The organism is Bradyrhizobium sp. UNPF46, assembly GCF_006658625.1.
GTDB lineage: Bacteria > Pseudomonadota > Alphaproteobacteria > Rhizobiales > Xanthobacteraceae > Bradyrhizobium > Bradyrhizobium nitroreducens.
Map to the genome: position 1 here is coordinate 1 of NZ_LFJB01000075.1, position 55879 is coordinate 55879.

Consider the following 55879-nt stretch of genomic DNA (forward strand, 5'->3'; position numbering starts at 1 on the left):
ACGAGCAGGCTGGGAAGACGAATTCCTTCTCAGCCTTATCGGTCACATGCGATAGCCCTGCCTGGAGGGGGAGGGTCGATCGCGCGAAGCGCGAGCGGGGTGGGGTGACGGTCTCTCCTTTGAGGCGGTGTCCGCGTGGAGAGATCACCCCACCCCGCTACGCATTGCGCTTCGCTTCATGCGTAGCGACCCTCCCCCTCCAGGGGAGGGTAAGAGAAAGCATCACCCCTTCAACTTCTCCGCATGCCAGTGCAGATGATCGCCCATGAAGGTGGAGATGAAGTAGTAGCTGTGGTCGTAGCCCGGCTGACGCCGCAGGGTCAGCGGGATGCCTGCTTTGCTGCAGGCAGTTTCGAGCAGCTCGGGCTTGAGCTGCTCTTTCAGGAAATTGTCGGCCTCGCCGACATCGACCAGAAAGCTGGAGAACTTCGCCCCGTCCTCGATCAGCGCCACGGTGTCGTGGCTGCGCCAGGCGTCCTTGTTCGGTCCGAGATAGCCGGTCAGCGCCTTGATTCCCCAGGGCACGACCGAGGGGGCCACGATCGGCGCGAACGCGCTCGCGGCGCGATAGCGATGCGGGTTACGCAGTGCCACCGTCAGCGCGCCATGGCCGCCCATCGAATGGCCCATGATCGACTGCCGCTTGGCGTCGACGGGAAAATGTCCCGCCACGAGCTTGGGCAGTTCGTCGGTGACATAGCTCCACATCCGGTAATTGCGCGCGAAGGGCTCCTGCGTCGCGTCGACATAGAAGCCGGCCCCGAGGCCAAAATCATAGGCATTGTTGGGGTCGCCCGGCACGTCGGGTCCGCGCGGGGAGGTGTCGGGTGCGACGAAGATCAGGCCGAGCTCGGCGCAAGCCTTGCGGAATTCGCCCTTCTCGGTGACGTTGGCGTGGGTGCAGGTGAGGCCGGACAGATACCAGACCACGGGCAGCTTGGCGCCGTCGGCATGCGGGGGAACGTAGACCGAGAACACCATGTCGGTTCCGGTCGCCTGGCTGGCGTGGCGATAGACACCCTGCACGCCGCCGTAGGATCTATTGGTCGAGACAGTCTGAATCGTCATGCCCTAAGCTCCAGTGGCATTCAACCACATCAACATTGCAACGCTTGTGTGACCGAATTTGTGGCAGCTGCCCCGTCAGGCGACACCGCTGTCGATCGCCAGCCGCACCAGCTCGACCGAGGTCTTCACTCCGAGCTTCTGGCGCATGATGGACGAGGTGTTGGCGACCGTCTTGTACGACGATTGCACCAGCCAGGCGATCTCGGACAGGCTCTTTCCGGCGCTGAGCAGCCGCAGGATCTCCATCTCGCGCGCGTTCAGCTTCGACAATGGGCTTTGCGCCAGCGTCGGCCCCGCGAAGGCGATGCTGCGCGCGATCGCCGTGGGCAAATAGGTGCCGCCGCCGCCGACGGCGCGGATCGCCTCGACGAGGTCGTCGGGGTCGCCGGTCTTGGAGACATAGCCCTTGGCGCCGCATTCGATCGCGCGCGCGGCAAAGGCCGGGTCGTCGTTCATGCTGAACATGATGATGCGGGCCTCGGGCGCGCGCTCGAGGATGCGGCGTGCGAGCTCGAAGCCGGAGACGGTCGGCAGATTGATGTCGATGATGCAGAGGTCGGGGCGTTCGACGATGAAGACGCACTCGCCGTCCTCGGCGTCGGCGGCCTCCAGAATCTCGATCTCGCCCTCGTCGGCCAGCACGGCACGGCAGCCGGAGGCGACAATGGGATGATCGTCGACAATCAGAATGCGCATTGGCGTTTCCTTGTGACAGCGTCGGCCTGTTTCGCGCCCGGCCGGGATTGCTGTACGCTTCCGATTAGATATCCGCCGCTTCGTCCCTGTCAACGTCATCAGGCAGAGGCGGGCGAGGCTTCGCGAGGCACGGGCGACACCAATGTGGCAAAATCTATCCTTGCGCGGGCGCATCAACCTCTTGCTGGCGCTGCTGCTGGCGCTGGGGCTCGCCGTCAATATCGGCCGCCAGGTCGCGGAGGCGGGTCCCCGCGTGCAGGCCGAGGACCAGAGCGTGATCCGCCTCGCGCGCGAATTCATCGAGATGATCGTGGCCGATCTCAACGAGGCGCCCGATCCGGATGCCAGGCTGAACCAGATCGCGCGCGACCTCAGCCGTCTGCGCCATGTCAGCATCACGCTCCGGGATGCCGGCGGCAATCCTCAGACGCCGCCCCGGCTCGACGGCGAGGCCGACACGCACGGGCCGCCAGCCTGGTTCGTCAGCCTGGTTCATCCCGAGCAGACCGCGGTGAGCGTGCCTGTCTCGATCCATGGCAGGCCCGGCTCGCTCCTGATCACCTCGCATCCGGACGACGAGATCGCCGAGATCTGGGACGGCATCGTGACCCAGCTCGAGGTCGGCTCGGTGATCGCGCTGGCGCTGTTCTTCCTGATGATGAATGTGGTCGGCCGGGCATTGGCGCCGCTGCAGTCGTTGGCGGAGGCAATGGGCAGGCTCGAGGGCGGACATTACGAGGCCCGTGTCACGCCGGGCGGTGCGCCGGAGCTCGCGGTGATCTGCACCAAGCTCAATCACCTCGCGGCAACGCTTCACGAGGCGGTCGAGGACAAGCGGCGCCTCGCCGAGCGGGCGGTGTCGCTCCAGGACATCGAGCGCAAGGAGATCGCGCGCGAGCTCCACGACGAGTTCGGGCCGTATCTGTTCTCGCTGCGCGCGCATGCCGGCGCGCTGGCGAGGCAGGCGGATGGGCGCGTTCCCAGTGCCGAGGCCGTGCGAAAGCATGGCAGCGCCATGCTGGAGCAGATCAACGCGCTGCAGCAGTTCAACCGCCGCGTACTGGAGCGCCTGCGTCCCGTCGGCCTCGCCGAGTTCGGCCTGCGCCAGGCGCTGGAATCGCTGTCGCGGCTGTGGCGGGAATCGCATCCCGACGTCGCGATCGAGACCACGATCTCGCCGTCGCTTGGGGTCACCGGCGAGACCGCCGATCTCACCATCTACCGCATCGTGCAGGAAGCCCTCACCAACGTGTTCCGCCACGCTGGCGCGACCTCGGTCAATGTCGTCATCGAGCCGGCGGAGCAGATGGCTCACGATGGCCGCGTCTGCGCCCGCGTGCGGGTCAGCGACAATGGCCGCGGCATGGAGCCGGACCAGAAGCTCGGCTTCGGCCTCGTCGGCATGCGCGAGCGGATTCTGGCGCTGGGCGGCACGCTCAACGTCGTCTCCGGAGCCGGCGGCTTGACCGTCGAGGCGCTGGTTCCGACCGCGGCCGCCTGATCGCTCCCGAAACGATCGGGAATAATTCCCGATTTGGTCGGGAAAACGGGAGCGGATATTGCCCGACCTTTTGTGGCTGGCGGGATTGCGACCGCCGAATACACTCGTCTCAACCAAACGGCGGACATCAAAACAGCCGGTGGTTACGGATGGGAAGGCGGGGATGGGCAAGGTTCTTTCGTTCAAGCGTCGTTTGTTGATGGCCTCGGTGTCATCAGGGCTGGTGTCCGGGATGGTTTTCGTGAGTCCCGCCGCAGCGGCGCCGGACGAGGAGACCAACGTCCAGAACCTGCCGCCGGTCGAGGTGGCGGCGCCGCCGCCGTCGGTGGCGCGACGGGTCGCGCCGACGCGGCCGGTCGCCCGTATCGGGGCCGCGTCGTCCGCCGCGCCGAGGACAAGGCTTTACGTCTACCCGACCTCGCCGGGCACCGGCCGGGGTCTCGATGTCGACAAGGTCGCCTCGTCGATCAACGCCGTCGATGCCAATCAGATCAAGCGGACCGGCTCGCTGAACGTCACCGACGCGCTGCGCGACAACATCGCCGGCGTCAACATCACCGAGGTCACCGGCAATCCGTTCCAGCCGGATGTCGAATTCCGCGGCTTCGTCGCTTCGCCGGTGACGGGCACGCCGCAGGGCCTCGCGGTGTATCAGAACGGCGTCCGTATCAACGAAGCCTTCTCGGATGCCGTCAACTGGGACCTGATCCCGACCGCCGCGATCAGGTCGGTGACGCTGGTGACCAACAATCCCGCCTTCGGCCTCAACGCGCTGGGCGGCGCCATCAACCTGCAAATGAAGGACGGCTTCACCTATCAGGGCGCGGAGATCGACGTGATGGGCGGCTCGTTCGGCCGCGTCCAGGGCTCGGCGCAATGGGGCAAGCAGGTCGACAAGAATTTCGGCGTCTATGCCGCGCTCGAAGGCCTGCGCGACAACGGCTTCCGCAACTTCTCGCAATCGACCGTGCGTCGCTTCTACGGCGATGTCGGCTACAAGGCGGGCGACAGCGAATTCCACGCCAATATGGGCGTTGCCAAGAACGATTTCGGCGCCAGTGCCACCGTTCCGGCCGAACTGCTCGACAAATATTGGGGTGCGACCTACACCACGCCGCAGACGACGTCGAACCGCGTCGGCTATCTCAACCTGACCGGCAAGGTCGATGCGACGCCGACCTGGACGCTCGAAGGCGCCGCGCATGTGCGCAGGTACGAACAGAAGCTCGTCGACGGCAATCCGACCGACGTGCAGGAATGCGCCGCCCTGGGCCTCTTGTGCTTCGGCGACGATACGACGCCGGCCAACGGCACCGACGGCGCGCAGCTCGTCAATCCCTATCCGCTCGGAACCATCCTCGGCGAGATCGACCGCAGCACGATCCGTTCCACCAGCTTCGGCGTATCGGGGCAGGCCACCAACACCGATCAACTGTTCGGCCACGACAACCGCTTCGTGATGGGCACGAGCTATGACGCCAGCGTCACGCGCTACAACGCCACCGCCGAGGTCGGCGCGATGGGAGAAAACTACGTTGTCAGCGGCAGCGGCGCCTTCCTGGGGCCGACCGGTACGGATGCGACCGGCTTCACCGGTCCCGTCTCGCTCCGGACCGTCAACCAATATAACGGCCTCTACGCGATGGACACGTTCAACGTCACGGATGCTTTCGCCATCACCGGCGGCGGCCGTTTCAACGTGGCGCGCATCTCGCTGGAGGATCAGCTCGGGACCGATCTCAACGGCGATCACACCTTCACGCGTTTCAATCCGGTGATCGGCGGCACCTACAAGATCACGCCGGAGCTGACCGGCTATGCCGGCTATTCCGAGGCCAACCGCGTGCCGACTCCGCTGGAGCTCGGCTGCTCCGATCCCGCGAGGCCCTGCCTGATCGCGGCGTTTCTGGTCTCCGACCCGCCGCTCAAGCAGGTGGTGTCCAAGACCGTGGAGGCGGGCTTTCGCGGCACCAAGGAGTTGAACATCGGCACGCTCGGCTGGAAGATCGGCGGCTTCCGCGCCACCAATTACGACGACATCGTCGCCATTCCCGTCCCGGGGCGGACCGGCTTCGGCTATTTCTCCAACGTCGGACGGACGCGGCGGCAGGGGTTGGAGGCCGAAGTCAACATCAAGTCGCCGACGTTTCAGTTCCAGGCGAGCTATTCCTTCGTCGACGCGCGTTTCCTGGACGCGTTGACCATCGGCTCGAACAGCCCGTTCGCCGATGGCGACGGCAACATCCAGGTCTCGCCCGGCAACCAGCTTCCCGCGATCCCGCGCCACCGGGTCAAGGTGGGCATCGACTATGCCGTCACCGACGTCTGGAAGGTCGGCGGCAACGCGCTGTTCGTCTCCAGCCAGTATCTGGTCGGCGACGAGTCGAACCAGTTCGCGAAACTGCCGTCCTATACGGTGTTCAATCTCCACACCTCCTACCAGGTGGCGAAGAACATCCAGCTCTATGGCAAGATCGACAATATCTTCGACAAGCGCTACGCGACCTACGGACAGTTCTTCGATCGCGGAGCCTTGCCGAACTTCACCAACGGCGGCAACGACTTCACAGATCCCCGCTCGCTGAGCCCGGCGCGGCCGCGTGCGTTCTATGCGGGGATGCGGGTGACGTTCTAGGCGCGAAGGCGCAGCCGGCTGCGCCGGCGTGGCGAGCCCCCACCGCCTCGCGCAGACGGCTTGCGCAAAATATCCCGCTTCCGGCATCATACGGCCGGAGGCTCGCTTTGCCGTGTCGTTGAAGAATCCGGATGCCGTCGCCGCTATCGTTGCAGCGCTCCGACATGTTTATGGCGACGAGGTCGCCCGCCTCATGCTCGTCGAGGGCATGAGCCTCGCCAACCTGATCGATGCGATGTCTTCCTCACCGTTGCCGCATCGCGAGGCCATCAAGGCGATTACCGACGGACTGGACGATTTTGTCATTTCACCGGACCTCGGCCTCATGTGGCACCTTAAATACATCTATGGCGATGAGCCCGGCTCCTTGCACGTCGTCGACATGGAGATCGCCACGCCGAATGGCACATTGGCAAGCAAGGATGTCTGGCTGCGCTTGTCTGCCTAGAGGGAGAGGGGCTGTTTGGACATTTGGCCCCAGTGGTGGAAGTTCCACGCGGGTTTACCGATCAGCAACCATGGCGAATGATCTGAAAATTTTAACGAAACTGTTCGGCAGTCTGTGCGTCGGTTTGCTGGAGGGCCCGTCTGATGACAGAGCACCGGTTGAGAGAACAGGAATGCCAGATCGCGCGCTATCGGCGCCTGGAACGGGAGGTGACTGATCCGCTTGCCGCGTGCCTGCTTCACGGCATCGTCGAGGAGCTTGAAGCCGAGCTGCGCAAGGACAGGCCGGATTGGCACGGGCCGCGCGATTAACGCTTTCTTAGCGCTAATCATGCGGATGATCGCGCGGGAATGGCCAAGGGAGACTGCTCCCATGCTGAAGGACGGCACATATGCGGCGTGGTACAAGACGCCGCTCGACCAGGGCACCGGGATCGTCCACGTTGCAGACGGACAGATCTGGGGCCGCGACAGCCTGATGACATATCACGGCTCTTGTCAGGTCGACGGAGACCGCTTCACCGCCACCGTGTCGACCAAGCGCCATACCGACGGGCGTGCAACGGTGTTCGGCGTGGAAGACGAGCTCACCTTGGACATCGAGGGGAACTGCCCCGGCAAGATCGCGACCTACACCGCGAAGGCACAACAAGTGCCGGGAATGATTCTCCAGGGAACGCTTATTCTCACCGAACAGCAATCGCCGGCGCGCGTCGAGCCGCGTCCGCCGTTCAAGCCCGGCAAGCTGCCAAAGTTGCCGAAGCGCTCGCGCTGACCGGGGAAAATGGCGCCAGGCGCACGATCGCCTCGAACTGGCATCCAGCCGGCGACGAGCCCGGCCCGCGACGGGCGAGCTCCCAGCTCCGCTGCCACCTTGCGCTCACCGCCTCGCACGCGGTGAGCCCGGCAAGACCGCGTTGGTCTCACGCGCAGCTGCAGGGCGAGGCGGGTTTCAAGCGCCGCGATGCATTTTCGCGGTTGAGGCGCCCCCTTCGCACGAACGTGCCCTGTGTTCGTCCCTGGAACTCCAAGTTCAAATCGCCATCAGCCCCGACGCTCTTCTTCGGGTAGATTTCGTTCGGTTGCACAACCGATTAACGGGTCGTTAGAAGACTCTATCGCAAATGGTTCTGAACGATAACAACAACCCTGCCGGGTTCCAGCGCCCGGAGCATTTGCGTGAATGTGCCGGCTCCCCTGACCGCAGAAGATTTCGTCGCGCGCGGCACTCGCTCGGATCGATTGGTTGCGACCGTCGTGTTCGCCCTGCTCGCCGTCGGCTCGCTTCTCCCGACGCTGCTTGTTCCCATTCCGGCGATGGGGGATTACGTCAACCATCTCGCCCGCATGTATCTTCTGAGCGAGATGGGCGCCACCGATGCCAATCCATATTATGAGGCGGCGTGGGCCTTCTATCCGAACCTGGCGATGGACCTGGTGGTCCCGCGGATGGCGCGGCTGTTCGGCACCGAGACCGCAACCCGGCTGTTTCTTCTCGTCAGCCAGATCCTGATCGTCGGCGGCGCGCTTGCGCTCGAATGGGTCGTGAAGCGGCGCGTTCATCTCGCCGGTTTCGCGGCGCTCATGTTGCTCTACTGTCTTCCACTTTCCTGGGGGTTCATCAATTTCGAATGCGGTCTCGGCATCGCCCTTTGCGGCATCGCCGCCTATCTGGCCGTTGGCGATCAACCGGCGCCCGTGCGTTTCGGTGTCAACGCAGCTTTCGTCGTGCTGCTGTTTGCGTCGCATCTCTTCGCCTTGGGGGTCTATGGCGCGACGCTCGGGCTCCATGAGTTGTGGCGCGCCTTCGACCGAAAGTGTCCTGCGCGAGACGTCGCACTCCGGTTCTTGACGCTCGCAGCACCGGCCGTCGCGTCGTTGGTCATCATGCGGTTGACCGCCGGGTCCGTCGGAAGCGAAGGGACCTTTTGGAGTCTTGACCACAAGCTGCTCTGGCCGTTCTTCATCATGAACGGCTACAGCATGGCCGTCTCGGGGGCGAGTGCGATCGTGCTGATGGCAGCATTATACGTCGCCGCCAGATGCAGCATGCTGAAGCTGGCACCTGCCGGGATCTGGATCGCAACCGGCTTCGCGCTGCTCTATCTTGCGCTTCCGCCGCGGCTGTTTGACACGGCGTTTGCGGATATCCGGGTTCTGCCTGCAGTCGCCTTGATCCTTCCGGCCTTCTGCTCGCTGTCGCTGCCAGGCCGACGGTGGACGATGGCTGCGCTTGTGATTGTCGGTGGCATCACGCTCGCGAATCTAGGCCTGGTGCTCGATGTCTGGCTCTCCTACCGTCTGGAATATTCGGCCGTCATCGAATCCTTTGAGCATGTCGATCGTGGTTCGAGGATTCTGATCGGGACCAGCGCTGAAGGCGAGGATCCGCCGTTCCAGGATCTCACCCGGTTCCCGGTGTACTATGCGCCGACGCTCGCCGTGCACTACGCAAATGCATTCGTGTCGAACCTGTTCACCGAGACCGGGAAGCAGCCGATTCAAGTGCGCGCCGAACTCCGCCGCCTCGCCGTCCCCAATGGGGGGCCCGTGCCGATACGCCTGCTCCGTGCCATCGCCGAAGGAAGAACGACCGAGCCCGAAGAAACCGCTGCCGTCCGTACCTGGTATCGGGATTACGACTATCTCTATCTGGTCGGCCCTGCGACGGCGAACCCGCTGCCAGACCTGCTGGAGGAATTGGATGGGTCCGGGCGCTTCGTCCTCTACAAGATCCGCCACACATCCCGAGCGTGCGACTGAGAGCTCATGGATCCAGGGAGGGCAATTTGCCACGTCCGGCGATTCTGCACGCTCAGCCCTCGGCTCGCCCGCTTCTCAAACTGCCCCGGACTCGCCATTGTGCGGCCGCAACAGGTCGGAAGAGGAGCTGCATCAATGTCGGACAAGGTCTCGCGTCGCCGGCTCGCGAAACTCGCGGGGCTGTCTGCAGCCGGTCTGACCGCCTCGCTCCATGCGGCCGAGGCCCGGCCGGCATCGCAGCCGCGCAGGGGAGGCGGCTTTCCGGCGGGCTTCGTCTGGGGCACGGCGACCTCGTCCTATCAGGTCGAGGGCGCGGTCAACGAGGACGGGCGAGGGGCCTCGATCTGGGACAAGTTCGTGCGCATCCCCGGCAAGATCGAAGACGGCACCACGGGCGACCGCGCCAATGAGCACTATCACCGCTACAAGGAGGACATCGCGCTCATCAAGGCGCTCGGCTGCAAGGCCTACCGCTTCTCGGTGGCCTGGCCGCGGCTGTTCCCGGACGGCGACGGCAAGCCCAACCCGAAGGGGCTCGACTTCTACAACCGGCTGGTCGACGAGCTCCTGAAGAACGGCATCGAGCCGTGGCTGACGCTCTATCACTGGGACCTGCCGCAATCGCTCCAGGATCGCTTCGGCGGCTGGCGCTCGACCGAGACCTGCAAGATCTTCGGTGATTACGCCGCCTATGTCGCCGCTCGTCTGACCGACCGCGTCAGGAACGTGTTCACGCTGAACGAGAGCGGCCGCTTCGTCTATTTCGGCTACGGCATCGGCATCGACGCGCCCGGCCTGACGCTGCCGCAGGCCGATGTCAACCAGATCAGGCACAACAGCGCGCTGGCGCATGGGCTCGCGGTGCAGGCAGTGCGCGCCCATGGCCGGCGCGGCACCAGAGTGGGCCCGGCCGAGAACGTCGACGCCTGTCTGCCGGCGATCGACACGCCGGAGAATGTGCGGGCCGCCGAGATCGCGCTGCGCGAGATGAACGCCGGCTATCTCAACGTCATCATGACGGGCCGCTACACCGACGCCTTCCTGAAATTCGCCGGGCCCAACGCGCCCAAATACACCGATGCGGAGCTGAAGATCATCTCTTCGCCGGTCGATTTCCTCGGCCTCAACATCTACGCGCCGCAGAACTATGTGGTGGCCACCGACCAGGGCGCGGGTTTCATGCCGCTGCCGATCCCGAAATCGTTTCCGCACATGAACTCGGACTGGCTACGCGTCGGGCCCGAGACGATCTATTGGGTGCCGAAGCTGGCGGCCAAGATCTGGAAGACGGATGCGATCTACATCAGCGAGAACGGTGCCTCCGGCGACGACGTCGTGACGCCCGACGGCAAGATCTACGACACCGACCGCATCATGTACCTGCGCAACTACCTCGCCCAGCTGCAGCGGGCCACCGCCGAGGGCGTGCCGGTGCGCGGCTATTTCCTCTGGAGCCTGATGGACAATTTCGAGTGGGTGTATGGCTTGAACAAGCGTTTCGGGCTGTACCACGTCAATTTCGACACCCAGGTGCGTACGCCCAAACTCAGCGCCAGCTTCTATCGCAACGTGATCGCGAACAACGCGGCGGGGGCGTAGCGGCTTCCATGACCAACCGCGCGGCGGAAAATCGGAGGGAGGGCTTGAGCCTCGCGCATTGACTCAACTCGCCCCCTGATTCAAAACCGTCCTCAACGCACATAACAAGAGGACAACGCCCATGGCTGACGCGCTGATCATCGATGCCTGCCGGACCCCGCGCGGCGTCGGCAAGGCCGGCAAGGGAGCACTCTCCGGCATTCATCCGCAGCAGCTCGGCGCCACCGTGCTGCGCGCGCTCGCGGACCGCACCGGCATCGACACCGCCGATGTCGACGACATCGTCTGGGGCTGCAGCGCGCAGGTCGCGACCCAAAGCGGCGATCTCGGCCGGATGTCGGCGCTCGATGCCGGCTACGACGTGCGCGCCAGCGCCGTGACGCTCGACCGGTTCTGCGGAAGCGGCATCACCAGCGTCAACATGGCGGCATCCTCGATCATGGCGGGCGCGGAAGATCTCGTCATCGCCGGCGGCTGCGAGATGATGTCGATGGAAGGGCGCCGTGGCTCGGGCCCGATGATGATGGACAACGGCAATCTGCACCTGCGCGCCACGCATCCGCAGTCGCATCAGGGCGTCTGCGCCGACGCGATCGCGACCATGGAAGGCATCAGCCGAAGGGATGTCGACGCGCTCGGGCTGGAGAGCCAGAAGCGTGCCGCGCATGCGATGGCGAACGGGTACTTCAAGAAGAGCCTCGTGCCTGTTCACCGCGAGGACGGCAGCCTCGCGCTCGACCACGAGGAGTATCCGCGGCCGCAGACCACGATGGAGGGACTGAGCAGCCTGAAGCCGGCATTCCCGGCAATTGCCGACTACGCGCTCGACGACAAGGGCACCACCTATCGCGGCCTGATCCTGCAGAAATATCCCGATCTCGAGATCGACTTCGTGCACCACGCCGGCAATTCGTCCGGCGTCGTCGACGGCGCCGCCGCGATCCTCCTGGCCTCGCCCGCTTATGCCAAGGCGCACGGCCTCAAAGCCCGCGCCCGCGTGGTGGCGATGGCGAACATGGGGGACTCGCCGACCCTGATGCTGAACGCGCCGGTGCCGGCGACGCGCAAGGTGCTGGCGAAGGCCGGACTCACCATCGACGACATCGACCTGTTCGAAATCAACGAGGCGTTTGCGGTGGTGGCGGAAAAATATATCCGCGACCTCAAGCTCGACCGCGCCAAGGTCAACGTCAACGGCGGCTCGATCGCGCTCGGTCATCCCATCGGCGCCACCGGCTCGATCCTGATCGGCACCGTGCTCGACGAGCTCGAACGGCGCGATCTCAAGCGTGGTCTCGTCACCATGTGCGCCGCCGGCGGCATGGCGCCCGCCATCATCATCGAGCGCGTCTAGCCGATCGCCACCTCGCTTTCTCCCTGTTTTTACGGGGAGGAAGACCGCGACATGCGCTCCGACCCTTATTTTTCAGGGTGAAACACGACCGGCCTTTCAGAAAGAGGCCGGTCGTCGCTTGTCGAAAACGGCGAATCAGTTCTAGCAAGATGTCGTGCGGGCCTTTGAAACAAGGCAAAATCCGCTGCTCAAGGCTCCTTCCGCACTGGAAGTGGCTAAAATGCAGGGTTTTTTGTCACAGCGGGGCAAAAAGCCCGTAAAATCGCGACAAAACTGTGCAGAAGGCTATAGGCCTTCGCCGGTTGGTCTAATATGCAGCCGTCACGAATCAGAGGAGACACGATGGCAACCCAAATGTCCAAATCGCAATTGATCGAAAAGATTGCGACCGCCACAGAGCTTTCCAAGCGCGACGTCAAGAACGTCATGGAGACGCTGACCGACGTCGGTCACAAGGAGCTCAAGAAGAACGGCCTGTTCCTGGTGCCGGGCTTCGCCAAGTTCGTGGTCATCAAGAAGCCCGCGACCAAGGCTCGCAAGGGCACCAACCCGTTCACGGGCGAAGAGATGATGTTCAAGGCCAAGCCGGCCCGCAAGATCGTCCGCGCCCGCCCGGTCAAGGCGGCCAAGGACGCCGTGGGCTAACGACGCAAAGGCCCCCTCGGGTAGAGGGGGCCTTTTGTTTGGGGCAGCCGCGAGGGCCTGAGACGGAGGGCTCAACCCTTGCGGCGCTTCACCCGGATCGGGACCGGCTGAAGCCGGGGCTCGGGTCCTGCGAGCGCATCGCGCACCCGATCGACGGCACGACCGAGCAGCTGGCGCAGCCGCTGTGTCTTCCGCGATCTGTTCGCTTCTTCCAGCAGTTTCTTCATCGCATTCACTCCGCCGCTTCGACCTTCGCATCGACATGGGGCTCGAGCGCCGCGGCGATGGCTTCGTCGACGCGCTCCAGCCAGATGAATTCGAGGTTGTCCCGTGCGCTCTTCGGGATGTCGTCGTAGTCCCGCTTGTTGCGCGCCGGCAGCATCACCCGCTTCAACCCGGCGGCGGCCGCAGCCACCACCTTCTCCTTGATGCCGCCGACCGGCAGCACCAGGCCGCGCAGCGAGATCTCGCCGGTCATCGCCGTGTCGCTCCTCACCGTGCGATTCGTGAGCAGGGACGTCAGCGCCGTGAACATCGCAACGCCCGCGCTCGGTCCGTCCTTCGGGGTCGCCCCCGCCGGCACGTGAACGTGGATGTCGCTCTTCTCGAACGCTTGCGGGTCGATGCCGAGCTGCGTGGCCTTGCTCTTCACCAGCGTCAGTGCCGCCTGCACGCTCTCGCGCATGACGTCGCCGAGCTGGCCGGTCAGGATCATCCCGCCCTTGCCGGGCACGCGCGAAGCCTCGATGAACAGGATGTCGCCGCCGACAGGCGTCCAGGCAAGGCCGGTGGCCACGCCCGGAATGCTGGTGCGCTGCGCGATCTCGCCTTCGAAGCGCGGCTGGCCGAGCATGGTGGCGATGTCCTTCGCCGTCACCACGACCTTCGCAGCCGTGCCTTCGGCGACCTGCACCGCGGCATGGCGGAACAGCTTGCCGATCTCGCGCTCGAGGTTGCGCACGCCGGCCTCGCGGGTGTAGCCCTTGACCACCAGCTTCAGCGCCTCCGGCTCGATCTCGGCCTGGTCGGCTGTGAGGCCGTTGGCCTCCAGCTGCCGCCGCACCAGATAGCGCTGCGCGATCTCCAGCTTCTCGTCCTCGGTGTAGCCGGCGAGGCTGATCAGCTCCATGCGGTCCAGCAGCGGGCCCGGGATCTGGTCCAGCATGTTGGCGGTCGCGATGAACACCACGCGCGACAGGTCGAAGGGCACGCCGAGGTAATTGTCCCGGAACGTCCCGTTCTGCTCGGGGTCGAGCACTTCCAGCATCGCAGCCGAGGGATCGCCCTGCACGCCGCGGCCCATCTTGTCGATCTCGTCCAGCATCATGACGCAGTTCCTTGCGCCTGCCTTCTTGATGCCCTGGATGATGTTGCCGGGCAGCGCACCGATATAGGTGCGCCGGTGGCCGCGGATCTCGGCCTCGTCATGCACGCCGCCCAGACTGACGCGCACGAAGGGGCGATCCATCGCACGCGCGATGGATTGGCCGAGCGAGGTCTTGCCGACGCCGGGCGGGCCGACGAAGCACAGGATCGGGGCCTTGCCCTGCGGCGCCAGCTTGCGCACCGCCAGATATTCGATGATCCGGGTCTTGATCTTCTCCAGGCCGAAATGGTCGGCATCCAGGATGGCTCGCGCCTCCTTGATGTCGATGGGCTTCTCCGCGGGCAGCGCCCAGGGCAGCTCGATCAGCCAGTCGAGATAGGTGCGGACCATGCCGGCTTCGCCGGCGGCCTCGGGCATGCGCTCATAGCGGCGCAGCTCCTTCCTGGCGTGCGCGTCCGCCTCGGGTGGCATGTTGGCCTTGGCGATCGCGGCGGTCAGCTCCGCGACCTCGGCCGCCTTGCCGTCGCCTTCGCCGAGCTGGCGCTGGATCGTCGCCATCTGCTCGCGCAGGATCGCCTCGCGCTGCCGCTCGTCGAAAGAGGCCTTGGTCTGCTGGCCGATCTCGTTGGAGATGCGCAGCACCTCCAGCCGCTCGGCCAGGTGCTTCGATACCTTCTCGACGCGCAGGGCGAGGTCGATGGTCTCCAAGACCTCCTGCTTGTCCTGCGGCCTGATGTCCATGAACGAGGTCGCCAGATCCGCCAGCGTGCCGGGCGCGCTGGTGCTCTGGAACATCGCAACCAGCTCGGGCGGCGCCTGCGGCAGCAGCTCGATCGCCTCGATGGCCTGGCGCTGCAGGTTCAGCGCGCGCGCCTCGATCTCGGGCGAGGTCGTGGTCGGCTCGGGGATCTGCTGGAAGCGCGCAACGGGGAACGGCGTCCCCGGCAGGAAGTCGAGGATGCGCGCGCGCTGCACGCCCTGGCAGACGATGTGGTGGGTGCCATCGGGCGCAGTGATGTAGCGAACGATGTTGGCGATGGTGGCGACCCGGTAGAGGTCGTCCGGTCCGGGCTCCTCGGTCTCGCGGCTGCGTTGCAGGACGATGCCGATCGGCCGCTGCTCGCGCAGCGCCTGCTGCGCGGCGGCGATGGACTTCGCCCGGCCGATCGTGATCGGCGCGATGGCGCCGGGGAACAGCACCATCTCCCGCACGGGGATGATGATCAGCGCGTCGTCGGGGATCTTCACGTCGTTATTGGTCTGTTCGTTGTTCATCTGTTCGGTGGCCATGATCGACCTCAGGATTTGGCGAGGCGCAGAGCGACGCAGCCGTCCATCACGAAACGGCTGATGGCGTAGCGGCCGAGGGGTAATGCAATGCGGCGCTCAAAACGCCCCTGCGGCAGCTCGAGCCGGTGGATGCGGGCGTTGCGGAGCTCCGGCGGAAGGGTGCGCCGACCGGAGATGACGAGCACGCCGTCATGAATGACCGTCTCGACATTGTCGGGATTGACGCCGGGGAGCGCGACCAGGATCAGGAGCTCGTGCTCGGTTTCCAGCACGTCGATCGGCGGCTCCCAGCAGGCTTCCTGGCGGCCGAATTGCTGGCGCAGCCGATCGGCGCGGGTCAGCGAGTCCAGGGCTTCGGACAGCATCCAGTCGAGGGGATTTTTGGGTTGCATGTTGGGGGCTCTGGGGTGGGAAAGCCTGCATATGGGACTGGTTCCAGGGAAATCCAGTGCTCTGGCGCCGATGTGCCATGCGCCGTCGTGCGATCCAAAACAAATGTCGCGCCACGGGCCCAAACGGCAACGCCGCGGCATGGCCGCGGCGTTTCGTCATCGTCAACGCGCAGCGTCAGGCCGCGGCGAGGTATTCTTCCTCCGCCTCGAGGTTGATCACCGAGGTGGCGAGTTCGGTCAGCGTATGGTCGGTCGCCTCTTCCTCGTCCAGCGTCGCCTGAAGCAGCCTGGCCGCGTCCTGCATGCCGAGCTCCTCGGCCCAGGTGCGCAACGTGCCGTAGCGGGAGATCTCGTAGTGCTCGACAGCCTGGGCGGCCGCGAGCAGGCCCGCGTCGAGCGCCGGCGCGCCCTTGAAGTCCTTCATGATCTCGGCACCTTCATCGGTGATGCCGTTGATCGCCTCGCAGGGCTTGCCCCGTGCCGGCTTGCCCAGCATCTTGAAGATCTGCTCGAGACGCTTGACCTGGCCCTGGGTCTCGCGCAGGTGCTTGTTGAAGGCCGCCGCCAGATCCTTCGAGTGCGCGGCCTTGGCCATCTTCGGCAGGGTCTTGATGATCTTGTTCTCGGCAAAATAGATGTCCTTCAGCGTCTCCAGGAACAGGTCGCTGAGCATCTTGGGGGCCTGGCGCGGTCGCCGCGCGGCGGTCTTCTTGGTGGTGCGCTTCTTCGCTCGTTTAGCCATACGTCCTCCTCTTGAGGTCACACGGGAAGGCGTCGCCTTCCTCAATCCTCTGGCGATCAAAGCCGCTTGCTGAACGAAAGTTCCAAACTGCAACCGACGCGCGCGCGATCGTTCAGGTCGGACGCTTGCACGGATCTTCCTGGCGCTGCCGTGCCGCGGTATTGCGATCGAGCTGCCCGCTCGCCGCGGCGCAGCTGACCGGCCTTCATCACGCCATAGACGAGGACCTCACCGAGCACGAAGGCGCCGATGAACCAGAGCCGGAGCAGATCGGCCGAGAGCTGGCCGAGGAGCGTTCCAATTCCACTGTCGCTCATTGCCTTCCCCGGTGATTTCCAAAGCGGCATCGCTGGGCTAAGTCAGCCCGGCAGCCATCGTTCCAGCGTCCAAGGACCACACCGCCACATGCTCGACTTCGCTTTATCCGCCTTCGTGACGCTGCTGCTGGTGGTCGACCCGGTCGGCCTCGCGCCGGCGTTTCTTGCGGCCACCGGCGGCATGCCCGACAAGGTCAAGCGCACGATCGCGCTGCGCGCGCCGCTGATCGCGGCCTCGATCCTGGTGGTGATCGCGCTGGCCGGAAACTGGCTGCTGCGCCAGCTCGGGATCGGCATCCCCGCCTTCCAGATCGCCGGCGGGCTGCTGCTGTTCGGCGTGTCCTACCAGATGATCTTCGGAGATCGTCCGCATCGCGAGGCCCGAGAAGCCGACAAGGCGACCGCCGAGCACGCTTCCGACGTCGCGGTGTTTCCCCTGGCCATCCCGATGATGGCCGGCCCCGGCGCGATCGCGACCACGCTGCTGCTGTCGGGCGATGCCGGCTACGGGGCGAAGCTCCCTATCATCATTGCGGTCGTCGTCTCGGTCTGCCTGATCTGCATGCTGTGCTTCGTCTCGGCCCACCTGATCGCGCGCACCCTGGGGCGCACCGGCAATGCCGTGATATCGCGCGTCCTCGGCATGCTGCTCGCGGCTTATTCGGTGCAGTTCGTGATCAACGGAATTGCCGCCGTCCGGACCAGCCTGTCATAGGGCTGCGATATCAGTTGAATCCATTGATTTTGCCGTCCATTTCGTGGTTTGGCAGCAGCTTCGCCGGGACGGCGCGGGATCCGGGCCGCTTTCGCTTGCACTGCCATGTTGCTTTGACGTACTTCCGTTCTAACAAGTCGATCGTCGGGAAATCGGGATGTCGATGACAACGGACGAGCTCGCCAAGAGACAGGCCATCATCGACGCGTGCCGGCGCATGAACGCACTCGGCATCAACCAGGGCACCTCGGGCAACATCTCCGTCCGGCATGTGGACGGGCTCCTGGTCACGCCGACCAGCGTGCCCTATGAAGCCATGACGCCGGAGCAGATCGTCTTCATGACCATGGACGGCGCCCACGCGGCGGAACAGAAGCCGTCGAGCGAATGGCGCTTTCATCGCGACATCCTGAAGTCGCGACCCGACGTCAACGCCGTCGTGCACGCCCATCCGACCTATTGCACCATCCTGGCCATCATGGGCATGGAGATTCCGCCGGTGCATTACATGATTGCGGCGGCCGGCGGCGACAGCATCCGCTGCGCACCATATGCAACCTTCGGAACCGCCGAGCTGTCCGACCATGCGGTGCGGGCCCTGGAGGGCCGGCTGGCCTGCCTGCTCGACCATCACGGCATGATCGCGATCGGTAAGACGCTGGACAAGGCGATGTGGCTGGCCGTCGAGGTCGAGACGCTGGCGCGGCAATATCACGGCTGCCTCCAGATCGGAAAGCCGCCATTGCTTCCGAGCGACGAGATCGAGCGGGTCCGCCAGCGCATGGCCGGTTACGGACTGTCGGAAGGTTAGGGCGGGCGGTGTTCGCGCGGATCAGACATCTCACCGATCGCAAGGGATCCAACCGCGTCATGGTTCGGCTGCGCGCGCTGTTGCGCAGCAACGAGTTCTATCTCATCCCGCTCGCACTGGTCATCGGCGCGCTGGCCGGCGCCGTCGTGACGCTGATGGCCGAGATCGCGCAGATTGCCCATATGGTCATCTACGGCATTCCGGTCGACGTCCGCCTCTCTGCCAATGCCCGGGTCAGCCCGTGGGCGGCACTGATCGCGCCTGCCCTCGGCGGACTGGCGCTCGGCATCATGGAATGGTCGCGGCGGCGGATGAAGATCTCGAGCGCGGTCGACCCGATCGAGGCGAACGCGCTGCGCGGCGGCAATCTGTCGATGCGCGACAGCGTGGTGGTGTCGAGCCAGACGCTGATTTCCAACGGCTGCGGCGCCTCTGTCGGCCTCGAGGCCGGCTATACCCAGATCGGCTCGGGTATCGCCTCGCTGTTCGGCAAATTCTTCAATCTGCGTCGCAACGATCTGCGCCTGATGGTCGGTTGCGGCGCTGCCGCGGCGATCGCGGCCGCGTTCGGCGCGCCGATCACCGGCGCCTTCTACGCCTGCGAGCTGATCGTCGGCGTCTACTCGGTCGGCAGCGCTGCACCGATCCTGGCCGCTTCGCTCGCCGGCGCGCTCACCGCGCAATGGCTCGGCGGCGCGCCCTATTCGCTGGAGATACCCAAGGTCAGCGCCGTCGGCGTCGAGCAATATCTGGCGCTCATCGGGCTCGCGCTCGTCACGAGCGGCGTCGGCATCGCCGTGATGCGCTCCTCGCCGAACTTCGAGCGCCTGTTCGCCTGGCTGCCGGTCTGGCTGCGTCCCGTGTTCGGCGGCCTCATCGTCGGCGGCTTCGCCATCGTCACGCCGCAGGTCCTGGCGGCCGGCCACGGCGCCATGGTGCTCGATCTGTTTCACGAGATGACGATCGGCCTGATCGCGCTGATCATCGCCCTCAAGGTCACGGCGTGCCTGATCTCGCTCGCCTCGGGCTTCCGCGGCGGTCTGTTCTTCGCATCGTTGTTCGTCGGCAGCCTGATCGGAAAGTTTTTCGCCGCGGTGCTGCTCCTGATCAGCCCGAACTTCGTGATCGACCCGCTGGTCGCGATGCTGACGGGCATGGCGACGCTCGGCGTCGCCATCGTCGGCGGTCCCCTGACCATGTCGTTCCTGGTGCTCGAGATGACCCGCAACGTCGACGTCACCGCCGTGGTGCTGGCCGGCTGCATCGTCACCTCGATCTGCGTCCGCTTCATGTTCGGCCACTCCTTCTCGACCTGGCGCCTGCATCTGCGCGGCGAGACCATCCGCAGCGCCAACGACGTCGGCTGGCTGCGCAACCTCACCGTCGAGCGCCTGATGCGCTCCGACGTCGGCAAGGTCCCCTCGACCACGACGATCGCGGCCGTGCGCCGCGAGTTCGCGCTGGGATCGCGGCCGGGGGTCGTCATCGTCAACAATGCCGACGAATATGTCGGCCTCGTCCTGCTGCCGGACCTGTTCTCGGGCGATCTCGATACCATCGCCGACGAGATCCAGGTGATTGAGCTCGCGCGCCTTACCGAGATCGTGCTGATCCCGGAAATGAACGTGAAGTCGGCGATGGCGGTGTTCGACGAGGCCGAAGCCGAAATGCTGGCGGTGGTGGATTCCACCGACAGCCGCAAGGTGGTCGGTTTCCTCACGGAAAACTTCGCCCGCCGCCGCTATGTCGAGGAGATCGACAAGGCGACGAGGGGCGTGCTGGGCGCGCTGTCCTAAGGCGCTGGCCTCCTACCGGCCCGATTGAGGCGGAGCCGCGACGAGGCAGGCCACGATCCGCCGGACCAGTGGCAGCACCAGGAGCAGGGTTGGAAAGGCGACGAGCCATGACAGACCCCAGGCACCAGGCCAGGTCGCCAGGAACGCCGGCGTCGCGCCGAGGCTCCGGAGCGTGGAAATGACCGAGACTACGGCGGTCATGAGGATGGACAGCACGAATGGCATCACGATCGGCGCATAGCGCGCCGGCAGTTTGCGAACCACAATCATCTGGCTTCTCTTGGAAAAGGACGCGTCGATCACGTTGAACCCTGGAAATGGCATCGATCCCGACGGCGTCGGTTGATGCGTTGGTTCACGTAAAACGCTTACGGCAGCCGAAAAACGGCGCGACTGTTCATTATCCGCTCAGGTTGGGTGGTGCAAGCTGGGACTTGGCCGTTTGGTTTACAATCGTTCAAAGCGTGGCAGATTGCCGCGATCAGGAAACCATTTCAGTGGTTTGTGCGTTACCCGATGTTTGCTTACTCAATTTTTTGGCGAGAACACAGGAAGATCAAGATGAGTGATGGACCGATGAAATTCGCAGCCGGCCGAAATGCGGTCCTGGCCGCGTTCGCAAGCGTGGCGCTGCTCGCAGCCTCGGTGTCGCCCTCGGCTGCGGCGTCCTCGGGGGCGGCCCCGGCGGTGTCGGCAAAGGCTGCGGCCGTGGGCCAGGCCTCCTCGGACGTCACCGACTTCAGCGCAGCCCGGCGTCGCTATTACCGGCGCGGGCCGAACGCCGCAGGCCTCGCCTTCATGGGCGCTGCCGCGGGTATCATCGGCGGGGTGATCGCCGAGCAGCGGCGCCGCGACTACTACGAGAACCGCTATTATTACGGCCCGCGGCCCTATTACGGCGGTCCCCGTTATTACGGCGGTCCGGGCTATTACGGCGGCGGCAGTCCCTTCTATTACGATCCGGGATACTGAGCGGCTGTTTTTGACGCGGCCCGGAATAGGTTGCGCGAAAAGGGCGGTACTTTGCGCCGCCCTTTTTGTTGCGTCGGTACCTTTGTAGCCCGGATGGAGCGAAGCGCAATCCGGGGCCGCTCGCCCGGTATCTCGCGCTGTCCCGGATTACGCTAGCGCTCCATCCGGGCTACGGCATCGCGCCTGTGTCGCCCCCTGTCAATCCTCGTATGCAAAAATATTCCGCTTTACCGAAATTCGGTTTTGGCGTATGTGTCGCTCATCCCGGCTCACCCAAGAGGGGCGACTTGAAGTCGTCATGTTCGCGAGCCGGGGTTGCGGTGGACGCGGCAGCGTCGGCGCGAGAGGTACGGGCAGGGCGGGTAGTCCCTGTGAGCCCGTAACCGCGTGCGGACGAGCGGCGCTGCTAGGCTCGTCTCGCCTGTAAGTTTCGCAGCTCCGTCGACAGGGCTGGAAATACTGCGGCGATAGGGCGGGCCGTGCGTACGGCAAAACCGTGTGGTCCTGGCCGTCGTTGCTACGGTCAAGCCGGATCGAAGATGTGCGCGAGTCCAACCGGGCAGACGGCATCATGCAATTCGAACGGCGAGGGAGGCCAAAGGGAAAGTTCGGCTCCCGGGAGATCACGGCATAAGCCGTCCAGCCACTGCGCAGGGAAGGCCGAGTGATCGGCACCACCTGTATGCTGCTGTGCGGTCTCCTTTGCGCATCATTCGCGCAGCGGACCGCGGGTGCGTTGTCAGCACCCGGCCTTCCCTGCGCCCTCTTGGCAAAGAGGGGAGCGAGACGAAGCAAAGCTCGGGCGAAACAAGCCGCGGGGCTGCGAAGCCGTGTCTGGGACTTGAGCTGCGTGCCACAAGCTCGACCTCGTAGGGCGGGCAAAGCGGCTTGTCCGCCGTAGATCGAAGAGCGAAGGCGGAAGCGTGCCCACCACTCTTGCGTATGGCTTGAACGCGTGGGCACGGCGCTATGCGCCTTTGCCTACCCTACGGCACTGCAGCTGGGATGTGCATGGGAGCATCGCGAAGACGACAGAGAGAGCGCGCGCCACACCTCGCTCCCGTGCCGCTGCGCGAGCTGCAGAGTCTGCTGGCACATTCCGGTCAAATATTCGGCAACCGTGCCCGCTGGCATCAATGGACCTCTATCCGTCAATCCGCTTCAATGGGCCGATCACGCATGGAGGCCGCCGCGGCCGGAACTTGAGCTGCTGCCTGCCGCCGAGCCCTGAGTCGCTTGGGCAGCATTGTCGCTGGCCCTGCGCTCGCTCGCAGTGCGGCTCCGCCCCTTGCGCGAAACGGCCGAGAGTGCTCTTTGCTTGAGGGCTTTCCGGGGCGGAGCCCCGATCCAGAGAAATGAGATGAGCAAACTCGTTATTCGCGCCGGAGAATTCACCTTCGATGCCCGCTTCGAAGAGCAGCTGGCGCCCAAGACCGTCGCAGCCTTCCGCAAGGCGCTGCCGTTCGAGAGCCACATCATCCATGTGCGCTGGAGCGGTGAGGGCGTGTGGATGCCGCTCGGCGACCTCGACTTCGGCGTCGGTTACGAGAACCACACCAGCTATCCCGCGCCCGGTCAGATCATCCTTTATCCCGGCGGCATCAGCGAGACCGAGATCCTGCTGGCCTATGGCGGCGTGCATTTCGCCAGCAAAATGGGGCAGCTCGCCGGCAATCATTTCATCACGCTGACCTCGGGCCTGGAGAATCTCGCCACCCTCGGCAAGAGCGTGCTGTGGAAGGGCGCCCTGCCGATCCGCTTCGAGGAAGTCTGAGTGACCGACCCCCGCTACCCACGCGATCTCCGCGGCTACGGCCGCAATCCGCCGCATCCGCAGTGGCCCGGTAACGCACGGGTCGCGGTGCAGTTCGTCGTCAATTTCGAGGAAGGCGGCGAGAACAACATCCTGCATGGCGACCGTGCCTCGGAAGCCTTCCTGTCCGACGTGCTCGGCGCGCAGCCCTGGCCCGGCCAGCGCCACGCCAATATCGAATCGATGTTCGAATATGGTTCGCGCGCCGGCTTCTGGCGGCTGTGGCGGATGTTCACCGCGCGCAACTGGCCGACTACAGTGTTCGGCGTCGCCACCGCCTTGAAACGCAATCCCGAGATCGTCGTGGCGATGAAGGAGGCGGGCTGGGACATCGCCAGCCACAGCCTGAAATGGATCGAGCACAAGGACATGACGGAAGCGCAGGAGCGCGCCGAGATTGCCGAGTCGATCCGCGTCCATACCGAGGCGACGGGATCGCGTCCGCTCGGCTGGTACACCGGCCGCTCCTCGATCAACACCAACCGTCTCTTGATGGAGGAGGGCGGCTTCCTCTATCTCTGCGACTCCTATGCCGACGATCTGCCTTATTGGATCAAGGGCGCGAATGGCAAGCAGCTCATCATTCCCTATACATTAGACGCCAACGACATGCGGTTCATCAACCCGCAAGGCTTTGCCGAGGGCGAGCAGTTCTTCACCTATCTGAAGGACGCCTTCGACGTGCTCTATGCCGAAGGCGAGACCGCGCCGAAGATGATGTCGGTCGGCCTGCACTGCCGCCTCGCCGGGCGGCCCGGCCGTGCTGCGGGTCTGATCCGCTTCCTCGACTATATCGGCAAGCACGAGCGCGTGTGGGTGCCGACAAGGCTGCAGATCGCGCAGCACTGGCACGCCAGGCATGCGGATCTTGCCGCCAACGCATTCGAGATCGGTTGAGGGACGATGTCGCAAATCTCGCTGTCCGACCTCAACGCCGCTGCCAAGGCCGACTTCGTCGCGGTGCTCGCCAATGTCGTCGAATATTCGCCGTGGATCGCCGAGCAGCTCGCCGGCAAGCGGCCGTTCGCCGGCGTCAACCAGCTCCACGCCGCGCTGATGGCGGCAATCCAGAGCGCCGAACCCGACGTGCAACTGGCGTTGCTCCGGGCGCATCCCGATCTCGCCAACAAGACCCAGCGCGCGGCGGGACTTACGGCGGACTCGACCGACGAGCAGAACAGCGCCGGCCTCGACCGGCTGTCGGAGGCCGAATATGCCGCGTTCGAGCGCGTCAACAATGCCTATCGTGAAAAGTTCGGCTTCCCCTATATCGTGTGCGTGCGCCGTCACACCAAGGATTCCGTGCTGCGCGACTTCGAGACGCGGCTGCTCAACATCGCCAAGACCGAGACGCGCCGCGCGATCGAGGAGATCGGCCGCATCTCGGCGCTGCGGCTCGATCAGCTCGTCCTCGCCGACGACAAGCTGAAGGTGCACGGGCGGCTTTCGACGCATGTGCTGGACAACCACGCCGGCAAGCCCGCACCCGGCATCCCGGTGGAGCTCGTCGAGCTCTCCGCACTCGGCGAGAACCGCATCATCGCGCGCACCGTCACCAATGCAGACGGTCGCACCGACCAGCCGTTGATCGGCGGTCGCCCGCTGCCGATCGGCCGCTACGAGCTTCGCTTCAGCATCGGCAAATATTACGCCGAGCGCAACGTTCAGCTGTCGGCCCCGCCCTTCCTCGACGAGATCCCGTTGCGCTTTGCCATCAGCGAGCCGGAAAATCACTACCACGTACCGCTATTGGTCACGCCCTGGAGCTATTCGACCTATCGCGGCAGCTAGCCGCCGAACTTCGCTTGCAACGCCGGAAACAGCCGGTCCGGCTTGAAGGGCGGCGCGGTGAAGCGGATGCCGGTGGCGTCAGCGATCGCGTTGCCGAGCGCGGCCGCAACCGGATTGTACGGACTCTCGCTCATCGACTTCGCGCCAAGCGGTCCGATCGTGTCGGACGTCTCGGCAAAGAACACCTCGGTGCGCGGAACGTCAGCGAAAGAGGGCAGGTGATAGTCGCGGAATTTCGGGTTGGTGACGCGCCCCTCGGCATCGATCACCATCTCCTCGTAGAGCGCCGCACCGAGCGCCTGCGCTACGCCACCCTCGACCTGACCGCGGCACTGCATGGGATTGGCGACGACGCCGGCATCGGCGGCATGCACGCTCCTGAGAATCCTGAGCTCGCCGGTGCCCTTGTTCACGGCGACGCGAAAACCCTGGACGTTGAAGCCGACCGAACGCGGCGTCCCGGCGGAATTGCCGTTGCCCGCGAACGGCTGCCCGCGTTCGTGCCCGAGCTTTGCCAGCTCCGCAAAGGGCATGCGCCGGACCCCGCTGACGACCGCATTGTCCTCGATCACGCAGGTCCCGGCGTCGCACAGCCACGCGTCGGCGGCGGCCGCCTTCAGCGCGGTCGCAAGCTGCATGGAAGCCGCATGGGTCGCCTTGCCGGCGACGAACATGCCCGCGCTGCCATAGGCGCCGGTGTCGTGGCCGCCATGGGCCGTGTCGGACTGGCGCAATTGGATTCTGTCGACGGTGGTTGCCAATGTCGTCGCAGCGACCTGCCGGTGCACTGTGCTGGTGCCATTGCCGAACTCTGCGGTGCCGACGGTCAGCTCGAAGCCCCCGTCCTCGCCCAGCACGATCGTGGCGTCGGCGAGGTGGCCGGCCGGCGGCGCGGTGTCGATCATGGTCAGCGCGACGCCGTCGCCGATCAGCCAATCCGGCGACAGCTCCGGCTGCGGACCGTCGGCCTGCATGGCTCGCTCGACGAGATCGAGGCACTGGTCGAGCCCGTAGGATCCGTAGAGCACGTCGTGAAAATCGGACGGCGGCGGCGACAGCATGGGATCGCCGGGCCTGACGATGTTGCGCCGGCGCATCTCGTATGGGCTGATGCCGAGCTGCCTCGCCAGCTCGTCGATCGCAGCCTCGATCGCGATCTGCGTCTGGGGCAGGCCATAGCCGCGAAACGCACCGGACGGCACCGTGTTGGTGTAGACGGCATGGCCGTCGACCCGCTTGTTCGGGCAGTTGTAGACGGCGATCGACTCCGACAGCGAATGAAACATGACGGGCCCGGCATGATTGCCGTAGGCGCCGGTGTTGGAGAGCACGTCGAGCTGCAGCGCGGTGAGCTTGCCGTCGGCATCGGCGCCGGCCTTGATGTGGACTCGCATCGGATGGCGCGTCGAGGTCGCGATGAACTGCTCCTCGCGGGTCAGCTCCAGCTTCACCGGGCGTCCGGTCTTGAGCGTTGCGAGCGCCAGGATGTCCTCGACGAACATCTCCTGCTTGCCGCCGAAGCCGCCGCCGACACGCTCGCAGAACACGCGGACCTTGTCCAAGGGAAGCTGGAAGATGTCGGACAGCGCGCGCCGGGTCAGGAACGGCACCTGCGTCGAGGTGCGGACATTCAGCACGCCCGCCTCATCAAGCCAGGCGAGGCCGCCATGCGTCTCCAGCGCCGCATGCTGCACGCGATGGCTGTGGAAGGTGGCCTCATAGCTGACCGCGGACGTGGCAAGCGCCGCCGCGACGTCGCCGAACTCGCCATGCGTCTCCGCCGCGAGGTTGCGCTGGGGATCTGCGATGCGGTTGGCGATGGTGCGATCGGGATGGATGATCGGCGCGCCCGGCGCCATCGCCTGCTCTGGATCAATCAGCGCAGGCAGAATCTCGTAGTCGACCTTCAGTCGGCGGCAGGCCTCCTCCGCGGCAGCCTCGCTCTCGGCGACGACGGCGGCGACCCGCTGGCCGATGAAGCGGACGACGTCGTCGAGAATGCGGGTGTCCTCCGGGTCCATCCAGTCCATCTCGTGCCGGGCAGTCGACATCAGGACCGATGGTGCGTCCTCATAGGTCAGCACCGCATGGACGCCGGGAACATTCAGCGCTTCGGACTTGTCGATCGCGACGATCCTGGCGTGGGCATGAGGCGACCGCGCCAGCTTGACGTGAAGCAGGCCGTCGATTGCGGTGTCGAAGGTGTAGCGCGCCTTGCCGCGGACGATGTCGGGGCCTGCCGGCGCCGGCAGGCTGCGGCCGAAGGCAGCGCCGGGCTCGACGCTCGCCTCGACATTGGTCTTGCCGAGCAACGCGTCCTCGATTGCGCGGTAACCGGTGCAGCGGCAGATATTGCCCTTCAGCGCGGCGCCGAGATCGGTGCGCTGCGCTTGGTTCAGCGAGGCGCAGGTCAGGATCATGCCGGCCGTGCAGAAGCCGCATTGAAAACCCTGCGCGTCGAGGAAGGCCTGCTGCATCGGATGCGTGCCGTGCTCGCCGCCGAGACCTTCGACCGTGGTGACGGTGCGCCCCTCGGCGCGGAAGGCAGGGATCAGGCAGCTATGCACCGGCTCGCCGTCGAGCAGCACGGTGCAGGCGCCGCAGTCGCCGGCGTCGCAGCCCTTCTTCACGCCGAAATGGCCGAGCTCGCGCAGGAACGTGCGCAGGCATTGCCCGGCCCGCGGCTCCTGCGCAAACGGCTTGCCGTTGATCTCGAAGCTCATGGCGGAGTTGCCCCGAGCAGCTCGCCGCGGATCTCCTCGGCAAGTCGCAACGTCATATGCTTGCGCCAGAGCGGCTGGCCGTGGATGTCGGTATGGTACAGGTCATCGGTGATCTGCTGCGAGATCGCGTCGCGAAGCGTGTTCGCGTCCGGAGCCTTGCGGAAGGACAATTGGATCGGTCGCACCGTCGATGCGGTGACCGTGAGCGCCAGCGTGCCGTCGGCATCCAGGCTGCCGATCAGCAGGGCCGCCGAGCGGCCGACCGGGGCCAGCGAGATCTGGCGAAAGGCCGTCCGGCGCTTCAGTGCGGCCATGGGAATGTCGATCTGCCGGATCAGGTCGCCCGGCGTCAGGCGATTGCGCTGGTTGCCGGTGACGAAATCGACGACGGGAATCCGCTGCTCGCCGCCGCCTGCCTTCCAGATGGTGCAGACGCCATCGAGCGCCGCGGTGAGCGAGATCATCGGTCCCGCCGGCAGCGACATGCAGAGATTGCCGCCGACCGTCGCGGTCTTCCAGATCTTGAACGAAGCAAGGAACGCCCGACAGCACTGGCCGATCAGCGGTGCGGCCAGCCAGTCGGGCGGGCAGGCGAAACCATCGAGTTGCGCGACGGTGCAGGTGGCGGCGATGGCGAGATGGCTGTCGGTGATCGTCAGCGCCGGCCATTTCAGGTCGGTCAGATCGATCAGCCGCTTCAGATGGACCTGCGGCTCGGAGAACAGCCACGTGCCGCCCGCGAGCCAGGCGTCGCCGGCCGTCCAGACCGGCAATTGCACCCGTGTTTGCGGATGGGCCACGGTCGTGATTGTGTTCAAATCCATGGCCGCGCCAAAGTTTCCGCCGGTGAATCGTGATGACGAGTCTTGCAAGACCGGAGCCAAGTCGCAACAAACAAGTCGCGCCAGGACGGCGATTGGGCAGTTGGCCGCAGTGAATGCGGGGAGAAGCGGATCATGAGTGACGCGAAGCCGATCTGGATCCGGGATCCTCTCGCCATCCTTGCCGACGGGGCCGAGCGCGGGATCGTCGTGAAGGACGGCCGGATCGTCGAGCTCGTGCCCGCCGGCGCCACGCCGGCAACGGCGGACGTCGCAATTTTCGATGCGAGCGAACACGTGGTGCTGCCGGGCCTCATCAACACCCATCATCACTTCTACCAGACGCTGACGCGGGCGCTGCCGGCGGCGATGGATCGCGAGCTGTTCCCCTGGCTCAAGGCGCTCTACCCGGTGTGGGCGAGGTTGACGCCAGAGGCGCTCGAGCTCGGCGTCACCGTGGCGATGTCCGAGCTGCTGCTGTCGGGCTGCACGACGACGACGGATCATCATTACGTCTTCCCGGCAGGGATCGAGGACGCCGTGGATGTCGAGGTCGGCGTCGCAAGACGGCTCGGCGTGCGCGTGCTGCTGACGCGCGGCTCGATGAATCTGTCGCAGCGCGACGGCGGCCTGCCGCCTGACAACGTCGTGCAGGACGAAGACACGATCCTCGCCGATAGCGCGCGTGTAGTCGCGAAGCATCACCAGCGCGGCGCGGATGCGATGGTGCAGATTGCGCTTGCGCCATGCTCGCCGTTCTCGGTGACGCCCTCGCTGATGCGTGCCACCGCCGATCTCGCCGACAAGCTCGATGTGCGTCTGCACACCCATCTCGCCGAGACCGAGGACGAGAACGAATTTTGCCAGCAGATGTATGGCTGCCGCCCGCTCGACTATCTCGAACAGTGCGGCTGGCTCAACGCGCGAACCTGGCTCGCCCACGGCATCTTTTTCAACGCCGACGAGATGAAGCGGCTTGGCAAGGCCGGGACGACCATCAGCCATTGTGCGTGCAGCAACCAGATCCTGGCGTCGGGCTGCTGTCCGGTCTGCGAGATGGAGGAGGCTGGCGTCGGGATCGGACTCGGCGTTGACGGCTCGGCCTCAAATGACAGTTCGAATTTGATGCAGGAGGTCCGCGCCGCCTTCTTGCTGCAACGGGCCCGCTATGGCGTGACCAGAGTCAGCCACAAGGACGCGCTGCGCTGGGCCACCAAGGGGTCGGCAGCCTGCGTCGGCCGGCCGGAACTCGGCGAGATCGCCGTTGGCAAGGCGGCCGACCTCGCGCTGTTCAAGCTCGACGAGCTGCGCTTCTCCGGCCATGGCGATCCCTTGGCCGCGCTGGTGCTGTGCGGGGCGCATCGGGCCGATCGGGTGATGGTGGCCGGACGATGGGCTGTGATCGACGGCGCGATCCCGGGCCTCGATGTCGCCGATCTCATCCTCAGGCACAGTTCCGCTGCGAGGGCGATGCAGGCCGGATAGGGAAGAATTGAAAGAGGGGGCGACCACAAGTGCCGGGTGCTTCTGGCCACCCCCTCCGAACCTCCTCCGGGAGGAGCAGGTGAATTGGCTAAAGCAAGAAGCGTGCTACTTGCCCGGCAGCTTGTCGTCGATGCCCTTCACGTAGAAATTCATGCCGAGGATCTGCCCGTCGTCGAGGTGATCGCCGCCCTTGCACTCGACCGGCTTGCCGTCCTGCCCAACGATCGGGCATTTGAACGGATGCAGCTTGCCCGCAATGATCGCGGCCTGGGCATCCTCCGCCATTTTCTTCACCTCGTCGGGCATGTTGGTATAGGGGGCCATCGCGAACATGTGGCTGTCGAGGCCGCCCCAGCTGTCCTCGGACTTCCAGGTTCCCGCGAGCTCGGCCTTGACGCGCTCGATGTAGTAGGGGCCCCAGGTGTCGAGGATCGAGGTGAGCTGGGTCTTTGGCCCGAATTTGATCATCTCGGAATCCTGGCCGAAGGCGAGCTTGCCGCGTTCGCTGGCGATCTGCATCGGGGCAGGCGAATCCGTGTGCTGCATGATGACGTCGGCGCCCTGGTCGATCAGCGCCTTGGCGGCGTCGGCTTCCTTGCCCGGGTCGAACCAGGTGTTGGCCCAGATGATCTTGACCTTGATGTTCGGGTTGATGCTCTGCGCCGCCAGCATCGTCGCGTTGATGCCGGAGACGACCTCCGGAATCGGGAACGAGCCGATATAACCGAGCACGCCCGACTTCGACATCTTGGCCGCGATCAAGCCTTGAATGTAGCGGCCCTGATACCATCTGGCCGAATAGGTCGACATGTTCGGATTGCGCTTGTAGCCGGTGGCGTGCTCGAAATGCACGTTCGGATATTTCTTGGCGACCTTCAGCGTCGGGTCCATGTAGCCGAACGACGTCGTGAAGATCAGCTTGTTGCCGGCGCGGACGAGCTGTTCGATGGAGCGCTCGGCGTCGGGGCCTTCGGGCACGTTCTCCAGATAGGTGGTCTCGATCTTGTCGCCGAGCTCCTTCACCAGCGCCAGGCGCCCCTGATCGTGCTGATAGGTCCAACCGAGGTCGCCGATCGGGCCGAGATAAATGAAGCCGACTTTGAGCTTGTCGGCGGCGGAGGCTGCGCTGACGCTCCCGGCAAGCAGGAGCCCGGTGGCCAGCGCAAGAAGTGATTTCCTCATCATCGATCTCCAAACATCAGGGGAAAGCCATGATCCGCAACGCGCGCGCCCCATCGCGCACGTCACAGAAATGAAATTCAGCGGTCGGGGACGAACACGGTGCCGAGTGCGGCCGGCGCGGTCGAGCCACCGCTGCGCTCGCGGGAGATCAATACCAGGACGACGACCGTTGCGAGATAGGGCAGTGCCGACATGAACTGCGAGGGAATGCCGACGCCCCAGCCTTGGGCGTGCAACTGCAGGATCGTCACCGCGCCGAACAGATAGGCGCCGAGCACGAGCCGGCCCGGCCGCCAGGACGAGAACACCACCAGCGCCAGCGCGATCCAGCCGCGGCCCGCGGTCATGCCGGGAACGAAGAACGGCGTATAGGCGAGCGGCAGATAGGCGCCGGCAAGCCCGGCGCAGGCGCCGCCGAACATCACGGCAAAGGTGCGGATGCGCAGCACGGGATAGCCGAGCGCATGAGCAGAGGCGTGATTGTCGCCGCACGCGCGCAGGATCAGCCCCGCGCGCGTGCGGTACAGGAACCACCAGACGCCGACGACGAGGGCAATGGAGACGTAGACGAAGCCATCCTCGCCGAACAGCACGCGGCCGATCAGTGGGATGTCGGTGGCGCCGGGAATGTGGAGATGCACCGCCGGCGTGATGCGTTCGCCGACGAAGCCGGCGCCGATCAGTCCGGACAGCCCGACGCCGAGGATGGTCAGCGCGAGGCCCGTGGCGACCTGGTTGACGGCAAGCCCGAGCGCCATCAACGCGAAGACCAGCGACATCAACACGCCCGCGACGATGCCGAACAGCGCGCCGATGAAGACCGACCCGCTGAGCCACGCGCCGGCGAAGCCGCAGGCCGCGCCGACGATCATCATGCCCTCGACACCGAGATTGAGCACGCCGGATCGCTCGGTGACGAGCTCGCCGGTCGCAGCGATCAGCAGCGGCGTCGATGCGGCGAGCACCGAAAGGATGATGGCCTCAACCAGCTCCACGAGCCACCTGTCGATTGGGGAAGACCAGCTTGAAGCGGTACAGGATCAGGGAATCGCAGGCGAGCACGTAGAACAGCAGGATGCCCTGAAAGACCTTGGTGACATCCAGCGGGATCTTCATCGCGATCTGCGCTTGTTCACCGCCGATGAAGGTCAACGCAAGGAAAAGACCCGCGACCAATATTCCGAGCGGGTTCAGCCGGCCGAGGAAAGCAACGATGATCGCCGTAAAGCCGTAACCCGGAGAGATGCCGGGCTGGAGATGGCCGATGGGGCCTGCAACCTCGATGATGCCGGCGAGGCCCGCGAGCGCGCCTGATATCGCGAAGGTCAGGATGATCAGCCGGTCGGCCTTGAAGCCGCCGAACCGTGCGGCACGAGGGGCTGCGCCGACGACGCGGATCTCGAAGCCCTTGATGGTTCGTCCGAGCAGGATTGCGGCTGCGGCGACCACGAGAAGGACGATGATGGAGCCGAGATGCAGCCGGCCGCCTTCGATCAGCAGCGGGACCGTCGCGACCGGGTCGAACTCGGCCGTTGTCGGGAAGTTGAAGCCGTGCGGGTCGCGCCAGGGACCGCGCACGAGATAGTCGAGGAAGAGGTCGGCGACATAGACCAGCATCAGGCTGGTCAGGATTTCGCTGGCACCGAACTTCACCTTGCAGATCGCCGGGATCAGCGCATAGAGCGCGCCCGCAGCGGCAGCGAGGACGAGCATGGCGGGAAGTACCCAGGCGCCCGCGTCGGTGCCTTGCGTTCGCACCGCGATCCAGCTTCCGGCCACCGCGCCGATCAGGAATTGGCCCTCGGCGCCGATATTCCAGGCATTGGCGAGATAGCAGAGCGACAGCCCGATGGCGATCATCACCAGTGGCGTCGCCTTCACCGCGATCTCCTGCAGCGAATAGCCGTCGGTCAAGGGCGCGATGAAATAGGCATGCAGGGCGAGCAGCGGATTCTTGCCGAGGATCGCAAACAGGATGACCATGGTCACGATCGTGAGGCCGACCGCGATCAGAGGCGAGACCAGTGCGATCGTTCCGGAGCGCTCGGCGCGCTTCTCAAGCACCAGCTGCATACGCGGCCTCCTGCGGCTCCAGACTGCTGCCGCCCATGAGAAGACCGATCTTTTCGCGCGTCGCCTCGCTGGTCGCGAGTGGCGCCGACAACCGGCCGTGGAACATCACGGCGATACGGTCGGCGATCTCCGCGAGCTCGTCGAGGTCCTGGCTGGTGACGAGGACTGCGGCGCCTGCGGCCGCGAGATCAAGCAGCGCCTGACGAATGACGGCAGCGGCGCCGGCATCGACGCCCCAGGTCGGCTGACTGACAACCAGCACCGCGGGATTGCGCAAAATCTCGCGTCCCACGATGAATTTCTGCAGATTGCCGCCGGAGAGCGATGCGGCTTCCGGATCGCGCTTGGCCTTGCGCACGTCGAACGTCTCGGTCGCGATGTCGACGGTCTTCAGCGCGGCGGCGGTATTGATGAAGCCGCGATGGACCATGCCGCTCGCGGCATGTCCGGTCAGCAGCGCATTCTCCGACAGCTTCATGCGCGGCGCGGTGCCATGGCCGAGCCGCTCCTCGGGAATGAACGCCGCGCCCAGCCTGCGTCGTTGCGTGATGGAGAGGTGACCGGCGGGGGTGCCTTCGATCACCACCGTGGCCGGCTGCTTCGACAAGCGTTCTCCGGACAGCGCAGCGAACAATTCGTCCTGGCCGTTGCCGGCGACGCCGGCGATACCGAGGATCTCGCCGCCCCTCAGCTCGAACGAGATGTGATCGAGCCGCACGCCGTGCGCCTCGCCAGGTGCGAGCGAAAGATCGTTGACGACGAGCCGTGGCGCGGTGGTCGTCCGGCCGGACGCCGCCTTGACCTCCCTGATCTCGCCGCCGACCATCATGCGCGCGAGTGAGGCTGCGGTCTCGCGCCGGGGATTGCAGGTCTCGACCTTCCTGCCGCCGCGCAGGATCGTGGCGGTGTCGCAGAGACGCTTCACCTCCTCGAGCTTGTGGCTGATGTAGAGGATGGCGCGGCCTTCGGCCTTGAGACGCTCCAGGACGATGAAGAGCTGGTCGGCTTCCTGCGGCGTCAGGACGGCGGTGGGCTCGTCCAGGATCAGGAATTTCGGGTCCTGCATCAAGGCGCGGACGATCTCGATGCGCTGGCGCTCGCCGACCGACAATTGCCAGACCTCGCGCCGGGGATCGAGCGGAAGGCCGTAGGCCTTCGACACCAGCGCAAGTCGCGCCGACATGTCCTTGAAGGACTCGTTGCCGTCGAGGCCGAGCGCAACGTTCTCCGCGACGGTGAGATTGTCGAACAGCGAGAAGTGCTGGAACACCATGCCGATGCCGCGCTTGCGCGCGTCCGCAGGGCCGGACAGCACGACAGGCCGCCCCTGCCAACGGATCTCGCCGGCGCTGGGCTGGACCAGGCCGTAAATGGCCTTGACCAGTGTCGACTTGCCGGCGCCGTTCTCGCCGAGCACGGCATGGATCTCGCCGGGCCAGATATCGATGTCGATGGAATCGTTGGCGAGGAAATCGCCATAACGCTTGGTGAGCCCGATCGTCCGCAGCAGCGGGGTCTCGCCGGAATTCAGGCCGTCAGGTGTCGAATCCAACATTCGCAGATGCGCTTGCATGGTGAAGTGCCCCAATAGTGGGCTAGTTTGAACCCCCGCGTAAGGTGTGAAAATGCGTCATCCCTTGCTCAACGCTTCGGCGGGTGGACGGTGCCTGCGGCGGGGTGGTCCGGCTCGCGTCCGCGCGCACTGCAGGGTCCCTCGCGCAAGGCTGGGATCGCGCCTTTTGTAGATTTGTGGCGGGTCAAGTCAAATTGGGGGGGGCGGCTGACCACGCCGGCCGCCGTCGCTGCCGCCCCGTTCCTAACCGATTGAAAAATATTGCGTATGTGGGCCGCTTAGATGACGGCTGCTGCGGTCCGGAGAAAGAGGGCTCCCATCGAGATGGGGGCGCCAAGATCGTTCCAAAGGCGTCGCTCGGCGAAGGGATCGCACGTCATCTGAACGAAATACGAATCAGCCATGTTCGGATGGTGGCCGCACCATTGGAGTGATCCTGGCCGCACATGAATAGCGATATCTCGTTGTCTTCAGAACGCGGAAACCGATTCTACCAAGGCACGGCCGCCACGCTTGTCGCCAACGCCCTTCAGGCGGTGAATTTTCTCGGAGATCGCTTCCTGAGAAGATTGCCTCATTCGTTGTCGGCCATCGAGGACCTTTACCGGCACGCGATGGACAGCGCCTTCTCCGCGACGGAAGCCTTCCTCGTCACGGGGGCACCCCACGCATCCGCCTATTATCCCCGTGACTTCGCTTGGTTCTATCCTGATGTCCTCGCGCCCGAAACCATCATGGATGCGCAGGATGCGGTGCGGCGGGCTCGGCTGCTCGACAAGAGCGTCCGCTTGTTGCTGGAGGCGGTTCGCGCCGGCGTCGTCACGACGACCATCGTTCCGGCAGGGCGAGGACGGTATCTCGGCGTGAATTACTTCTCGCCTCCGTCGGATACGCTGCTCGGCATTATTGCAGGCTTGCAGCAGATGATCTCGGCTGACGAGAGGGCGCCGTCCTATCTGGCGATGTCGCAATGCGCACATGCCGGTCGTCTATTGCTTGCTGAATATGGCGGTGACCTGAAGCGCGCGACCCTTAAGCTTGCAAGTGAGCTCGAGCCGTTCGAGCATGACGGCACCGGGTACTTATTGTGTGACGCAAGTGGCCCCCGCTCCGCTGCGACGGATACCCGCGCCGAACGCAGGCGTTTCGTGACCAATGCTTGCGTCTACACGACGTTCGTGTGGAGCGTGCAGCTCGGGATCGTCGACGAGAACGAGCTGAAGCGGCTGCTCGGGCGCGATCTCGCGCAGTACAAGAAGGACCTGCTCCATCTGTTCGGCGGGGACGGCTTCATCAGGCATTCCCTGGATGGTCCGAAGGGCCCGCCGGTCTCTGCGGTCGCGCTGGACTTCGTGAGCGTGCATCGCGGCTTCTGGGATCTGAACGATGCGAGCGAGCGGGCATTGTTCGCGGCCACAGCGGATCTGATCATCGCGGAGCCGCGCTTTCGCATCCCCAGCACGTTTCACTTCCTGGTATCCGCGGATAATCCACGCAACAAGATGATCCACAAGATCGCGGCGCCTGCCTATCAGGGCCGTTCCTCCTGGCCGACGTTCAACGTCGAGTTCGCCGATCGCATGCTGGACTATGATGAGTTCTCGGCGAGCGATACCTACCGTTCCTGCGCCCAGGGAATATTGAAGGACATTCGGACCGCGACAGAGCTGCATGGCGGATATCCAGAGCTGATCTCCGAGCAGGGTCTGAAATATCGCACCTGGGCCTATCAGGGTGCGGTGGCCCACTCCTGGTTTCCGCGTTTCCTGTCGGTCTGGCGAAGGGCGTATGGATCGCCGCTCCTGAAGTGGGATGACTGACCTGCGGGCCGCGATGCCGGCGGAGACAATCGGCGGAAACCTGTCACGCCACGAGATCGAGCAGCCGGCACGATCCGCGTACGAGCACCTTGCGTCCGGCTGGCGTCATCACAGGCACGCCATCGTTGATGGCGACGAGACCGAGCGCGACCAAACCATCAATCAGATAGGACTTCGAAAGACGACCATTCGACGGTGGGTTGCGGAGCGTGCGCAGCGCTTCCCACTGGTCCGGCGCAAGTTCGAAGTCGAAATCGTTGTTCATGTTGCCTCGAGCGATCGTACCGTTCGCGCCCCTGTTAGCGACGCCGCATGAAGACCGTGCGACGACAATGAGTCGGGAATCCGGTGGGCCGTTTAGAACGTCTCTTCACAAATTGCCGCACTTCGTTGCGACACGAGAAATAGATCGCTTGATCGCGAAATTCGTCCCTGTACCTGGATCACTAATTGCTGATCGGCAGTTGATGTTGCGTTGCAAGCTACCGCAGTGCACGGGAAGCATCGCTGTCCCATTATGCGACGGGACGGGTGCGAAATCATGAGGCCGGGAATCCGGGATTCTGTTAGTTTGATTCGCGGGGAATGACTTCACGCGGCAGGAGTGGAGTGCATGAACAGGCTGGTTGAAATGCGCAGTCAGGAATCCCTGTGCCGAGAGCGTGCGGCGCTCGATTTCGATCGCCGGATCTTCTGGCTCGCGCAGGCCGAAGAATGGGAGCAGCGCGCGCTCGACGAGATCGCCTATCACTTCCGGGAGTGTAACGGAAGGCAAGCAGAGTTCGCGCGAAACTGACCCTGACCGCGCGCAAGATTGACTGACAGGACCTACTGATAGGTCGCGACGATATCCGACACAGCGCGCTCGAGCTGCTGCGCGGTGGCGCATTGGCGCACGACGGTACAGAACGTCGCATAGCGCGGCATCTCGGAATCGCCAAAGCCCCAGGCGAGCCGCCCTTCAGGATTGAGCCAGACCAGTCGCTTGGAGCGCTCGGAGATGCGGCGCAGAATATCGGCGCGCGGGTCCAGATTATTGCTGCGGGCATCGCCGAGCATGATCACCGTGGTCCGCGGCGTCAGCGTGCTCATGAAGTCCTTCTCGAAATCGACCAGCGAGGAGCCGTAGTCGGATGAACCGAAGCCGACCTTGGACATGATCTCGGCCATCGCCTCTTCCGGCGAATTCTTCTCCAGAATTTCACTGACCTCGATCAGGTGCGAGGAGAAGGCAAAGGAGCGGACGTCGTCGACCACCTCGTGCAACGAGTGGATCAGCAGCAGGAAGAAATCGGAGACCTGGGCGACCGAACCGGAGACGTCGCAGATCGCGACGATCTTCGGCCGCTCGCGATGCTTGCGCTTCCAGGCGGTCAGGAAGGGCACGCCGCCCCAGGCGGCGTTGCGGCGGAGCGTGCGGCGCACGTCGAGATGGCCGCGGCGCTGACGCTTGCGCGGCTTGGAATAGCGCTCACGCAGACGGCGAGCGATCTGGCGGATGAGGGCGCGCATCTCGGCGACCTGACGCCGTTCGATGCGTGCGAGCGGCGCGTTGCGCAGGATCTCGTTACGAAGGTTCTCGGCCTCCTCGCGGGCATAGAGCGCAAGCCCCTGCGAGACCGTGTCGCGCACCGCCTCGCGCAACGCGTCGAGCGCGGCGCGCAGACGCTCGGCCAGCGCGGGATTGGTCGCAGTGAGCTCGTCGAGATCGTCGCGCAGGCGTTGAAGGCCCATGGCATCGAGAATGCGGCTGGAGAATATGCCGCGCTGGGTGGAGTAGCGGATATCGGACAGAGAGGCCGCGCCGGAGGCGCTGGCGATGGCGGCTGCGATCGCGTTGCGGTCCTGCGACAGCAGCATCTGCGCGAGCGGACCCAAGCCCTCGGGGGGCTGAGCTTCACCCGCCTCGCGGGCCGAGCCGGAGGAGGGCGGCTGATCCTCGCCTTGCGCGGCGTCGTCGTTGGCGGCTTCAGGCTGATCCTGCCGCGGCTCGGGCTGGCTGAAGAACAGATCAAAGCAGTCGCCGAGCGCGAGCTTCTCGTCCTGCGACTTGGCGAGCGTCAGCAGCAGCGCGTCGCGCAGGACAGCACGGTCGGAGATACCGACCTTCGCGACCGCGCGCATCGCATCGATGCTCTCGGCAGGCGAAACGTGGACGCCGACGCCTCGCGCCGCCCGAAAGAAACGATGGAGGTTCTCGCGCATCGGCGTCAACCGAAGACGTTGGACCGGGCCGCCTTGGCAATGAAGGTCGTCACCTGCGGCGATGCGGCCTCGATGTCGGCTTCGTATTTCAGGAGCACGTTGAGCGTGTCCTTGACGATATCGGTGTCGAGCTCGGTGGCCTGGAGCAGCACCAGCACGCGCGCCCAGTCGATGGTCTCGCTGACCGAGGGCAGCTTCTTCAGATCCAGCGAGCGGATCTCGTGGATGAAGCCGACCATCTGCCGGCGCAGCGTCTGAGAGATGCCGGGTACACGGCTTTCGACGATGCGCTCCTCGAGCCGTTGCTCGGGGAAGCCGATGTGCAGATGCAGGCAGCGCCGCTTCAGGGCATCGCCCAGGTCGCGCTCGCTGTTGGAGGTGAGGATCACGGTCGGCGGCGTGATCGCCGAAACCGTGCCGAGCTCGGGGATCGTGACCTGGAAGTCGGAGAGGATTTCCAGCAGAAGCGATTCGAATTCCGCGTCCGACTTGTCGATCTCGTCAATCAGCAGCACGCAGCCGCCCGGCTGCTCCAGCGCCTGGAGCAGTGGGCGCGGCTCGACGAACTCCTTCGAGAAGAACACGTCGCCGAAATCGTGCAGCTGGTCGAGCGCGGCATGCAGCGTCTGAGCGCCGCCGAGGACCTCGCCGAGCTTGTCCTTCAGGATCTGCGTGTAGAGAAGCTGCTTGGCGTATTTCCACTCGTAGAGCGCCTTGGCCTCGTCGAGGCCTTCATAGCATTGCAGGCGGATCATCTTCATGCCGCGCCAGGCCGCGATCGCCTTGGCAAGCTCGGTCTTGCCGACGCCCGCCGGCCCCTCGACCAGGATCGGCTTCTCGATCTGCTGAGACAAATAAACGGCGGTCGCGATCTGCCGGCTCGCGATGTAGCCCTGCGCGGCGAGGCCGCTCTCCACTGCCTCGATCGACGTCGAGGCCTTCTGATCAGCCACGAAAGGGCGCTCCCAAAGGTCTTGCTTGAGGCTTGTTCTGCCTGCGTTCCCCGCAAAGAACAAGCCTCGTTTGGGAGGCATCAGATCCGCGTGAACGGCGCTTTTTCCGCTGAGCGCAAATAGTTGAGCGCCTCGCCGTTCGCGGGGTCAGTGCCGCAGCAGCTCCGGCTTGCGGATGGTCTGCCGGAGCTCGGCGCCGCAGTCGGCGCATTCATAGACGAAATCGATTCTGGCGAGGCTCCAGTGCGGCTCGACCTCGCGCACATACATCGGCAAGAACCCCATGCAGGTGGGGCAATTCACGGGCGCGATTTCGACATCCTGATGATGCTGTACATAAGCTGGCATCTCGGCTCTCCTTCGCAGGCGACCACCAAACCCCGCGCAGAAGCTACTGCCAGCCGATCCAAGCGCGTCATCAACTTTTTCGAACGGAGATGGAACGACGGACGTTTGTCGCTCGCTGTGACATTCTTGTTACGTGTCTGTACTGTAACGGGCGGACAGAATGCCTATTTCTGCGGCCAATCCGACTTTTTCGGACCCTCATCCAACGAAAAGGGAGTAACGCCCATGACGCATGCCATTCGTTTTCACAAGACCGGCGGTCCTGAAGTCCTCGTCTGGGAGGAAGTCAGTGTCGGCAAGCCCGGACCGGGCGAGGCGCGCATTCGCCACACCGCCGTCGGTCTCAACTTCGTCGACATCTACAACCGCTCGGGCCTTTATCCGGCGCAATTGCCGAGCGGACTGGGCAGCGAGGCGGCCGGCGTCGTCGAGGAAGTCGGGTCCGGCGTTACCGATCTGAAGCCGGGCGATCGTGTCGCTTATGGCGCCTCGCCGCTCGGTGCCTATTCCGAGGCGCGGCTGATTCCTGCCGACCGCCTGCTGAAGTTGCCCGATGGCGTCGACGACAAGACCGCGGCGGCGATGATGCTGAAGGGGCTGACGACGCAATATCTGATCCGGCAGACCTATCGGGTGAAGGCCGGCGACACCATCCTGCTCCATGCCGCAGCCGGCGGCGTCGGCCTGATCCTCAGTCAGTGGGCCAAGCATCTCGGCGCGACCGTGATCGGCACGGTCAGCAGCGACGAGAAGGCCAAGCTCGCCAAGGCGCACGGCTGCGACCATGTCATCATCTACGCGCGCGAGGATTTCGTGAAGCGCGTCGACGAGATTACCGGGGGCAAGAAGGTGCCGGTGGTTTACGACTCCGTCGGCAAGGATACGTTCCTGAAGTCGCTGGACTGCCTCGCGCCGCTCGGCGTTGCCGCGCTGTTTGGTCAATCCTCCGGCGCGGTCGAGCCGCTCAATCTCGGCCTGCTGGCCCAGAAGGGTTCGCTCTACGTCACCCGGCCGACGCTGTTCACCTACGCCGCCAAGCGCGAGAACCTCGTTGCGATGGCGAACGAACTTTTCGACGTCGTCAAGTCCGGTGCGGTCAAGATCGAGGTGCACCAGACCTATCCCTTGAGGGATGCCGCCCGGGCGCATGCCGATCTCGCCGCACGCAAGACCACGGGATCGACCGTGCTCACGGTGTGATCCCTGATTAGCGGCGGCGCAGGTCGGTAAAAGCCTGCGTCACGTTCGTTCGTGCTTGCTCAGGTCGCGGGCGTGATCAAGGCGGATTGCCTGGAGATCGACCTCGTCGGGGGCGATCATGGGAAGGGCCGCCTCGGCCAGGATGGCCTCGGTGACGTCCTCGACCGAATTCTCCGCGATCTCGTGGATGAACGAGATGTTTTGGTATTCGCCCGAGGCGATCCGGGAGACGACCTCGCGCCGGGTGATTTCTGGATCGACGACCGCCTCGCGGCCGCGCCGCCCATAGTCGATCATCACGACGAAATACTGCATGAAACGATCCTGCCGCGCGCCCGTCACCGGGAACGCGGCAGAGTATTTCCGAAAATCAGAATAAAGTCAAGGGTGATTTCCGAATAACGAAGTCGTCGTCACTTGCCCTTCTTGCGCGGACGCGCCGACTTGGCACGCAGCCGCTCGAGCTGGCCCTTGGGCATGGACAGGCAGATCTCGCCGACCCAGTCCAGCTTGACGCCGACGATCGGCTTGGCGTTGAAGCTGGTGAGATTGACGACGGACGGGCTCTTGCCCCGCTCGATGGTCTTCAAATAGCGCTCGCCGGTCTTGAGCCGGACCACGGCCTCCTCGCCGTAGAAGCTCGACAGCGGATGGCGCTGGTCCTTGTAGACCACGATCACGTCACCGCTTTCGTATTTGGGCAGCATCGAATCGCCCACGATCTCGAATGCGACGGTTTCTTCCATGATCGGGAAGGGCAGTGCGATGTCGCCGAGCCCCTCCGGCGGAACCTGCTCGTAATCCGGCTCGATCACGGCACCGGCGCCGACGCGGCCCATGATCGGTGCGAGATTGAGCTCGAGATATTCCATGATCGGAATGATCTCCGAAGCCTTCACCAGACGCTCGCCGCCGAGGATCTCCGAGACCGCGCCGGGCCGCACGCCCATGGCCGCCGCGAGGCCGCCCTTGCTCTTGCCCGTCTTTTCCAGGCCCCGCTCGATCATTGCAACGTCCAACATGGTGATTCCCTCGTTTGCGCACCGACTTGCCTCTTGTAATCCGAAATTCGGAATTGATGCAATTATGAATATCAGAATTATCGCTTGACTTAATCTTCGGAATACCGGAAAGTACGTCTCGCCATCCGGTCGTGCGATCGGAGGAGGCGCATCACAGGACAGCATCATGGAACCGGGCCATTGGCCGTCGGAGCATTCCGACGCGCTGCGCGACTATTTTCGCAAGGGCATGTCTTATGCGGAGATCGCAAGACAGATTAACGCAAGGTTTGGAACGGCTTACACGCGCAACGCGGTGATCGGCCGCGCCAAGCGGCTCGGGCTCGTCATACCGGAATGGATCACGAGTCCATCGCTCGCGCCCTATTTGCCGGGCGAGGCTCCGGTTTCGCCGCGCCGGGCGGTGTTGCCGAACCTGAATTTGCCGCCGAAATCCGCAATGAAGCCTGCGGCGCAAGTGAAGCTCCGCTGCGTCGGCGTTCAGCCGCGCCTGCTGCAACTGGTCGCGCTCGGGCCGGCCGACTGCCGCTATCCCTATGGCGGCGACAAGGACGGGGAGGAGATCGCCTTCTGCGGTCATCCCTGCCGGCCGGGCTCCAGCTATTGCGCACCGCATGCGCGCCTGACACGCCGCTCTGGTGCTGCGTCCGCCCGCGTCCCGGGTCCTGTCGTGCTGAGGCTGGTCCCTGCGGCCTGATCTCGTGCGACCCGTCCGATCGTCAATTTCGCAAAGGAGCATCCGTTTGGCACGCGTCCGACGCAACAAGTCCTACAAACTGGCGAAGATCTACGACAGGCGGTCACGCGAACTGCCGTTCAATGCCGACGTGACGGAGGTCGAGGTCGACAATCCGCTGGCGCTGGATTCCGGTGAGAAGATCCTGGCCATCCGGTCGATCCGTGGCGATCCTCTCGGCCGGCTGCGCGCCCACCATCAGATCGACGAGGCGCAATACCTCGGCGGACGCGCCTTCCAGAACGATTGGGAAAGGGCGGAGCGGGGGCCTCAAGCGATGGACCCGACGAGGGAATATGTCGATGGCGCGCGTACGCGCGAACCGGTCACCGAGAGCCAGCGCCAGGCGGTGCTGCGGCTGAACCGGGTCGAGCGCGAACTTGGCACCGACGGCGCCGCGCTGGTGCACGACGTGCTGATACTGGGCCTGACCATGGATCAGATCGCCGTGCGCCGCGCCGTCCGGACGCAGCGCTGGAACGATTATTTTGCGCGGCGCTTTCGCGAATGCCTGGACCGGCTGGCGCTGGTCTACGGCTTCGCGACGGCAACGGGGGCGCAGCAGGCGGAGCGGCGCGGATGATGACGGTACGCCGGCGGCCATCGCCGCCGGCGTGTCAGCCGGTTGCTCAGGGATGCGGCACGATCTGGTAAGGCGTCGTGTAGGGCTCGACGCGGAGCGAGGCGTTGGCCAGAAGCCCGATCTTAGCGGTCGGGGCCTGCTGAAGTTCGCCATTCGGGCCACGATGCACGTTGTATTGCCAGACCGTGAGATCGCCCTTCTGCGCCAGCGCGTGCGCGACCGCGCTCGCATCATTGCCGCCGAGCCCCTGGAGCTCCTCCGCCGAGAGTCCGACGACGATTTCGTCCTTGACGGTGATGATCTTGAAAAGGTTCATCCTGGTCTCCTGCGCCCATGCGCCTTGTATCGAGAGGGTGAAAAGCGCGACCGCGGCGCCCTTGATGAGATCGCAGCGAGAAAGCATGCCGTCGTCCTTTAGTGCTGAGGCGCGCCCGAATCGAAGAGTTTTCAGCCATGGCGCCCGTTGTCTGCGTGGCCGTGTCGCAACGGCTTGGTCGCTCGCTCATGGACAAGGGTTCATGAGTGGAAACATTTTCGGATTGGCCGCGGCCGCGCCGGAATCAGGGCGCTGGAGAGACCGGCTCCGGGGGCGATGCATTTCGGCGTCGATACAACCGCTGAAGTCTGACGCAACAAATGCGTGTATGCGCTGGTGAAGCCCAATTCGTCGCCAACGTCCGTTCATATCGGAAATAGGTAGAAACGTTGTGCCGATTGACAGCGATCGGGGCTCTGTGTGTGATGATGACGCTTCTTGACGCAGGTGGGTGACGGCGGTCGATATTCCTGTTATCCGGAATTGCCGTGGTGCGATGCCGACGAAGCATCGCTCAATCAACGGTTGGACTTGCCGGACCAGTTGTTGCTTGGCATAATTGCAACCCTACGGTTGAGCCCGTCGTTTGGACATTCGTTCAGCGTGCCAGCCGGCCGGGGCCACCCGGCCGAGAGTTCGCCGCCATAGGGCCCCGGTGTGGCGTCTTGTTGTGGCGTTCGGTTCTCGAGTGGATCACGAAGGCCGATGCTTGTCATAGGTGCGAGATGAAGAACGTCAATTTCGCGGCTGAACTGCACCTCAAGCTCGGCGCGCCCGCGAGCGGCACGGTCGAAAGTCTGCGCCTGCTCCGCGCGTTCCTGAAGCTCGCGCCTCGACAGCGTTTCGAGGTCATCAAGCTGGTCGAAGACCTCGCCACCGACGAAGCTCTTCCCGAGCACCCGTTGTCCTGAGCCGGCCGCGCGGCCTCACGTCCTCATCTTCCGTTCTCCTGCCGGAGCCGGACCGCCGGCGAGGTTTCCCCGACGTTGGCCGCTGGAAGGCGATCCGGCAAGTGTGGTATTCAGTTGGGAAAACGGGAGGAGTGCGACCATGATCGAACCGAAGCTCGAAGTTCCGGCCGAACTGCGCGACCTGGCCGAGAAGACGATTGACCAGGCCGAAAAGGCATTCGGCATGTTTTTCGAAGCCGCCAGCAAGTCGATGTCGACCGTTCCGGGCGCGGGGACGGAGGTGTCGAAGCAGGCGCTGATTTTCACCGAGCAGAATATGAAGTCGGCGTTCGAGCACGCGCGCAAGCTGGTTCATGCCACCGACCTTCAGGAAGCGATGCGAATCCAGTCCGATTTCCTGCGTAGCCAGTTCACCAGCGCGGGAGATCACATGCGCCAGATGACGGGCAGTCTCATGCAACCGGGCAAGGGCAAGTCCTGATTCGCGGCCGGCGCACGGCGTGGAGATCCGAACTTCGATGCTGGCGCAGATCCATGACGGGCCACCGAATGAGCTCATTCGCCATCCGTCATCTCTTCTGCTGATCCCTGTCGGTCCTCCGGCAGGGATTTGCATTATGCAGGTGCTGTGCCCGGCGCGCGACTAACGCGCGATGAGATTTGGATGAACCGTCATCTTGCTCTGGGTTGTTGTTTGCGCATGATCGTTCCGGAAAACCGGTTCGCACTTTGCGCTAACGCGGCCCTTCGGGTCCGGATCATGCTTTAACGCAGCGTCGCGATGTAAGCCGCGATGTCGCCGGCTTCGGTCCGGCTCAAGGGGAAATTCGGCATCTTCGGGTGCGGATCGAGCAGGAAGAAGGCGAGCCTCTCCGGACTGAAGTCCGGCTTGCGCGCCACGGAGGCGAAGGAGGGGACGTCGGCGCTCGCCTGGGTCTGGCCGTTCGCAACGACATGGCAGCTTGCGCACCAGCGCTTGGCGAGGTCGGCACCGTGATCGGCATCGGCTGCGAGTGCGGACGAGGAGCCGACGCCGGAGGCTGCGGCAAGCAGCAGGCAGATTCGTCTCAAATGCTGGCGCATAGGGTAACCTTCATGCATTCGTTGCGGCCGCATGCCTATCCGCAGCACGATCCTGGAAATTGCGAAAGATCGATGCGAGCGATGATCGACCGCAGCAGTTTGCGAGCCGAACGATAGAGATGCCGTAAGAGTGCCGGCATTCTCGCCGCGGGCAGACCAAGATGTCTTATATCAAGGCTTCTGGTGTCAAGACGCCTCGTGTCGAAACCCTTCGTATCAAGACTTTCGATATAATGGGACACGTGTCTCTCCGAGGCCATAGGAGATTTATATCCTGCCGCCCCGGAGCCGCCTTGATCTGCCGCAAAGCGAATATCGGCTAATAATCGCCCGGATTCATGATCATCGGGCTTTTCGTGTCGGCCGGCGCCAGCGCGCTACTGGCGCTGTCGCGCAGGAAGCGGTCGAGTGTTTCCTGGATCTTCTCCTTGACCGAGTTGGGGCCGCGATCGCTCATTTCCGTGTGCTGGGCGCCGGTGTGGACGATGTCGATACCGCGCGCCTTGGCCTCTTCCGGCGTCGGCAGCACGCCGGGATCGGTCACGAAATGCGGGTCCTTCGACCGGAACGACAGGATCTTCATGCCGTCGCTGCGCACGAAGGGGACCCGCAGATTGTCGAGCGTGATCACCTTCGACACCAGCTCCGGGTGCTGATGGGCGACATACATGGAGACATCGCCGCCGTTGGAGTGACCGACGAGGGTGATGTGGCCGTAGTCGACGTTCTCCTGCTGTTTCCGCAGCTGGTCCAGCACGAACAGGATGTTGGCCTCGCAGCGGATATAGACCTCGCGCCGGCCGACATATTGCTGACCGACATGGGTCATCAGCGGCGGGTCGCTCGGCAGGTCCTGCTGGATGCTGGCAACGAGATAACCGCGCGCGGCGAGCACGTTGGCAAGGAAGGAATATTCGGTGGCCTTGACGGTGTTGCCATTGCTGATGACTGCGAGCGGAAGTTTCCACAGGCCGAGATTGGCCTTGGTCTCGTAATCCCGCCGCACCGCCAACTCGACTGAAATCGGCCGCTGCCGCGAGGCGTCGAATAGCGCCAAGGTCTCGTGGCGGATCGCGAACCGGCTTATGAGGAAATACTCCCCGACGCCGAGGACGCAAAGAAACGCCAGGATTGCAGGCACCCTCTTCATGGCTGGTCTCAAATCACGTTTGTCTGAACATGGTCATTGGGAACTCCCGGATCGAGCGATCGTGAGCAGGTTACGGGATTAAATTTAGGCAAGTCTGTGAGCAAGCCCTCAGGAGCCCCGGGCCCAAGCGACTTGGGCAAACGACCGGGGGGACTAGAGGCAGCCCGACCTGCCGCGTTCGGGGCATAGCCGGAACGCGCTCGACAACGTGAACAGGAAGCGGGGGCTGCGGCGCTCGTTGTCCGGCGCCCGGTAGCTCAGGGGCACCGCTACGCCGAGATCGGCCTGGAGATCGTCCGGCAGGAAGAAGCGCACGCCGGCTCCGACCGAAGTGAGTGACAGGCCGTCGCTCAGGCGATAGCCGTCGTTCCAGACGGCGCCGGCGTCGCCGAAGGCGTAGAGCTGATAGCCGGTCCAGTAGCGGAAATTGAGCTTCTGGTCGAAGCGCAGTTCGAGCGAGCCGGCAAGGCCGTTGTCGCCGCTGATCTCGGCTGCGCCATAGCCGCGGCCGAAGGCCAAGCCGCCGAGATAGAATTGCTGCGAGGTGAACAAGGGCCGCGACGCGGTCTGGCTCGCCGCAGCGAGCTTGAGCGACCAGGCATCGTTGATCGTCTGGTAACGCGTGAACCAGAGATTCAGCACCGAGAAGTTCGAGGAGGCGCCGTCGCGCGACAACAGATCGTCGTCGAAATGCGAAGCGCCGAAGACGTCGAGGCCCTGGCGATAGGTCAGCGTCGCGAAACTGGTGCCGCCGAAGGAATCCTGCAGGCGATAGTCGGCAGTCAGGCTCGCCGTCCTGATGTGGTCGTTGTACCAGGGGCCGTAAAGGTCGTGCTCGGATACATTGCTGAAGGTCGTCGCCGCAGTCAGCGTGAGCGTGGAGGATTGCGATTGCAGCGGAACGATGCTGGCACGCAGTTCGAAGGCCTCGGTCGTCGTGATGTCGCTGTCGAGGCGGCGGAGATCGCCCGGCCTGACCGCGCTGTAGAGCACGGAGGCACCGAGGCGCACGCCGTCGACGCCGACGGGCGTGTCATAGGACAGGCGCGCAAAGCCGAGCTGGCGAGGATCGTTGGCAATGGTCGACAGGTTGACCGCCAGCGTGTCTCCGGGGGCGAGGTAGGAGTTGAACGCGCCGGTGGCGTAGGTCTGCCACGGTCCGACCGAGGATGATCCGAGATTGTCCAGGCCGAACGAGGAGAAGACGTGCCATGTCTTCAAGGAGAGGATGAGACGGAATCGGCCAGAGGTGCCGCCGATCTCCTCCAGAGCGCTATCGGTGATCCGAACGCCCGGCCTGCCGTTGATGAGGAAGAGCTGGCGTTCGAGCGTCGGAAGGCGCGACGGTTGCTCCGCCAGAACCGGCCCCAGCATCGGCCTGACGCCGAACTGTTCGGCGCCGTCGCCTTTCAGCTCGACCTGCACGATGGCGCCTTCGATCACCTGGATCCGGACCTGGCCGTCGGCAATGTCCTGCGGCGGCACGATCGCCCGGCTCAGATGGAAACCGTCGGCGCGGTAGAGATCGCTGATCGAACCGGCGATCCCGGCGAGATCCGCCTGCGAGACCTTCTTGCCGAGATAGGGTTGATAGACCGCGGTAATGCGATCGCGGGAGATGGCGTGGGCGCCGCTGACGCTGACGCCGCGCAGCACGAATTGCGGCTTGGTATCGCCACCGGTGTTGGGCTGGCCGACCGTCGGCAGCCTGACCGGCGGCCGGCTCAGCGTTTCCCGCTCGGTTTGGTTTTCAAAATATTTCTCGGGCTGGCGCGGATCGAATCCGGGTTGGTTGGCCTGTTGGGCGAGCGCCTCGGAAACTCCGATGAATATCGGTAGCAATACTGTCAGCGCGGTAACGAGATGCCGCTTCCCAACGCGCGCAGCGGGGCCTTCCCCGTAATTCCACGGAGAAATTGCCATGCGGCGGTAAGGCTTCGTTAGGTGCATGATTTTTCATAGATTTTTATGGTCAATGATTGGTTAATCCGGCCGCTCCGCTGGTCGCTTCCCGCTAATTCTATCTTGAGTGATTTCGGATACCCCTCAGGCCTGGCTGTCACGCGGACTGAGGGATCGTCATGTTCGGCAAGATTGGAATGCGGTGCGCCTTGTTGGCCGCGCTGATCCTGGGAACGGCCTCCGGCGCATCTGCGGCCGATGACGGGGCCTGGTCGGTCAGCAAGTCGTCGGGCGAGGTCTGGCTGGCAACGAACGGCGCGCAGCAGGTGTCGTTGAGCCAGGAAGGGACACTGAAACCGGGCGATACCATTCGTACCGGGCGCAATGGACGTGTCCTGCTCGTCCGCGGCGAGGAGACGATTCTGATCTCTCCCAACTCCGTGGTCGGCTTGCCGGCCGAGAAGAAGGAGGGCCTGTCGACCACGATCATCCAGCAGGCGGGGTCGATCCTGCTCGAGGTCGAGAAGCGCAACGTCAAGCATTTCGAGGTCGAGACGCCCTATCTCGCCGCCGTGGTGAAGGGAACGCAGTTCAGCGTCACGGTGGGAGCAGGCAGCACCAAGGTCGGCGTGCTGCGCGGCCAGGTCGAGGTCTCCGACTTCAGGACGGGACAGATTGCCCAGGTCATGAAGGGGCAGGCGGCCACGGCGTTCGAGCACGGCAAGCCCGGTCTCAGCCTCAGCGGCGCCGGGTCGTTCAACGCGATCGAGCAGGGCAAGCCGCGGGCGCCGAGCATCGAGCGCATTCCCGTGCCGAAATCGGGATTGACCGCGCCGCGCAATGCGGCGAACGGCCATGCGATCCACGCGCTCGGCCCGATCGACAAGGGGAGCAAGGCGGCCGGCGCGCTGAAGCAGGTGCATCAGGCGGCAGGAAATCATGCGTCCAAGGCCGGAATCGTGCGCATCTCGAGCTCGCTCGGCGAGGTCAAGCTGAACGTCCATAAGGTCACGCGCGGACTCGCCCATGGCGCGGCGGCTCCCGGCCAGGTGCGCAACGCGAACGCCAACGCCAGCTTCCGTACCGAGACGGTCTGGAGCGACAGCAATACGAGCACGACAGCATCCAACACCGCCGTCCAGACCGCGGTGACGACAAGCGGTGCTGCAACGGCTGGCAGCAGCAGTTCGTCGAGTGCGGCCATCGCGGCAGCGACAGCCGCGTCCTCGAGCGGCAGCTCCGGCGGCAACAATGGAAACGCTGGCGGCAATGGTAATTCCGGTAACAACGGCAACGGCAACAGTGGTGCCACCGGCAACGGCAAGGGCAACAACGGTAACGGCAATGGCAATGGCGGCGGCAACGGCAGCAACGGCCATGGTCACGCCTACGGCCGACGCTGAGGCGGTTTCCTGAGGGGACGAGGGGGGCGCGCCCAACATAGCGGGCGCGCGGGAGGATCGGAGTGAGACGCTATCGGCCGCATATCCTAGTCGTGATCGCCCTTGCGATCGTGCTGTCCACGGGATGGCATGGTGCGCTTCGCAACGCGCTCACCGATCTGCGGTTCGCCTGGCAATCGCGTGAGGCCCGCGGCGACGTCGTCGTGGTGGCAATCGACGCGCCGTCCATCGAACAGATCGGGGTGTGGCCCTGGCCGCGCCGACTGCACGCCGAGCTGTTGCAGGGACTTGCGGCGGCGGGAGCGGGCGACATCGCCTTCGACGTCGATTTCAGCACGCCGTCGGATACCGCTTCCGACGAGGCCTTCGTCAAGGCCCTTCGCGAGGTCGGCGGCTCGACCATCCTGCCGTCCTTCAAGCAACCGACGTCGAATGGTGGCCCAGCCTACATCAATCGCCCCTTGAAGCCCTTCAGCAACCAGTCCTGGCCGGCCGTCGTGAACGTCGCCGTCGAATCCGACGGGCTCGTCCGCCGCTATCCGTTCGGCGAGAAGCTCGGCGATGCCGTGATGCCCTCGATGGCCGTCGTGCTCGCCGGGAAGGACGCCAATCGGCGGCCGCCGTTCCTGATTGATTTCAGCATTCGTGCGGCCTCCATTCCTGTTGTCTCCTATGTCGACGTCCTGCGCGGCAATACCGATGCTCTCGACAGGCTGAGAGACAAGAAGATCATCGTCGGCGCCACCGCGCTCGAGCTCGGCGACCGCTTCAGCATTCCCAACGGCAAGATCGTCTCGGGGCCGGTGCTCCAGGCATTGGCCGCGGAATCGATCCTTCAGGGCCGGACGCTGCGCTGGACCTCCGATCTCGGCATGATCCTGGGCCTGGCCGTGATCTGCCTCTTGATGATGTATTCGTGGCGCCGCCTTGCACCGGGCATCCGCGTCGCGGTCCTCGTCGGCGCCGGGGCGGCTATCGAGCTGACCGCGGCGCTCGTGCAGGCAAGATGGTCCCTCGTCATTGACACATCGCTGTTGCACATTGCCATTGTCGCCTATCTGACCGCGATTGCGCTGGACGAGATCGATTTTCGTGGTCTCCTCGGACGCATCGCCGAGAGCCGCTTTCACCGGATCGCGATGTCGCTCGGCGATGGTCTCGTCTGCACCGACGAGAATCACCGCATTACGGTTTGGAATCCCGGTGCCAGCGCGATCTTCGGCTACACACCAGCCGAGATGATCGGCCGTCCGTTCGAAACGCTGTGCGCCGTGGCGGCGGCGGAGGGCGACACGAGACCATCCATGCACGATGCCGCGCGCCAGGCGCTGCTCGTTCCGGGCGGGGCGGTCGTCGTCGAGTTCGAGGGCCGGCGCAAGAATGGCGAAACCTTCCCCGTCGAGGCGAGCTTTTCGGGCTGGCAGGGAACGGATGGCTTTCAATACGGCGCGATCCTGCGCGATATCTCGGTCCGCAAGCGCGAAGCCGAGCGCGTCAAATTTCTTGCCGAACACGACGCGCTGACCGGTCTTGCCAATCGCAACACGCTGCATGCCAGGCTGGTGGGCATGATTGCGGACGCAGAGCGACAGCTTCGCGAGGTCGCGTTGCTCGTGATCGGGCTCGACGGCTTCCAGCAGATCAACGACATGCTTGGGCATGCAGCCGGCGACCTCGTGCTGCGGGCCGTCGCTGAGCGTCTCCGGATCGAAGTCGATGGCAAGGCGGTCGTTGCCCGGCTCAGTGGCGACGAATTCGCCATCGCGCTTGACTGTGCAGAGGCCGGCGAGCCGATCGCAGCGTTCGCCGACCGGATCGCGCAGGCGTTCGAAGCGCCGCTTGCGACGGGCACGCGGCAGCACCGCGTCAGGATCAGCATCGGAGTTGCAGTCTATCCCGAAGGCGGACACGTCGCCGACGACCTCCTGAGCAACGGCCATCTTGCGCTGAGCCGTGCCAAGGCGACGCGGCGGGGCAGCCATGTGCTGTTCGAGGCCGCGATCAGGCAGGAGCTGGAGAACCGGCTGACGCTGGAGAGCGAGCTGGCGCTCGCGGCGGATCGGGGCGAGTTCGAACTGTTCTACCAGCCCCAGGTCCGCCTGATCGACGGTCGCCTGGTCGGGGCCGAAGCGCTCATCCGTTGGCGACATCCGGTGCGCGGCTATGTCTCCCCAGGAGAGTTCATGCCCGTGGTCAACAGCTCGGCTCTGTCCGAGCGGATCGCGAACTGGGTGATGGAGACCGCCTGCCGTCAGGCGCGCGCGTGGGAGTTGTCCGGCAGCAACGTGCGGGTCGCGATCAATCTCTCGCCCTCGCAGCTTCAATCCGGCGATCTCGCGCAGTCGATCGCGTCGCTGCTCGACACGACCGGCCTGACGCCGTCGCTGCTCGAGATCGAGGTGACTGAAGACATCCTGCTCAATGACGAGAGCCGCGTGCTCGACATGTTCAAGCGCATCCAGCAGCTCGGCGTGCGCGTCCTGTTCGATGATTTCGGTACCGGCTATGCGAGCCTGAGCTATCTCAAGAAGTTTCCGCTCGACGGGCTCAAGATCGACCGTTCGTTCGTCTTCGGTCTTCTGGCCAATTCCGACGATGCTGCCATCGTCAGCTCGACGATCGGCCTCAGCAAGCAGCTTGGCCTCACCGTCGTGGCTGAAGGCATCGAGGACCGCGCCACGGCCGATTTCCTGGTCAGCATGGGATGCGAGGAAGGGCAGGGATATTTCTTCGGCCGTCCGATGCCGGCGCAGGCATTTGAAACGCAATTCCTGGCGGCCGAGCTCGGGGCTGTCAGCGCGGCCTGAGCGTGCGGAATTTCTTGCTCCCCCGCGCGGTCGCAGCGCAAATTGAACGCGCAGATGCGAAACGGCGGATGGGCGCGGCATTGTCTGCTTTGGAGAGCTGAGCGGAAACGTGTCTTGAAGCTGCGCAGGGCCGCGCTTGACCCAAACGGGACATCCAAGCCATGGAAGGGATGCATTTCACGCAACATCAATTTTTGCGTGCAGTATGTTTGTGGCAGAGTCGTATGTTCAGGCTGATAAAATGTTCCGACCCTCTCCGGGGAAGGTAGTTTGCCTCGTCTTGGTCGGCGCGATTGCAGCGCTTGCCATTGCTTACGAGAAAGACCAGCCTCGATTTTCGCTCAATCCCTTCTGCGGTGTTCGTTTTGCATATCGTTTGAATGTCACGATTGAAGTCAAAGGCGAAAAATACTCCTCGTCGGCAACTGGCGAGTTGCAGAACAATCGGATCAGTACGGGTGGTGTTTGCAGGCAAGAAATCGGTTCCGTCCTACCGTTTCGCTTGAGCGATAATCGACTTGTTGTTGTCTATGCGGGTCTTTGCCGAGCTGCGGTAAGAGAGTTCGCTGGAGGGCAGGATGCCGAACCGTGGGATAGCGGCCTCAAAGCTGGCCCAATCGACGATGCGTTCAAGACTGCGATGAAAGAACATAAGAAGCTGGACATCGCCCAGCTCTGCGTTGGGATAAGTCGAGACCGAACCGGGGTCGATAGGGCCAGATATGATGGCTACTTTTTGGACAGTGCTGACGAACCGCAGACATGGCGAGGGTTCAGCTTCGATGACAATCCCTATTTTGATGGCATAAGCGAAACTGAAAGACCGCGCATCGTCTCGGCCGTGGCGGAAGCGACGAATCGCCCCCCCGAAGATCTTCTTGAGAAGGTCGCTCCAGCGACGCTCAAGGCACATTTCGGGGGCGAATGGTCAGAAAGTCCAGCTTGGATGTTTTTTGATCGGCGGATGCAGCATCAGTCGTCTTACGGCGAGAACGAGTTTCATGTGCCGGAAGAGCCGCATCAACTTCCGAAGGCTCCCGGCTTCCCCGCAACGCGCTGAGACGTCGCCTATTGGCCCATCGCGTCAGTTAGTCCGATGCAGCGGTTTGTCTGGAGTTGGAGGTAAAGCCGACCTGCCGGCTGAGCGCCCGGACTTCTCAGTTTGACCCGAATGCGAAGTCCAGGCGGCGTTCCCGGTGGTCGGCTCATGGAGGTAGACCGGAAGCAACCGGCGGACCCGCCGAACGGCGCTCATGACCCGAAGCGGGCGACCAACATCACCGCTCGAGCCTCGTACGCCAGCTGGCCGCTCTTGCCTTTAGTCGCAGTGATCTGCGAACGGGCTCTGAACGCGGCTCTACTTCGGGATCGTGCCAATCTACGGTCTCTCGCTCATTGCGCGGTCGGTTTGACGCGATAATCATCCCGACGATTGCACCAATTCCGAAACCGCCGAGACCGATAAATACACTTAGTCCCAAAACAATGAAGACGTAAAAGTCGCCGTGCTTTTCAAGTAGATAGGCAAGGAACATTAAACCCGGAATGTTAGCCAAGGCAGCCAATCCCCAGCCCCACGCGACACGACGCGGGAAGAAGTATGCAAAACACAAAACAGCGACAACAAAGCCTGCTGCATTGCAGAGTAGAATTGTAGCAAACATTACGACTCTCTACCGGATCAGATCCTTCTCATGCCTAAAGGATAACACGCTTTAGTAGAAGCAGACGGAAGTCTTAACCTGACGTAAATTCGCGTGTCGAGAGCTTCGACGTCAGCTTCTGGCCCGTTTCGGACCTCACGCATTGCCGCTCTCTGGTGCCGTTACAGGGACATAAGCGGACATAGCGGAGATATGAGTAGATCGTTTAGGACTGCCCTCCGGGGTCCTCCTTGTCACTCCCACGGGCGACAATCTCTAGGTCCTTGTCAGGGAGCGGACGCTGCAGGGACTTTGCTTCGTCCCACGGCGCACGCAACCAGGTGTCCTTCTCCTCGGGCGAAGTCAGGATCACCGGCATCGCCTTTGGATGAATCGGCTCGACGACCGCGTTTGGGCTCGTCGTAAGCAACCCATAGACCTGATGCGGCCCTGGAATGGGCTTCGACTTCGTGCCGCGATCGCCGTTGAACGTTGTCCAGATGCCGGCGAATGCGAACAGCGGTCGCGCCTCCGCCAGCGCGAACCACACGATATCCTTCTTTTTCGTCTCCGGGTTCGGCTCCGGGGCATACTCGGCAAAGCTGTTGGCGGGGACGAGGCAGCGGTGCTCCGGCTTGAGCCAGGCTCGCCAGTGCGGCGAGGCGGTATTGCGGATGTTCGTCACGGGCGGGCCGCCGGTGCGCGGCGGCGGTGGCATGCCCCAGCGCATCATCGCCATTTCTCGTTCGTCGCCTGACTCGCGGATGACGGGAGCCGGGTAGTCGGGAAAGACGCCGGGCATCGGCGCCAAATTGCCTTCGTACCGGCGGACGATGCGGAAGAGCTCGGCGATGGCCTGCTGGTTTGTCGTGATCGAATAGAGATTGCACATAAGATGGATTGTGCCTCAACGCTCGCCCGGCCACCAGACGGACGGCGGATGAGCGGCCGAAATCTTTGTCGGTCTCAGCGCCACAAGCGTGCTGCGCTTGTAAGGGTAGCCGCGCACTTGCGAGCAGTCTTTGCAGCGCATGTAGCGCTCGAGTTCGTGGATGGGCGTTGTCTTCGCACGTCGAATAATGTCCAGCGCAACCGTCTGATTGGTATCGCAGCCAAGGCAACGCACCTCAAGATATGAGTATCCCGCGTTGATGGCATCGCCGATCGTTGGCGACGGCTGCGCAGGTCCCTTATAGCCAAGCATGCGATCATTCCACGCCTGACAGGCCAGCCTGTCGGCTTCCTTGCGTGCGTCTCTCGCGCGCT

The 55879-nt window shown here is 64.2% G+C and carries 55 protein-coding genes (1 of these 55 cut by a window edge); 28 read left to right on the top strand and 27 right to left on the bottom strand.

The genetic code is table 11. The features are described 5' to 3' along the window. Positions 1–222 precede the first annotated feature (222 nt). Together fghA and UNPF46_RS27130 are read right to left on the bottom strand one after the other, a co-directional pair. Complete coding sequence (gene fghA / locus UNPF46_RS27125) at positions 223–1068, bottom strand: S-formylglutathione hydrolase (RefSeq protein ID WP_142252044.1); 846 nt, start codon at positions 1066–1068, stop codon at positions 223–225. Between the two features lie 75 nt (positions 1069–1143). After that, the gene (locus UNPF46_RS27130) at positions 1144–1764 is read right to left on the bottom strand and encodes a response regulator (protein ID WP_014493646.1); all 621 of its coding nucleotides are present in this window, start codon (positions 1762–1764) and stop codon (positions 1144–1146) included. Between the two features lie 142 nt (positions 1765–1906). On the opposite strand from UNPF46_RS27130, the gene UNPF46_RS27135 reads away from it, so the two are divergent. The 9 genes from UNPF46_RS27135 (at position 1907) to UNPF46_RS27170 (ending at position 12708) form a co-directional block, all read left to right on the top strand. Then, complete coding sequence (locus UNPF46_RS27135; protein ID WP_181770133.1) at positions 1907–3265, top strand: histidine kinase; 1359 nt, start codon at positions 1907–1909, stop codon at positions 3263–3265. Positions 3266–3428: 163 nt separating this feature from the next. Next, on the top strand, positions 3429–5900 hold the full coding sequence (locus tag UNPF46_RS27140; protein ID WP_174718769.1) for a TonB-dependent receptor: 2472 nt from the start codon (positions 3429–3431) through the stop codon (positions 5898–5900). Between the two features lie 112 nt (positions 5901–6012). Beyond that, positions 6013–6348, top strand: a complete 336-nt coding sequence (locus UNPF46_RS27145) for a hypothetical protein (RefSeq protein ID WP_246668744.1) — start codon at positions 6013–6015, stop codon at positions 6346–6348. A 143-nt stretch (positions 6349–6491) separates the two neighbouring features. Beyond that, the gene (locus UNPF46_RS37695; protein WP_174718768.1) at positions 6492–6659 is read left to right on the top strand and encodes a hypothetical protein; all 168 of its coding nucleotides are present in this window, start codon (positions 6492–6494) and stop codon (positions 6657–6659) included. A gap of 61 nt (positions 6660–6720) precedes the next feature. Then, positions 6721–7122, top strand: coding sequence for a hypothetical protein (locus UNPF46_RS27150; protein WP_181770134.1), 402 nt, complete (start codon positions 6721–6723; stop codon positions 7120–7122). Positions 7123–7526: 404 nt separating this feature from the next. Then, complete coding sequence (locus tag UNPF46_RS27155; protein WP_142252047.1) at positions 7527–9110, top strand: hypothetical protein; 1584 nt, start codon at positions 7527–7529, stop codon at positions 9108–9110. Between the two features lie 135 nt (positions 9111–9245). Then, positions 9246–10709 (top strand): GH1 family beta-glucosidase, encoded by a 1464-nt coding sequence (locus UNPF46_RS27160; RefSeq protein ID WP_142252048.1) that lies wholly within the window; start codon positions 9246–9248, stop codon positions 10707–10709. A gap of 121 nt (positions 10710–10830) precedes the next feature. Further along, a complete protein-coding gene (locus UNPF46_RS27165) occupies positions 10831–12063 on the top strand; it encodes an acetyl-CoA C-acetyltransferase (RefSeq protein ID WP_100175439.1) in 1233 nt (410 codons plus the stop codon). Positions 12064–12405: 342 nt separating this feature from the next. Beyond that, positions 12406–12708, top strand: a complete 303-nt coding sequence (locus tag UNPF46_RS27170; RefSeq protein WP_025037698.1) for an HU family DNA-binding protein — start codon at positions 12406–12408, stop codon at positions 12706–12708. 71 nt (positions 12709–12779) lie between these two features. Here UNPF46_RS27170 and UNPF46_RS37700 read toward each other — a convergent pair whose 3' ends face one another. From UNPF46_RS37700 to UNPF46_RS27190, 5 genes are all read right to left on the bottom strand, one after another. Beyond that, on the bottom strand, positions 12780–12935 hold the full coding sequence (locus UNPF46_RS37700) for a hypothetical protein (protein WP_174718766.1): 156 nt from the start codon (positions 12933–12935) through the stop codon (positions 12780–12782). A 5-nt stretch (positions 12936–12940) separates the two neighbouring features. Beyond that, entirely contained in the window at positions 12941–15325 is a 2385-nt protein-coding gene (gene lon / locus UNPF46_RS27175) for an endopeptidase La (RefSeq protein ID WP_142252049.1), read from the bottom strand. A gap of 8 nt (positions 15326–15333) precedes the next feature. Continuing rightward, the gene (locus tag UNPF46_RS27180; protein WP_100175437.1) at positions 15334–15717 is read right to left on the bottom strand and encodes an Hsp20/alpha crystallin family protein; all 384 of its coding nucleotides are present in this window, start codon (positions 15715–15717) and stop codon (positions 15334–15336) included. Positions 15718–15892: 175 nt separating this feature from the next. Continuing rightward, positions 15893–16459 (bottom strand): YciE/YciF ferroxidase family protein, encoded by a 567-nt coding sequence (locus UNPF46_RS27185; protein WP_100175436.1) that lies wholly within the window; start codon positions 16457–16459, stop codon positions 15893–15895. A 56-nt stretch (positions 16460–16515) separates the two neighbouring features. Then, positions 16516–16776: a hypothetical protein gene (locus tag UNPF46_RS27190; RefSeq protein ID WP_246668745.1), complete on the bottom strand. Its 261-nt coding sequence runs from the start codon at positions 16774–16776 to the stop codon at positions 16516–16518. 88 nt (positions 16777–16864) lie between these two features. Between UNPF46_RS27190 and UNPF46_RS27195 the strand changes: the two genes are divergently transcribed. The 3 genes from UNPF46_RS27195 (at position 16865) to UNPF46_RS27205 (ending at position 20098) form a co-directional block, all read left to right on the top strand. Continuing rightward, a complete protein-coding gene (locus UNPF46_RS27195) occupies positions 16865–17491 on the top strand; it encodes a MarC family protein (RefSeq protein ID WP_142252050.1) in 627 nt (208 codons plus the stop codon). A gap of 157 nt (positions 17492–17648) precedes the next feature. Next, entirely contained in the window at positions 17649–18302 is a 654-nt protein-coding gene (locus UNPF46_RS27200) for an L-fuculose-phosphate aldolase (protein WP_181770135.1), read from the top strand. A gap of 8 nt (positions 18303–18310) precedes the next feature. Further along, positions 18311–20098, top strand: coding sequence for a chloride channel protein (locus UNPF46_RS27205; protein ID WP_100175433.1), 1788 nt, complete (start codon positions 18311–18313; stop codon positions 20096–20098). Positions 20099–20110: 12 nt separating this feature from the next. On the opposite strand, the gene UNPF46_RS27210 is transcribed toward UNPF46_RS27205, so the two are convergent. Then, a complete protein-coding gene (locus UNPF46_RS27210; RefSeq protein ID WP_100180984.1) occupies positions 20111–20368 on the bottom strand; it encodes a DUF2798 domain-containing protein in 258 nt (85 codons plus the stop codon). A gap of 47 nt (positions 20369–20415) precedes the next feature. On the opposite strand from UNPF46_RS27210, the gene UNPF46_RS27215 reads away from it, so the two are divergent. From UNPF46_RS27215 to uraD, 5 genes are all read left to right on the top strand, one after another. Next, positions 20416–20667 carry a hypothetical protein gene (locus tag UNPF46_RS27215; RefSeq protein ID WP_142252051.1) on the top strand — a complete coding sequence of 84 codons (252 nt, stop codon included), beginning with the start codon at positions 20416–20418 and terminating at the stop codon, positions 20665–20667. Continuing rightward, positions 20660–21070, top strand: a complete 411-nt coding sequence (locus UNPF46_RS27220) for a hypothetical protein (RefSeq protein ID WP_174718764.1) — start codon at positions 20660–20662, stop codon at positions 21068–21070. The genes UNPF46_RS27215 and UNPF46_RS27220 overlap by 8 nt, the downstream gene beginning before the upstream one ends. Positions 21071–22430: 1360 nt before the next feature. Further along, positions 22431–22844 carry a DUF3830 family protein gene (locus UNPF46_RS27230; protein WP_100175432.1) on the top strand — a complete coding sequence of 138 codons (414 nt, stop codon included), beginning with the start codon at positions 22431–22433 and terminating at the stop codon, positions 22842–22844. Beyond that, complete coding sequence (gene puuE / locus UNPF46_RS27235; RefSeq protein WP_142252052.1) at positions 22845–23780, top strand: allantoinase PuuE; 936 nt, start codon at positions 22845–22847, stop codon at positions 23778–23780. Positions 23781–23786: 6 nt separating this feature from the next. Next, a complete protein-coding gene (uraD, locus tag UNPF46_RS27240) occupies positions 23787–24674 on the top strand; it encodes a 2-oxo-4-hydroxy-4-carboxy-5-ureidoimidazoline decarboxylase (RefSeq protein WP_142252053.1) in 888 nt (295 codons plus the stop codon). Here uraD and UNPF46_RS27245 read toward each other — a convergent pair. Together UNPF46_RS27245 and UNPF46_RS27250 are read right to left on the bottom strand one after the other, a co-directional pair. Continuing rightward, on the bottom strand, positions 24671–27397 hold the full coding sequence (locus UNPF46_RS27245; protein ID WP_142252054.1) for a molybdopterin-dependent oxidoreductase: 2727 nt from the start codon (positions 27395–27397) through the stop codon (positions 24671–24673). The genes uraD and UNPF46_RS27245 overlap by 4 nt on opposite strands. Then, on the bottom strand, positions 27394–28221 hold the full coding sequence (locus UNPF46_RS27250) for an FAD binding domain-containing protein (RefSeq protein ID WP_142252055.1): 828 nt from the start codon (positions 28219–28221) through the stop codon (positions 27394–27396). Before UNPF46_RS27250 ends, UNPF46_RS27245 begins: the two co-directional genes overlap by 4 nt. Before the next feature lie 132 nt (positions 28222–28353). Between UNPF46_RS27250 and UNPF46_RS27255 the strand changes: the two genes are divergently transcribed. Continuing rightward, positions 28354–29703 (top strand): 8-oxoguanine deaminase, encoded by a 1350-nt coding sequence (locus UNPF46_RS27255; protein ID WP_142252056.1) that lies wholly within the window; start codon positions 28354–28356, stop codon positions 29701–29703. Between the two features lie 105 nt (positions 29704–29808). On the opposite strand, the gene UNPF46_RS27260 is transcribed toward UNPF46_RS27255, so the two are convergent. The 4 genes from UNPF46_RS27260 to UNPF46_RS27275 all read right to left on the bottom strand — a co-directional run bounded on the left by UNPF46_RS27260 (position 29809) and on the right by UNPF46_RS27275 (position 34531). After that, positions 29809–30885 carry a BMP family ABC transporter substrate-binding protein gene (locus UNPF46_RS27260; RefSeq protein WP_174718763.1) on the bottom strand — a complete coding sequence of 359 codons (1077 nt, stop codon included), beginning with the start codon at positions 30883–30885 and terminating at the stop codon, positions 29809–29811. 77 nt (positions 30886–30962) lie between these two features. Further along, the gene (locus UNPF46_RS27265; protein WP_142252057.1) at positions 30963–31880 is read right to left on the bottom strand and encodes an ABC transporter permease; all 918 of its coding nucleotides are present in this window, start codon (positions 31878–31880) and stop codon (positions 30963–30965) included. After that, positions 31867–32958, bottom strand: a complete 1092-nt coding sequence (locus UNPF46_RS27270) for an ABC transporter permease (RefSeq protein WP_100175424.1) — start codon at positions 32956–32958, stop codon at positions 31867–31869. Before UNPF46_RS27270 ends, UNPF46_RS27265 begins: the two co-directional genes overlap by 14 nt. After that, complete coding sequence (locus UNPF46_RS27275; RefSeq protein ID WP_502705504.1) at positions 32942–34531, bottom strand: ABC transporter ATP-binding protein; 1590 nt, start codon at positions 34529–34531, stop codon at positions 32942–32944. Before UNPF46_RS27275 ends, UNPF46_RS27270 begins: the two co-directional genes overlap by 17 nt. A gap of 446 nt (positions 34532–34977) precedes the next feature. Between UNPF46_RS27275 and UNPF46_RS27280 the strand changes: the two genes are divergently transcribed. Beyond that, positions 34978–36351 carry a hypothetical protein gene (locus UNPF46_RS27280; RefSeq protein ID WP_142252059.1) on the top strand — a complete coding sequence of 458 codons (1374 nt, stop codon included), beginning with the start codon at positions 34978–34980 and terminating at the stop codon, positions 36349–36351. Positions 36352–36394: 43 nt separating this feature from the next. Here the strand turns inward: UNPF46_RS27280 and UNPF46_RS27285 are convergent, their stop codons facing one another. Further along, a complete protein-coding gene (locus UNPF46_RS27285) occupies positions 36395–36616 on the bottom strand; it encodes a hypothetical protein (protein ID WP_142252060.1) in 222 nt (73 codons plus the stop codon). A gap of 348 nt (positions 36617–36964) precedes the next feature. On the opposite strand from UNPF46_RS27285, the gene UNPF46_RS27290 reads away from it, so the two are divergent. Further along, positions 36965–37147, top strand: a complete 183-nt coding sequence (locus UNPF46_RS27290) for a hypothetical protein (protein WP_142252061.1) — start codon at positions 36965–36967, stop codon at positions 37145–37147. 32 nt (positions 37148–37179) lie between these two features. Here the strand turns inward: UNPF46_RS27290 and UNPF46_RS27295 are convergent, their stop codons facing one another. The 3 genes from UNPF46_RS27295 to UNPF46_RS27305 form a co-directional block, all read right to left on the bottom strand. After that, positions 37180–38556 carry a vWA domain-containing protein gene (locus UNPF46_RS27295; RefSeq protein WP_142252062.1) on the bottom strand — a complete coding sequence of 459 codons (1377 nt, stop codon included), beginning with the start codon at positions 38554–38556 and terminating at the stop codon, positions 37180–37182. Between the two features lie 5 nt (positions 38557–38561). After that, positions 38562–39509: an AAA family ATPase gene (locus UNPF46_RS27300; RefSeq protein WP_174718762.1), complete on the bottom strand. Its 948-nt coding sequence runs from the start codon at positions 39507–39509 to the stop codon at positions 38562–38564. 147 nt (positions 39510–39656) lie between these two features. Next, the gene (locus tag UNPF46_RS27305) at positions 39657–39857 is read right to left on the bottom strand and encodes a hypothetical protein (RefSeq protein ID WP_100175419.1); all 201 of its coding nucleotides are present in this window, start codon (positions 39855–39857) and stop codon (positions 39657–39659) included. A gap of 225 nt (positions 39858–40082) precedes the next feature. Between UNPF46_RS27305 and UNPF46_RS27310 the strand changes: the two genes are divergently transcribed. After that, positions 40083–41057, top strand: a complete 975-nt coding sequence (locus UNPF46_RS27310) for a quinone oxidoreductase family protein (RefSeq protein WP_142252063.1) — start codon at positions 40083–40085, stop codon at positions 41055–41057. 39 nt (positions 41058–41096) lie between these two features. On the opposite strand, the gene UNPF46_RS27315 is transcribed toward UNPF46_RS27310, so the two are convergent. After that, a complete protein-coding gene (locus UNPF46_RS27315) occupies positions 41097–41372 on the bottom strand; it encodes a hypothetical protein (protein WP_142252064.1) in 276 nt (91 codons plus the stop codon). 98 nt (positions 41373–41470) lie between these two features. Beyond that, complete coding sequence (locus UNPF46_RS27320; RefSeq protein WP_018644790.1) at positions 41471–42079, bottom strand: S24 family peptidase; 609 nt, start codon at positions 42077–42079, stop codon at positions 41471–41473. Positions 42080–42245: 166 nt separating this feature from the next. Here UNPF46_RS27320 and UNPF46_RS27325 point away from each other — a divergent pair, with 166 nt between their 5' ends. Continuing rightward, positions 42246–42776, top strand: coding sequence for a GcrA family cell cycle regulator (locus UNPF46_RS27325; protein ID WP_142252065.1), 531 nt, complete (start codon positions 42246–42248; stop codon positions 42774–42776). 46 nt (positions 42777–42822) lie between these two features. Further along, positions 42823–43398 carry a hypothetical protein gene (locus UNPF46_RS27330; RefSeq protein WP_142252066.1) on the top strand — a complete coding sequence of 192 codons (576 nt, stop codon included), beginning with the start codon at positions 42823–42825 and terminating at the stop codon, positions 43396–43398. 46 nt (positions 43399–43444) lie between these two features. Here UNPF46_RS27330 and UNPF46_RS27335 read toward each other — a convergent pair whose 3' ends face one another. Next, complete coding sequence (locus UNPF46_RS27335) at positions 43445–43801, bottom strand: hypothetical protein (RefSeq protein WP_100175416.1); 357 nt, start codon at positions 43799–43801, stop codon at positions 43445–43447. Between the two features lie 638 nt (positions 43802–44439). On the opposite strand from UNPF46_RS27335, the gene UNPF46_RS37705 reads away from it, so the two are divergent. Together UNPF46_RS37705 and UNPF46_RS27345 are read left to right on the top strand one after the other, a co-directional pair. After that, positions 44440–44625 carry a hypothetical protein gene (locus UNPF46_RS37705; RefSeq protein ID WP_181770136.1) on the top strand — a complete coding sequence of 62 codons (186 nt, stop codon included), beginning with the start codon at positions 44440–44442 and terminating at the stop codon, positions 44623–44625. Positions 44626–44764: 139 nt separating this feature from the next. Continuing rightward, positions 44765–45106 carry a phasin gene (locus UNPF46_RS27345; protein WP_100175415.1) on the top strand — a complete coding sequence of 114 codons (342 nt, stop codon included), beginning with the start codon at positions 44765–44767 and terminating at the stop codon, positions 45104–45106. Positions 45107–45390: 284 nt separating this feature from the next. Here UNPF46_RS27345 and UNPF46_RS27350 read toward each other — a convergent pair whose 3' ends face one another. From UNPF46_RS27350 to UNPF46_RS27360, 3 genes are all read right to left on the bottom strand, one after another. Then, positions 45391–45708: a c-type cytochrome gene (locus tag UNPF46_RS27350; RefSeq protein WP_100175414.1), complete on the bottom strand. Its 318-nt coding sequence runs from the start codon at positions 45706–45708 to the stop codon at positions 45391–45393. A 319-nt stretch (positions 45709–46027) separates the two neighbouring features. Further along, positions 46028–46858 carry an alpha/beta fold hydrolase gene (locus tag UNPF46_RS27355; protein WP_100175413.1) on the bottom strand — a complete coding sequence of 277 codons (831 nt, stop codon included), beginning with the start codon at positions 46856–46858 and terminating at the stop codon, positions 46028–46030. 153 nt (positions 46859–47011) lie between these two features. Continuing rightward, positions 47012–48808, bottom strand: a complete 1797-nt coding sequence (locus tag UNPF46_RS27360; RefSeq protein WP_142252067.1) for a ShlB/FhaC/HecB family hemolysin secretion/activation protein — start codon at positions 48806–48808, stop codon at positions 47012–47014. A 131-nt stretch (positions 48809–48939) separates the two neighbouring features. On the opposite strand from UNPF46_RS27360, the gene UNPF46_RS27365 reads away from it, so the two are divergent. The 3 genes from UNPF46_RS27365 (at position 48940) to UNPF46_RS27375 (ending at position 54030) form a co-directional block, all read left to right on the top strand. Then, on the top strand, positions 48940–50163 hold the full coding sequence (locus UNPF46_RS27365) for a FecR family protein (RefSeq protein WP_142252068.1): 1224 nt from the start codon (positions 48940–48942) through the stop codon (positions 50161–50163). Positions 50164–50225: 62 nt separating this feature from the next. After that, positions 50226–52970 (top strand): EAL domain-containing protein, encoded by a 2745-nt coding sequence (locus UNPF46_RS27370; protein WP_142252069.1) that lies wholly within the window; start codon positions 50226–50228, stop codon positions 52968–52970. A gap of 280 nt (positions 52971–53250) precedes the next feature. After that, positions 53251–54030: a hypothetical protein gene (locus UNPF46_RS27375; protein ID WP_142252070.1), complete on the top strand. Its 780-nt coding sequence runs from the start codon at positions 53251–53253 to the stop codon at positions 54028–54030. A 217-nt stretch (positions 54031–54247) separates the two neighbouring features. Here UNPF46_RS27375 and UNPF46_RS27380 read toward each other — a convergent pair whose 3' ends face one another. The 3 genes from UNPF46_RS27380 to UNPF46_RS27390 all read right to left on the bottom strand — a co-directional run. After that, positions 54248–54634: a hypothetical protein gene (locus UNPF46_RS27380; protein WP_142252071.1), complete on the bottom strand. Its 387-nt coding sequence runs from the start codon at positions 54632–54634 to the stop codon at positions 54248–54250. Positions 54635–54839: 205 nt separating this feature from the next. Beyond that, positions 54840–55505 carry an SOS response-associated peptidase gene (locus UNPF46_RS27385; protein ID WP_142252072.1) on the bottom strand — a complete coding sequence of 222 codons (666 nt, stop codon included), beginning with the start codon at positions 55503–55505 and terminating at the stop codon, positions 54840–54842. A gap of 15 nt (positions 55506–55520) precedes the next feature. Next, positions 55521–55879, bottom strand: the 3' portion of a protein-coding gene (locus UNPF46_RS27390; RefSeq protein ID WP_142252073.1) for a hypothetical protein. It continues 55 nt past the right edge of the window; only the last 359 of its 414 coding nucleotides appear in the window; the start codon falls outside the window, past its right edge; its stop codon occupies positions 55521–55523.

Coding starts and splice junctions, on each gene's coding strand:
- fghA (WP_142252044.1), bottom strand. CDS start 1,068: ATGACGATTCAGACTGTCTCGACCAATAGATCCTACGGCGGCGTGCAG.
- UNPF46_RS27130 (WP_014493646.1), bottom strand. CDS start 1,764: ATGCGCATTCTGATTGTCGACGATCATCCCATTGTCGCCTCCGGCTGC.
- UNPF46_RS27135 (WP_181770133.1), top strand. CDS start 1,907: ATGTGGCAAAATCTATCCTTGCGCGGGCGCATCAACCTCTTGCTGGCG.
- UNPF46_RS27140 (WP_174718769.1), top strand. CDS start 3,429: ATGGGCAAGGTTCTTTCGTTCAAGCGTCGTTTGTTGATGGCCTCGGTG.
- UNPF46_RS37695 (WP_174718768.1), top strand. CDS start 6,492: ATGACAGAGCACCGGTTGAGAGAACAGGAATGCCAGATCGCGCGCTAT.
- UNPF46_RS27150 (WP_181770134.1), top strand. CDS start 6,721: ATGCTGAAGGACGGCACATATGCGGCGTGGTACAAGACGCCGCTCGAC.
- UNPF46_RS27160 (WP_142252048.1), top strand. CDS start 9,246: ATGTCGGACAAGGTCTCGCGTCGCCGGCTCGCGAAACTCGCGGGGCTG.
- UNPF46_RS27165 (WP_100175439.1), top strand. CDS start 10,831: ATGGCTGACGCGCTGATCATCGATGCCTGCCGGACCCCGCGCGGCGTC.
- UNPF46_RS27170 (WP_025037698.1), top strand. CDS start 12,406: ATGGCAACCCAAATGTCCAAATCGCAATTGATCGAAAAGATTGCGACC.
- UNPF46_RS37700 (WP_174718766.1), bottom strand. CDS start 12,935: ATGAAGAAACTGCTGGAAGAAGCGAACAGATCGCGGAAGACACAGCGG.
- lon (WP_142252049.1), bottom strand. CDS start 15,325: ATGGCCACCGAACAGATGAACAACGAACAGACCAATAACGACGTGAAG.
- UNPF46_RS27180 (WP_100175437.1), bottom strand. CDS start 15,717: ATGCAACCCAAAAATCCCCTCGACTGGATGCTGTCCGAAGCCCTGGAC.
- UNPF46_RS27185 (WP_100175436.1), bottom strand. CDS start 16,459: ATGGCTAAACGAGCGAAGAAGCGCACCACCAAGAAGACCGCCGCGCGG.
- UNPF46_RS27190 (WP_246668745.1), bottom strand. CDS start 16,776: ATGAGCGACAGTGGAATTGGAACGCTCCTCGGCCAGCTCTCGGCCGAT.
- UNPF46_RS27195 (WP_142252050.1), top strand. CDS start 16,865: ATGCTCGACTTCGCTTTATCCGCCTTCGTGACGCTGCTGCTGGTGGTC.
- UNPF46_RS27200 (WP_181770135.1), top strand. CDS start 17,649: ATGTCGATGACAACGGACGAGCTCGCCAAGAGACAGGCCATCATCGAC.
- UNPF46_RS27210 (WP_100180984.1), bottom strand. CDS start 20,368: ATGATTGTGGTTCGCAAACTGCCGGCGCGCTATGCGCCGATCGTGATG.
- UNPF46_RS27215 (WP_142252051.1), top strand. CDS start 20,416: ATGGCATCGATCCCGACGGCGTCGGTTGATGCGTTGGTTCACGTAAAA.
- UNPF46_RS27220 (WP_174718764.1), top strand. CDS start 20,660: ATGAGTGATGGACCGATGAAATTCGCAGCCGGCCGAAATGCGGTCCTG.
- UNPF46_RS27230 (WP_100175432.1), top strand. CDS start 22,431: ATGAGCAAACTCGTTATTCGCGCCGGAGAATTCACCTTCGATGCCCGC.
- uraD (WP_142252053.1), top strand. CDS start 23,787: ATGTCGCAAATCTCGCTGTCCGACCTCAACGCCGCTGCCAAGGCCGAC.
- UNPF46_RS27245 (WP_142252054.1), bottom strand. CDS start 27,397: ATGAGCTTCGAGATCAACGGCAAGCCGTTTGCGCAGGAGCCGCGGGCC.
- UNPF46_RS27250 (WP_142252055.1), bottom strand. CDS start 28,221: ATGGATTTGAACACAATCACGACCGTGGCCCATCCGCAAACACGGGTG.
- UNPF46_RS27255 (WP_142252056.1), top strand. CDS start 28,354: ATGAGTGACGCGAAGCCGATCTGGATCCGGGATCCTCTCGCCATCCTT.
- UNPF46_RS27260 (WP_174718763.1), bottom strand. CDS start 30,885: ATGAGGAAATCACTTCTTGCGCTGGCCACCGGGCTCCTGCTTGCCGGG.
- UNPF46_RS27270 (WP_100175424.1), bottom strand. CDS start 32,958: ATGCAGCTGGTGCTTGAGAAGCGCGCCGAGCGCTCCGGAACGATCGCA.
- UNPF46_RS27275 (WP_502705504.1), bottom strand. CDS start 34,531: ATGCAAGCGCATCTGCGAATGTTGGATTCGACACCTGACGGCCTGAAT.
- UNPF46_RS27280 (WP_142252059.1), top strand. CDS start 34,978: ATGAATAGCGATATCTCGTTGTCTTCAGAACGCGGAAACCGATTCTAC.
- UNPF46_RS27285 (WP_142252060.1), bottom strand. CDS start 36,616: ATGAACAACGATTTCGACTTCGAACTTGCGCCGGACCAGTGGGAAGCG.
- UNPF46_RS27290 (WP_142252061.1), top strand. CDS start 36,965: ATGAACAGGCTGGTTGAAATGCGCAGTCAGGAATCCCTGTGCCGAGAG.
- UNPF46_RS27295 (WP_142252062.1), bottom strand. CDS start 38,556: ATGCGCGAGAACCTCCATCGTTTCTTTCGGGCGGCGCGAGGCGTCGGC.
- UNPF46_RS27305 (WP_100175419.1), bottom strand. CDS start 39,857: ATGCCAGCTTATGTACAGCATCATCAGGATGTCGAAATCGCGCCCGTG.
- UNPF46_RS27310 (WP_142252063.1), top strand. CDS start 40,083: ATGACGCATGCCATTCGTTTTCACAAGACCGGCGGTCCTGAAGTCCTC.
- UNPF46_RS27315 (WP_142252064.1), bottom strand. CDS start 41,372: ATGCAGTATTTCGTCGTGATGATCGACTATGGGCGGCGCGGCCGCGAG.
- UNPF46_RS27320 (WP_018644790.1), bottom strand. CDS start 42,079: ATGTTGGACGTTGCAATGATCGAGCGGGGCCTGGAAAAGACGGGCAAG.
- UNPF46_RS27325 (WP_142252065.1), top strand. CDS start 42,246: ATGGAACCGGGCCATTGGCCGTCGGAGCATTCCGACGCGCTGCGCGAC.
- UNPF46_RS27335 (WP_100175416.1), bottom strand. CDS start 43,801: ATGCTTTCTCGCTGCGATCTCATCAAGGGCGCCGCGGTCGCGCTTTTC.
- UNPF46_RS37705 (WP_181770136.1), top strand. CDS start 44,440: ATGAAGAACGTCAATTTCGCGGCTGAACTGCACCTCAAGCTCGGCGCG.
- UNPF46_RS27345 (WP_100175415.1), top strand. CDS start 44,765: ATGATCGAACCGAAGCTCGAAGTTCCGGCCGAACTGCGCGACCTGGCC.
- UNPF46_RS27350 (WP_100175414.1), bottom strand. CDS start 45,708: ATGCGCCAGCATTTGAGACGAATCTGCCTGCTGCTTGCCGCAGCCTCC.
- UNPF46_RS27355 (WP_100175413.1), bottom strand. CDS start 46,858: ATGAAGAGGGTGCCTGCAATCCTGGCGTTTCTTTGCGTCCTCGGCGTC.
- UNPF46_RS27360 (WP_142252067.1), bottom strand. CDS start 48,808: ATGCACCTAACGAAGCCTTACCGCCGCATGGCAATTTCTCCGTGGAAT.
- UNPF46_RS27365 (WP_142252068.1), top strand. CDS start 48,940: ATGTTCGGCAAGATTGGAATGCGGTGCGCCTTGTTGGCCGCGCTGATC.
- UNPF46_RS27380 (WP_142252071.1), bottom strand. CDS start 54,634: ATGTTTGCTACAATTCTACTCTGCAATGCAGCAGGCTTTGTTGTCGCT.
- UNPF46_RS27385 (WP_142252072.1), bottom strand. CDS start 55,505: ATGTGCAATCTCTATTCGATCACGACAAACCAGCAGGCCATCGCCGAG.